The organism is Phenylobacterium sp., assembly GCF_046590535.1.
Lineage (GTDB): Bacteria > Pseudomonadota > Alphaproteobacteria > Caulobacterales > Caulobacteraceae > Phenylobacterium.
Genome location: NZ_JBKJTG010000251.1, coordinates 1 through 56,750 on the forward strand (window position 1 = coordinate 1; position 56,750 = coordinate 56,750).

The 56,750-nt window shown below is 68.4% G+C and carries 54 protein-coding genes and 1 pseudogene (1 of these 55 running past the window's edge); 31 read left to right on the top strand and 24 right to left on the bottom strand.

The features are described 5' to 3' along the window. From ACLL81_RS15690 to ACLL81_RS15725, 8 genes are all read right to left on the bottom strand, one after another. Positions 1-302, bottom strand: a 302-nt coding sequence (locus tag ACLL81_RS15690) for a HupE/UreJ family protein (RefSeq protein ID WP_411289300.1), incomplete at its 3' end; no start/stop codon positions are given. 36 nt (positions 303-338) lie between these two features. Then, positions 339-659 carry a hypothetical protein gene (locus ACLL81_RS15695; RefSeq protein WP_411289301.1) on the bottom strand — a complete coding sequence of 107 codons (321 nt, stop codon included), beginning with the start codon at positions 657-659 and terminating at the stop codon, positions 339-341. 146 nt (positions 660-805) lie between these two features. Beyond that, positions 806-1,798, bottom strand: a complete 993-nt coding sequence (locus ACLL81_RS15700; protein WP_411289302.1) for a hypothetical protein — start codon at positions 1,796-1,798, stop codon at positions 806-808. Positions 1,799-1,809: 11 nt separating this feature from the next. After that, positions 1,810-2,469, bottom strand: a complete 660-nt coding sequence (locus tag ACLL81_RS15705) for a cupin domain-containing protein (RefSeq protein ID WP_411289303.1) — start codon at positions 2,467-2,469, stop codon at positions 1,810-1,812. Then, complete coding sequence (locus tag ACLL81_RS15710) at positions 2,466-3,263, bottom strand: PepSY domain-containing protein (RefSeq protein ID WP_411289304.1); 798 nt, start codon at positions 3,261-3,263, stop codon at positions 2,466-2,468. The genes ACLL81_RS15705 and ACLL81_RS15710 overlap by 4 nt, the downstream gene beginning before the upstream one ends. Position 3,264: 1 nt before the next feature. After that, positions 3,265-3,981, bottom strand: coding sequence for a PepSY domain-containing protein (locus ACLL81_RS15715; RefSeq protein WP_411289305.1), 717 nt, complete (start codon positions 3,979-3,981; stop codon positions 3,265-3,267). 57 nt (positions 3,982-4,038) lie between these two features. After that, positions 4,039-6,705 (bottom strand): TonB-dependent receptor domain-containing protein, encoded by a 2,667-nt coding sequence (locus tag ACLL81_RS15720; protein WP_411289306.1) that lies wholly within the window; start codon positions 6,703-6,705, stop codon positions 4,039-4,041. Positions 6,706-7,377: 672 nt separating this feature from the next. Next, entirely contained in the window at positions 7,378-8,253 is an 876-nt protein-coding gene (locus ACLL81_RS15725) for a LysR substrate-binding domain-containing protein (protein ID WP_411289307.1), read from the bottom strand. A gap of 122 nt (positions 8,254-8,375) precedes the next feature. On the opposite strand from ACLL81_RS15725, the gene ACLL81_RS15730 reads away from it, so the two are divergent. The 5 genes from ACLL81_RS15730 (at position 8,376) to ACLL81_RS15750 (ending at position 12,166) form a co-directional block, all read left to right on the top strand. Then, positions 8,376-9,824: an NADP-dependent isocitrate dehydrogenase gene (locus ACLL81_RS15730; RefSeq protein ID WP_411289308.1), complete on the top strand. Its 1,449-nt coding sequence runs from the start codon at positions 8,376-8,378 to the stop codon at positions 9,822-9,824. Positions 9,825-9,833: 9 nt separating this feature from the next. Continuing rightward, a complete protein-coding gene (locus ACLL81_RS15735) occupies positions 9,834-10,058 on the top strand; it encodes a hypothetical protein (protein WP_411289309.1) in 225 nt (74 codons plus the stop codon). Continuing rightward, complete coding sequence (cysD, locus tag ACLL81_RS15740) at positions 10,039-10,968, top strand: sulfate adenylyltransferase subunit CysD (protein WP_411289310.1); 930 nt, start codon at positions 10,039-10,041, stop codon at positions 10,966-10,968. The genes ACLL81_RS15735 and cysD overlap by 20 nt, the downstream gene beginning before the upstream one ends. Positions 10,969-11,048: 80 nt before the next feature. Beyond that, positions 11,049-11,330: a hypothetical protein gene (locus ACLL81_RS15745; RefSeq protein WP_411289311.1), complete on the top strand. Its 282-nt coding sequence runs from the start codon at positions 11,049-11,051 to the stop codon at positions 11,328-11,330. Beyond that, positions 11,330-12,166, top strand: coding sequence for a DUF6671 family protein (locus tag ACLL81_RS15750; protein WP_411289312.1), 837 nt, complete (start codon positions 11,330-11,332; stop codon positions 12,164-12,166). Before ACLL81_RS15745 ends, ACLL81_RS15750 begins: the two co-directional genes overlap by 1 nt. A gap of 109 nt (positions 12,167-12,275) precedes the next feature. On the opposite strand, the pseudogene ACLL81_RS15755 reads toward ACLL81_RS15750, so the two are convergent. Then, positions 12,276-12,430 (bottom strand): annotated as a pseudogene (locus ACLL81_RS15755) (sodium-dependent bicarbonate transport family permease); the annotation flags it as partial. Between the two features lie 222 nt (positions 12,431-12,652). On the opposite strand from ACLL81_RS15755, the gene ACLL81_RS15760 reads away from it, so the two are divergent. Beyond that, complete coding sequence (locus tag ACLL81_RS15760; RefSeq protein ID WP_411289313.1) at positions 12,653-13,069, top strand: hypothetical protein; 417 nt, start codon at positions 12,653-12,655, stop codon at positions 13,067-13,069. 328 nt (positions 13,070-13,397) lie between these two features. Here the strand turns inward: ACLL81_RS15760 and ACLL81_RS15765 are convergent, their stop codons facing one another. From ACLL81_RS15765 to ACLL81_RS15780, 4 genes are all read right to left on the bottom strand, one after another. Next, positions 13,398-15,761 carry a CHASE3 domain-containing protein gene (locus tag ACLL81_RS15765; protein WP_411289314.1) on the bottom strand — a complete coding sequence of 788 codons (2,364 nt, stop codon included), beginning with the start codon at positions 15,759-15,761 and terminating at the stop codon, positions 13,398-13,400. Positions 15,762-16,043: 282 nt separating this feature from the next. After that, the gene (locus ACLL81_RS15770) at positions 16,044-16,229 is read right to left on the bottom strand and encodes a DUF465 domain-containing protein (RefSeq protein WP_411289315.1); all 186 of its coding nucleotides are present in this window, start codon (positions 16,227-16,229) and stop codon (positions 16,044-16,046) included. A gap of 323 nt (positions 16,230-16,552) precedes the next feature. Further along, positions 16,553-17,389, bottom strand: a complete 837-nt coding sequence (locus ACLL81_RS15775) for an alpha/beta fold hydrolase (RefSeq protein WP_411289316.1) — start codon at positions 17,387-17,389, stop codon at positions 16,553-16,555. A gap of 655 nt (positions 17,390-18,044) precedes the next feature. Then, a complete protein-coding gene (locus ACLL81_RS15780) occupies positions 18,045-18,647 on the bottom strand; it encodes a TetR/AcrR family transcriptional regulator (protein WP_411289317.1) in 603 nt (200 codons plus the stop codon). Positions 18,648-18,827: 180 nt separating this feature from the next. Between ACLL81_RS15780 and ACLL81_RS15785 the strand changes: the two genes are divergently transcribed. The 4 genes from ACLL81_RS15785 to copD all read left to right on the top strand — a co-directional run bounded on the left by ACLL81_RS15785 (position 18,828) and on the right by copD (position 22,745). Next, on the top strand, positions 18,828-20,123 hold the full coding sequence (locus ACLL81_RS15785) for a cytochrome P450 (RefSeq protein WP_411289318.1): 1,296 nt from the start codon (positions 18,828-18,830) through the stop codon (positions 20,121-20,123). A 165-nt stretch (positions 20,124-20,288) separates the two neighbouring features. Then, a complete protein-coding gene (locus ACLL81_RS15790; RefSeq protein ID WP_411289319.1) occupies positions 20,289-20,993 on the top strand; it encodes a glutathione S-transferase family protein in 705 nt (234 codons plus the stop codon). A 443-nt stretch (positions 20,994-21,436) separates the two neighbouring features. After that, positions 21,437-21,808, top strand: a complete 372-nt coding sequence (gene copC, locus ACLL81_RS15795; protein WP_411289320.1) for a copper homeostasis periplasmic binding protein CopC — start codon at positions 21,437-21,439, stop codon at positions 21,806-21,808. 4 nt (positions 21,809-21,812) lie between these two features. Next, positions 21,813-22,745, top strand: a complete 933-nt coding sequence (copD, locus tag ACLL81_RS15800) for a copper homeostasis membrane protein CopD (RefSeq protein WP_411289321.1) — start codon at positions 21,813-21,815, stop codon at positions 22,743-22,745. A 20-nt stretch (positions 22,746-22,765) separates the two neighbouring features. Here the strand turns inward: copD and ACLL81_RS15805 are convergent, their stop codons facing one another. From ACLL81_RS15805 to ACLL81_RS15815, 3 genes are all read right to left on the bottom strand, one after another. Continuing rightward, on the bottom strand, positions 22,766-23,857 hold the full coding sequence (locus ACLL81_RS15805; RefSeq protein WP_411289322.1) for a copper resistance protein B: 1,092 nt from the start codon (positions 23,855-23,857) through the stop codon (positions 22,766-22,768). Continuing rightward, complete coding sequence (locus tag ACLL81_RS15810; protein WP_411289323.1) at positions 23,854-25,680, bottom strand: copper resistance system multicopper oxidase; 1,827 nt, start codon at positions 25,678-25,680, stop codon at positions 23,854-23,856. Before ACLL81_RS15810 ends, ACLL81_RS15805 begins: the two co-directional genes overlap by 4 nt. A 237-nt stretch (positions 25,681-25,917) precedes the next feature. Beyond that, a complete protein-coding gene (locus ACLL81_RS15815) occupies positions 25,918-26,760 on the bottom strand; it encodes a hypothetical protein (RefSeq protein ID WP_411289324.1) in 843 nt (280 codons plus the stop codon). A 234-nt stretch (positions 26,761-26,994) separates the two neighbouring features. Here ACLL81_RS15815 and ACLL81_RS15820 point away from each other — a divergent pair, with 234 nt between their 5' ends. From ACLL81_RS15820 to spt, 9 genes are all read left to right on the top strand, one after another. Further along, the gene (locus tag ACLL81_RS15820; protein ID WP_411289325.1) at positions 26,995-27,972 is read left to right on the top strand and encodes an NAD(P)H-dependent flavin oxidoreductase; all 978 of its coding nucleotides are present in this window, start codon (positions 26,995-26,997) and stop codon (positions 27,970-27,972) included. 109 nt (positions 27,973-28,081) lie between these two features. Then, positions 28,082-29,320: an acetyl-CoA C-acetyltransferase gene (locus ACLL81_RS15825; protein ID WP_411289326.1), complete on the top strand. Its 1,239-nt coding sequence runs from the start codon at positions 28,082-28,084 to the stop codon at positions 29,318-29,320. An 81-nt stretch (positions 29,321-29,401) separates the two neighbouring features. After that, positions 29,402-30,007 (top strand): LPS export ABC transporter periplasmic protein LptC, encoded by a 606-nt coding sequence (gene lptC / locus ACLL81_RS15830; RefSeq protein ID WP_411289327.1) that lies wholly within the window; start codon positions 29,402-29,404, stop codon positions 30,005-30,007. A 4-nt stretch (positions 30,008-30,011) separates the two neighbouring features. Then, the gene (locus ACLL81_RS15835) at positions 30,012-31,160 is read left to right on the top strand and encodes a glycerophosphotransferase (protein WP_411289328.1); all 1,149 of its coding nucleotides are present in this window, start codon (positions 30,012-30,014) and stop codon (positions 31,158-31,160) included. Then, positions 31,157-32,521, top strand: coding sequence for a lipopolysaccharide biosynthesis protein (locus ACLL81_RS15840; RefSeq protein WP_411289329.1), 1,365 nt, complete (start codon positions 31,157-31,159; stop codon positions 32,519-32,521). Before ACLL81_RS15835 ends, ACLL81_RS15840 begins: the two co-directional genes overlap by 4 nt. After that, complete coding sequence (locus ACLL81_RS15845) at positions 32,521-34,233, top strand: fatty acyl-AMP ligase (RefSeq protein WP_411289330.1); 1,713 nt, start codon at positions 32,521-32,523, stop codon at positions 34,231-34,233. Before ACLL81_RS15840 ends, ACLL81_RS15845 begins: the two co-directional genes overlap by 1 nt. Beyond that, the gene (locus ACLL81_RS15850) at positions 34,230-35,162 is read left to right on the top strand and encodes an NAD-dependent epimerase/dehydratase family protein (RefSeq protein WP_411289331.1); all 933 of its coding nucleotides are present in this window, start codon (positions 34,230-34,232) and stop codon (positions 35,160-35,162) included. Before ACLL81_RS15845 ends, ACLL81_RS15850 begins: the two co-directional genes overlap by 4 nt. Before the next feature lie 88 nt (positions 35,163-35,250). Next, positions 35,251-35,502: an acyl carrier protein gene (locus tag ACLL81_RS15855; RefSeq protein WP_411289332.1), complete on the top strand. Its 252-nt coding sequence runs from the start codon at positions 35,251-35,253 to the stop codon at positions 35,500-35,502. 2 nt (positions 35,503-35,504) lie between these two features. Continuing rightward, a complete protein-coding gene (spt, locus tag ACLL81_RS15860; RefSeq protein ID WP_411289333.1) occupies positions 35,505-36,722 on the top strand; it encodes a serine palmitoyltransferase in 1,218 nt (405 codons plus the stop codon). Positions 36,723-36,830: 108 nt separating this feature from the next. On the opposite strand, the gene ACLL81_RS15865 is transcribed toward spt, so the two are convergent. From ACLL81_RS15865 to ACLL81_RS15875, 3 genes are read right to left on the bottom strand one after another with little or no spacing between them, the layout of a single operon-like run. Further along, entirely contained in the window at positions 36,831-37,739 is a 909-nt protein-coding gene (locus ACLL81_RS15865; RefSeq protein ID WP_411289334.1) for a hypothetical protein, read from the bottom strand. Further along, positions 37,736-38,641, bottom strand: coding sequence for a diacylglycerol/lipid kinase family protein (locus ACLL81_RS15870; protein ID WP_411289335.1), 906 nt, complete (start codon positions 38,639-38,641; stop codon positions 37,736-37,738). The genes ACLL81_RS15865 and ACLL81_RS15870 overlap by 4 nt, the downstream gene beginning before the upstream one ends. Further along, positions 38,641-39,774, bottom strand: coding sequence for a CDP-alcohol phosphatidyltransferase family protein (locus tag ACLL81_RS15875; RefSeq protein WP_411289336.1), 1,134 nt, complete (start codon positions 39,772-39,774; stop codon positions 38,641-38,643). The genes ACLL81_RS15870 and ACLL81_RS15875 overlap by 1 nt, the downstream gene beginning before the upstream one ends. Before the next feature lie 78 nt (positions 39,775-39,852). Between ACLL81_RS15875 and ACLL81_RS15880 the strand changes: the two genes are divergently transcribed. Further along, positions 39,853-40,755, top strand: coding sequence for a metallophosphoesterase family protein (locus ACLL81_RS15880; RefSeq protein WP_411289337.1), 903 nt, complete (start codon positions 39,853-39,855; stop codon positions 40,753-40,755). On the opposite strand, the gene ACLL81_RS15885 is transcribed toward ACLL81_RS15880, so the two are convergent. Beyond that, positions 40,733-41,182 (bottom strand): DUF2141 domain-containing protein, encoded by a 450-nt coding sequence (locus ACLL81_RS15885; RefSeq protein WP_411289338.1) that lies wholly within the window; start codon positions 41,180-41,182, stop codon positions 40,733-40,735. The two genes, ACLL81_RS15880 and ACLL81_RS15885, sit on opposite strands and share 23 nt — an antisense overlap. A gap of 85 nt (positions 41,183-41,267) precedes the next feature. Here ACLL81_RS15885 and ACLL81_RS15890 point away from each other — a divergent pair, with 85 nt between their 5' ends. The 5 genes from ACLL81_RS15890 to ACLL81_RS15910 are packed head-to-tail and all read left to right on the top strand — an operon-like array spanning position 41,268 to position 45,898. Next, complete coding sequence (locus ACLL81_RS15890; protein WP_411289339.1) at positions 41,268-41,705, top strand: HIT family protein; 438 nt, start codon at positions 41,268-41,270, stop codon at positions 41,703-41,705. Beyond that, positions 41,690-42,928, top strand: coding sequence for an LptF/LptG family permease (locus ACLL81_RS15895; RefSeq protein ID WP_411289340.1), 1,239 nt, complete (start codon positions 41,690-41,692; stop codon positions 42,926-42,928). The genes ACLL81_RS15890 and ACLL81_RS15895 overlap by 16 nt, the downstream gene beginning before the upstream one ends. After that, positions 42,925-43,986, top strand: a complete 1,062-nt coding sequence (locus tag ACLL81_RS15900; protein WP_411289341.1) for an LptF/LptG family permease — start codon at positions 42,925-42,927, stop codon at positions 43,984-43,986. Before ACLL81_RS15895 ends, ACLL81_RS15900 begins: the two co-directional genes overlap by 4 nt. Next, positions 43,986-45,119, top strand: coding sequence for a dATP pyrophosphohydrolase (locus tag ACLL81_RS15905; protein ID WP_411289342.1), 1,134 nt, complete (start codon positions 43,986-43,988; stop codon positions 45,117-45,119). Before ACLL81_RS15900 ends, ACLL81_RS15905 begins: the two co-directional genes overlap by 1 nt. Continuing rightward, the gene (locus ACLL81_RS15910; RefSeq protein ID WP_411289343.1) at positions 45,116-45,898 is read left to right on the top strand and encodes a nucleotidyltransferase family protein; all 783 of its coding nucleotides are present in this window, start codon (positions 45,116-45,118) and stop codon (positions 45,896-45,898) included. The genes ACLL81_RS15905 and ACLL81_RS15910 overlap by 4 nt, the downstream gene beginning before the upstream one ends. On the opposite strand, the gene ACLL81_RS15915 is transcribed toward ACLL81_RS15910, so the two are convergent. Both ACLL81_RS15915 and ACLL81_RS15920 read right to left on the bottom strand, forming a co-directional pair. Continuing rightward, entirely contained in the window at positions 45,886-46,602 is a 717-nt protein-coding gene (locus ACLL81_RS15915) for an SDR family NAD(P)-dependent oxidoreductase (protein WP_411289344.1), read from the bottom strand. The genes ACLL81_RS15910 and ACLL81_RS15915 overlap by 13 nt on opposite strands. A 12-nt stretch (positions 46,603-46,614) precedes the next feature. Further along, the gene (locus tag ACLL81_RS15920; protein WP_411289345.1) at positions 46,615-47,370 is read right to left on the bottom strand and encodes an NTP transferase domain-containing protein; all 756 of its coding nucleotides are present in this window, start codon (positions 47,368-47,370) and stop codon (positions 46,615-46,617) included. Between the two features lie 292 nt (positions 47,371-47,662). Here ACLL81_RS15920 and ACLL81_RS15925 point away from each other — a divergent pair, with 292 nt between their 5' ends. From ACLL81_RS15925 to ACLL81_RS15945, 5 genes are all read left to right on the top strand, one after another. Next, positions 47,663-50,419 (top strand): M14 metallopeptidase family protein, encoded by a 2,757-nt coding sequence (locus tag ACLL81_RS15925; RefSeq protein ID WP_411289346.1) that lies wholly within the window; start codon positions 47,663-47,665, stop codon positions 50,417-50,419. 238 nt (positions 50,420-50,657) lie between these two features. Beyond that, positions 50,658-51,050: a response regulator transcription factor gene (locus tag ACLL81_RS15930; protein ID WP_411289347.1), complete on the top strand. Its 393-nt coding sequence runs from the start codon at positions 50,658-50,660 to the stop codon at positions 51,048-51,050. Beyond that, entirely contained in the window at positions 51,047-52,162 is a 1,116-nt protein-coding gene (locus ACLL81_RS15935; RefSeq protein ID WP_411289348.1) for a YaiO family outer membrane beta-barrel protein, read from the top strand. The genes ACLL81_RS15930 and ACLL81_RS15935 overlap by 4 nt, the downstream gene beginning before the upstream one ends. A 2-nt stretch (positions 52,163-52,164) precedes the next feature. Then, positions 52,165-53,211: a HEAT repeat domain-containing protein gene (locus ACLL81_RS15940; protein ID WP_411289349.1), complete on the top strand. Its 1,047-nt coding sequence runs from the start codon at positions 52,165-52,167 to the stop codon at positions 53,209-53,211. 8 nt (positions 53,212-53,219) lie between these two features. After that, the gene (locus ACLL81_RS15945) at positions 53,220-54,635 is read left to right on the top strand and encodes a glycosyltransferase family 2 protein (RefSeq protein ID WP_411289350.1); all 1,416 of its coding nucleotides are present in this window, start codon (positions 53,220-53,222) and stop codon (positions 54,633-54,635) included. Here the strand turns inward: ACLL81_RS15945 and ACLL81_RS15950 are convergent. Continuing rightward, entirely contained in the window at positions 54,622-54,873 is a 252-nt protein-coding gene (locus ACLL81_RS15950) for an Hpt domain-containing protein (RefSeq protein WP_411289351.1), read from the bottom strand. The genes ACLL81_RS15945 and ACLL81_RS15950 overlap by 14 nt on opposite strands. Positions 54,874-54,881: 8 nt before the next feature. Then, positions 54,882-55,253 (bottom strand): response regulator, encoded by a 372-nt coding sequence (locus ACLL81_RS15955; protein WP_411289352.1) that lies wholly within the window; start codon positions 55,251-55,253, stop codon positions 54,882-54,884. A 90-nt stretch (positions 55,254-55,343) separates the two neighbouring features. On the opposite strand from ACLL81_RS15955, the gene ACLL81_RS15960 reads away from it, so the two are divergent. Further along, positions 55,344-56,750, top strand: partial view of a PAS domain S-box protein gene (locus ACLL81_RS15960; protein WP_411289353.1) — the 5' portion only. The gene runs 633 nt beyond the window's last position; the window shows 1,407 of its 2,040 coding nt (coding positions 1-1,407); the start codon lies at positions 55,344-55,346; its stop codon lies beyond the right edge, outside the window.

Below are 56,750 nucleotides of genomic sequence, written 5' to 3' on the forward strand. Positions count from 1 at the left end.
AGAAGGGTCAGGGAGTGCCCGATCGAGAACAGGGTCACGTAGAGCGCGACATCCTTCATCCGGTAGAGAAAAAAGATGACGCCGAGGAGGAACAGCAGGTGGTCGTAGCCCGTCACCATGTGCTTGGCGCCGAGATAGAGGAACGGAACGATGTCCGGCCCACGGGTGGCGGCCACGAAGGCCGCATCCTTTCCTTCGAGACCGTGGGCTGCGGCTGAGCCCACCGCCACAAGGGCGAGCAGGAGCGCCGCGGCCAGCTCCGTGCGGCCAGCGCCCTGCTGTGTGGGAAGTGAAGCTTTCACGGGAATGCTGACGGGTGGCTCTCTACGGCGTCGGGATCACCGGCGCTTGGCGGGCTGGGGTGGGGCGATCACCACGTCGATGGCCACCAGGTCGGTCAGCTTGTCGCCGAATCCGAGCGCCTTGACCGACTGGCCGACCTTTACATCCTTCACGCTCAACCTCTTTCCGGCCATCACGACACGAGTATTGCCGTCGACGTCCAGGGTGAAGAGCCGCCTATCCTTCGTCCGGACCTGGATCGTCTTGGCGGTGACCACCGTGACCTGGCCCGCGACCTCCATCTCGTCGTGCGCCACAGCGGGCAAGGCGCCGAGGAGGGCCGCGGCGACGGCGAGCAGGGGGAGGATTTTGCGCATGGAGAACTCGGACGACGGGTTGAAGAGGAAAGGGGTGGGCGGGTGTCGCGCGCAACTCGGTATCGAGTGGGCCGAGGTCACGTTCACACTGCCACCCGGCGCGTTGACTTGGCCGAAACGAGACGGGGGGCAGTATGAGGTCGTCATCACCAGTTCGGGTCCATGTTGGGCTGGCCCGGGAAGCGCACGACCTTGTCGCCGTAGATCGGGTCGTAGTAGTGGCCACCATCCTCGTAGTCGGGATTCCACTGCTTGGCGCCATCCGGCCGCAGACGGTACAGATACGGCGACATCAGCAGGCGCTCGAGGTGCCAGCGTCCTTCCGCGCCCGACGGAATATCTTCCCCGTCGCCATACAGCATCAGTCCGCCGTCGGCGTAGACTTCAAAGCCCGGATCGGTGGTTTTATACTCGTGGCTGACATTCATCACCTTGTGACCGATTTCGTGAGCGATCGTCCGGCGGCCCCGGCTCGGCGTCGAGAGGTTGTCGACAGTGATCACGCCTCGATACGCCCTCGGGATGGTGCCGTAGTAGGAATAGGATGGGAACGAAAGGCCGCCCGTCCGCACCATCTTGACGGTCCAGTTTCGACCGTCGGACCGCTCTAGGAACGGCATGATCACGTCCTGGAGGGCCACTAGGTAGATGGTACGGTCGCTGTCCTTCCGCGGTTCTATCATGCTCTGGAAGGCGCTCCGCGCCATGTCCGTCAGCTCGGTCGGGTGGCGTTTGTTCCCTTCATACAAGTTGACATACTCGGTGTCCGGCACCCGCGGAATTTCGTTGGACTGGATCGCGAGATGCCTTGGGTCGATCGCACCGGTCTTGACCCAAAGCAGGTTGATCTGGACCCCGGCCGGCTTGTAAATCTCCTTGGCGGATCGAACTCCGTCGACCATCTGTTCCAGCGTGAGCTTCTTGAAGGCCGGATCGAAGTTCGACGGCAGGTAGATCCCGACATCCAACGTTGGCTTCCCCGCCACCAGATCCTTGTTGAACGCGGCGATGTCGACGGACTCGACGATCTTCCAGGCCACCGGCCTGAGAGCCTTCGGAACCGGCTGCGCCAGCGCTGGAGACGCGACCTGGAGGAGCAGGGCGCCCAGAGCAGCCAGCAGGTAGTGCGAACGTGCCAAAGGTCGCGCCTCTAGTACTTGATCTTCAGGACAGCGTCGAAGTCGGGGTTGACGCTGCGGGCGAAGGCGATCGCCGGATCGTCCTGCTTCAGCTCGTTGTAATAGAAGGGCAGACCGCTCTTGCGGTCCTTATCGACCGCCGTCTGCATCGCCTTGATGCCCCGGCTGAAGATGTCGTAGCTCTTGTTCTCGCCCTTGGGTTTGACGACTAGCAAGAGGGCGGGTTCCGAGAACGGTGCTTCCCAACCGGTCGGCATCTTGTCGCCGAAGCGGAACAGCGTGCCGGCCTGCATCACTTGTCGCTTGCCTTCGCTGGCCAGCACCCACTTGCCGCGCACCGTGTAGATGATGCTGCCGATGTCATGCGGGTGTTCCGCGAGGAACATCCCCGGCTTCAGTTCGATGAAGAACGCCCGCGTCTCCTCGGCGAAGAGCAGCGGCCCAAACAGCCCCTCGTGCGTCAGGATTCCGGACGACTTCACCGCGTCCTCAATGTTTGGGATCACCTCGACGTTCGTCGCGAGCTGAATGTAAGCCGGCGAGATCGCCGTTGCCGGCACCATCTTCTTCTCTAGAACCGCGGGTGATGGCGCCTTGTGCACGTGGGGAGGGGCCTGCGCGAAAGCGCTTGCAGGCGCCAGGAGTGCGATCAAGAAGGCAACTAGCTTCACGGCAGTATCCTTTCGTTCTGGTCTGACCCTGACGTGCCCGGCCTGGGCTTGGGCTGATGGCGTCTCACGGTGTTTCGCTGTCGCGCGGCGAGGCGCTCCAGAGGCGTGGTAATCCAAGTCACGTCGGACGCCCGGAAGCTGCGGAACAAGAGGATCAGGCCGCTGATGGCCAGCCAGGCGACCCCCGTCGCCACGGTGATGATCAGCGGATGATTGAAGCTCTGGCGTTCCGTGTAGTCCATGATGTGGATCATCCAGAAGAAGTCCCAGAGCCGCCATGTGTTGTTCTTGGCGGCCAGGACGTCGCCGTTGGTCGCTGATACCAGCAGAGCTGTACGCTCCGGATCGGCAAACTCGACGCGCCAGATCGGCAGCGCCAGATCCCGGGTTTCCAGGGTGACCTTTTCCACCCGCTCCACCGAGCGAACGGGAGCATCGCCGCCAAAACGGCCCACGGCCAACTCACGCGCCTTTGCGGCGTCGATGGGTATCGACCGCCCATGCTGCGCGTCGATGATCTGGACGCCATCGGCCGTGGTCGCTTCGTAGACGTAGCGATCGTAGAGCGGCTTGAGCTGAAGTTTCAGTAGCGGGGCGCCAACCGCGGCCGTTATGGCCGCCAGGGGCATGGGCTCCGCGGGCATGGCGATCTGCGCGACGGGCAGAATGACGCCTTCTGCCGAGACCTTGTGATGGTCCAGAAGCGCCATCATGGACCCGCTAATAGCCCAGAGGAGGAACTGCAGCCCGAGCACGAGGCCGAACCATTTGTGGAGCCAACGGATTTGCGACATCTCAGACGGCCCCCGCGACTGGCATGCGCGCCCGACGTCTGCGGCGGAAGCTGTAGAGCAGGAGCCAGGCTCCGCTTGCTGCGGTCACCACAGCCATCCAGGTGAATATCCGCAGCAGGAGGTTGTTCACGTCCTGGCGGTCGTCGTAGTCCATGATGTGAAGCATCCAGGCGAAGTCGAACGTCCGCCACAGATCGTGCCGGCGCGTCACCAGTTCCCCAGTGAAGGGCGAGATGTAGAACGTCGGCCGCCAGGCCCCTTCGAACTCCACGCGCCAGAGCGGCACGGGCCGCGTCTGGACCTCCAGCGGCGCCTTGGTGATGAACTCGGTGCTAACGACGCGCCCGTCCTCAGCGAACATCGACACAGCGCGAGCCTGGGCCTGCTCAAGGGTGATCGGGGACAATTTCGCGCCTGTGCGCGCGTCGAAGAGCGCCTGGCCACCATCGGCCTCGACCACATAGACGGGCTGACCCAGCTGGGTCTCCAGCCTCGCCGAGGTCAGTCCCCGCGCGAACTGCGCCAAGCGCCCGGGCTCGACCAAGCCTTCAAGGCTCAACGGCCGGGCCGTATCGGGCTTCACCAGCCGATCCCCATGGATGATGTCGATATGGACCGCGGTCATATAGATGCCGGTCACGGTCCAGAACATGGCCTGGATCGCTACGATCAGGGCGATCCACTTGTGGATTTTTCGGGCTAAAGCGGGCAGTCGCATCATCGTCTCAAAAATTGGACGCCGGCGGGAGGTGGGCCCCGCCGGCGTTCCTGGCGCTTAGAACGCGTACGTCAACCGGACATACCCGCGACGGCCGAGAAGGTCGTAGACCATCGTGTCGGTGTTCCCGTCGGTGTAGCTTGGGATGAAGGGGGCATCCGGCTCGAAGATATTGTCGACGCCTACGGCCGCCACGGCCTTATCGGTGACCCGGTAGGAGAACTGGGCGTTGTGGTAGAAGATGTCTTCCGTCCGATAGCCTATGGCCGTGGGCGCGGCGTTGAAGTCTGTCGCCTTCCCGATCCACTGGATCGAATAGTTGGCGCTCCAGCGATCGTCTTCGACCCGGAAGTTCGTCAGACCGCGCCACTTCGGATAGCCGCCGTTGCCGCCCCCGATGAAGCCGCGGAAAAGGATCGGCGCCGCACTGGGGAACGGAATGACGGTGTACTTGTCGAGGTAGGTGACACCTGCATCCAGCGTCGCCGTGCGGCCGAACAAATCCCAGGTGTACCGAGCCGAAGCGTCCACGCCCTTCGCGGTTTCGGCGCCGACGTTCACCTGCTGCGAGGACAGGAAGCTCACCTCGCCCGTTACGACGTTGCGGGTGAACTGGTCAGGGCTGCAGAACGGATGCGCGAGGCCAGGGGTGTTGTAGCAGACGGCCAGCTTGGTTGAGCCGGGGATGGACCGGATCGCGTTGTCGATGTCGATCTTCCAGAAGTCCACCGTCAGCGCCAAGCCCGGCACGAGCGGGGGCTCCCAGACCCCGCCCAGGGTCAGTGTCTCGGCATTCTCCGGCTCCAGGTTCACGTTGCCGCCGGTGGTAGTGAGGATCGTGTTGTTCGGCTGGATGAAGCCGGCGGGGACGCCCGCCGCCTGGCAGTTGGCCCGCAACACCGCGTTGGTGCTGGTGGCGTAGCGGCTGCACGGGTCCGTGGTCGTCAGGTTGCCCTGGGTCACGCCGCTGAACAGCTCAGCCACGTTGGGCACCCGGAATGCGGTGCCCCAGGTTGCGCGCGCGCGCAGGCCCCAGCCAAGCGTCCAGTCCAGTCCAACCTTGTAGTTCGTATCGCTGCCGAACCGCTCATAGTCCGAATAGCGGATCGCGCCGTCGACGCGGACCATCTCCATAAGGGGAAGGTTGCGAATGATCGGAACACTCAGTTCGGCGTAGACCTCTTTGGCCTTGATCGAACCTTCGATCGGGCTCTGCTGGTTGGAGTTGGCGATGCCGGCGACGATCAGCGGATCAGGATTACGCCAGCCCCGGTCCTCGCGGTACATGGCGCCGGCGGCCATCTGTAGGGGTCCGGCGGGCAGTTCGAACAGGCTGCCGGTAGCGTCGGCGGTGAAATTGCGGGTCTCGTTGCCGCCGCGGTCCACCGTGGTGGTGAGGATGTAGTTCACCACCTGCTGCGTGACGTCGCCCGGGCCGAGGTAATCGGCGCAGGGAATCGGGGCGCCAGCGGCGAAGCTGCAAACCGCCAGGTTGATGGTGTTGGCCACCCGCTGGCGGTTGGCGATGTTGGTGAAGCCGTCGATGCCTTCGTTGCGGCCGTAGTTGCCGGCCACTTCCCAGGTCCAGTCACCGCCGAACTTGCCGCGCGCGCCGCCGGTGAGTTGGTAGGTGTCCGTCTCCTGGAACGCGACCCGCGGGCCGCCCTCCACCAGGCGCCGCTGGACGACCGTGACGGTCTGGCCGGTGGGGTTGGTCGGATTGGTGGCGCCGATGACGAGGTTAAGCAGGGTGCCGGGCGAGGCTAGCTGTTCGGTGTTGCGGCGGGTGTAGAGCGCCTCGCCGAACAGGGTCACGCTGTCGGTGAGCTGGAAGTCGCCGAATGCGCCGGTGGTGAAGCGCTCGATCGGATTGACCGCGTTCAGGAACGGGTTGGCGTTGTAGCCGTGACGCGCCGCCGTGTAAGGCTCGAAGCTGTTGCCCCCTATGAAATTGACGACCTGGCCATTGGCCAGGGTCGCGCGGCCGCCGGCGGTGGAACCGCTGCCCAGGCAGGTGAGCACGCCGGTGGCGCCGCTCAGCGGGCACGGGGCGCGGGTCGCCATGTTGACGTTGTCCGTCTTCTGCCAGGTTCCGGCCAGGGCGACGCCGCCGCGTTCGCCGCGCCAGCCGTAGGAAACGTCGATGGTGCGATCGTCCCCGTCGCTCTCGTCCGTGAGCGCGTAGCGGCCACTGATCTGGAAACCCTCGAAATCGCTGCGGGTGATGATGTTAACGACGCCGGCCACCGCGTCGGTGCCGTAAACGGCGGAGGCCCCGTCCTTCAACACTTCCACCCGCCCGATGATGGCGGTGGGAATGGTGTTCAGGTCCGGGGCGCTGTTGGCGCCCGTCCCGCCGTTCACCAGCCGGCGGCCATTCAGCAGCACCAGCGTGCGATTGATGCCCAGACCACGCAGGTTGATCGTCGCCGTGCCCCAGCCGCGCGAACTCCAGTAGGCGTTCGTTTGGTTGCCGCCGAACCCGGCGGCGGCCGGAAGCCGTTGCAGCAGGTTTTCGACGTTCACGATCCCGGTGGCCGCAATGTCCTTCTGCTGGACCACGGTGACGGGTCCGACACCCTCGATGTCGGCGCGCTTGATGCGGCTGCCGGTGACGACGACTTCGTCGACGCTGGCCGCTTCCTGAGCCGTCGCCATCGGGCTCATCAGAGCCGCGGATGCGCAGGCGCTTGCGAACAGAAGCCGCTTGGAAAATAGGTTCATCACTACCCCCTTTAGAAACCCGGATCCGTGGGCGCAGACGGCGCTCTCCTCGGTCCGCGTAAGAAACTTTTCATGCCCGCCCGCAGCGAGTGTCAAGATAGGTATATACATATCGGGACCGCTGCGTCGGCATGCTGCTGCCCCTGCTCCCAGCCAAAAGGTGTTCAAGCCCCACTTTGCCCCAATGGCTTAGAATTATTTGCCTGCCAAAGCCCAGGGCGCGGTTTTTTTTGGTTTTTTTTCCGTTCGGTTAGGACCGGAACGGCAATCGTCCGCCTGCAACGGTTGTAGGCGCCAGTGTCGACGAAGCAAGCAATGCAGGGGGAACTGACAACTTAACTCAGCCCGACGGCAAGAGCCTCTTCCCCACTGTGACGATTACGGGGCCGCGGTTGCAGCTACCCAGGGCGTATGGGCCTGAGCGCGCAGGCTACGCAGACCAGGTCGGGAGATCAGACGGGTCTGGGTGTTGAAGGTGTTGTAGATGGCGGCTTGGCTGGAAAGGAACCGGATCACGTCCGGCGGGAACCGATGAAGCTTGAACGAAATGGGTTGGATCGCCGTCTTTGAAGGACGGACTTTATGACTGGGAAACGGAAGCGGTGCTCGGCTGATTTCAAGGCCAAAGCGGACGATCCGGGCCGGACGGCGTTGGAAAGTCGAGCGCCATAGTCAGCCTGCTTCCAGGGCGTGTCGGCGATCGAGTGACGTGAGCACAAACTCCGCCAGACGCTCGGCGGCCGGCGGGACGGCGGTCGGCGCACGAAGCAGCGCTATCTCGGCGTCGGCGAGCGTCGGAAGACCATGCTCTGCGCCCAGGATGGTGAGGTCGGCGGGGGTCATCTCGCGAGGCAGCACCGTGACGCCCAGCCCAGCCCGCAAGGCGGCGTGCTGTCCCGCCAGCGAGGGGCTGGTGTAGGCGGCGCGCCAGGCTCGCCCCTGCCGCTCAAGCGCCGTGATCGCGCGCTTGCGGTAGACGCAGGGGCTGGGCGCGACGACCAGCGGCGCGACAGCGCTGCGCTCCAGCACGCCGGGGTCCGCGGCAACCCAGACCAGCGGCTCGCGCCAGACCCGCACGCCAAGGTCCGGCCCCAGCGGTTCGCGCTTCACCAGCGCGATATCGAGCGCGCCTTCACGCAGCCGGTCGATAAGATGGAGCGTCAGGTCGCACGTGACCGTAAGCGCGACCTTCGGGTGGGTGCGCGCGAACTCGCCCAGGATGTCCGGCAGGTGAACCGTGGCGAAGTCCTCGGGCGCCCCCAGGCGCACCTCGCCCTCAACCTCGACGCCGATCAGCCCGGCCAGGATCTGGTCGTTCAGGCGCAGCAACTGGCGGGCCTGCGGCAGGAAGCGCTCGCCCTCGGCGGTCAGCACGACATGACGCGGGTCGCGCGAGAGCAGGGTCTGCCCCAGCCGGTCCTCCAGGCGCCGCATCTGCAGACTGATCGCCGACTGAGAGCGGCCGAGACGCTCGCCGGCGCGGGTAAAGCTGCGCGCCTCCGCCACCGTCACGAAGGTGCGCAGCAGGTCGAGCTCAAGATTGATCATCCGGATATTTTTGGCCGCATCATTAAAGATTCATATCTTACGTATCACCAAAATCAACCACCGGGGGTTCCGGCTCCGGCCTATGTCGTCCTCCACGGGCGCTGGAGTCCGACGGAGTTGAGATGAGCGACCTATCCTTGAAAGCGCCGATCACCGTGGCCTACGGCGACGGCATCGGACCGGATATCATGCGCGCCAGCCTCGACGTGATGCTGGCCGCCGGCGCCCAGTTGGACATCGAGACCATCGAGATCGGTGAGGATGTCTATAATCGAGGCTTCAGCTCCGGGATCGAGCCCTCGGCCTGGGACAGCCTGCGGCGCACAAAGGTGTTCTTCAAGGCGCCGATCACTACCCCGCAGGGTGGCGGCTTCAAGTCGCTGAATGTCACCATCCGCAAGTCGCTGGGCCTCTACGCCAACGTCCGCCCCTGCGCGGCCTACGCTCCATTTGTGGCTACCAAGCATCCGGCGATGGACCTGGTTATCGTCCGCGAGAACGAGGAGGACCTCTATGCCGGCATCGAACACCGCCAGACCGACGAAGTGTTCCAGTGTCTGAAGCTGATCACCCGGCCGGGCTGCGAGCGGATCGTCCGCTACGCCTTCGAATACACCCGCGCCAACGGCCGCAAGAAGGTCACCTGCTTCACCAAAGACAACATCATGAAGCTGACCGACGGCCTGTTCCACAAGGTGTTCGACGAGATCGGCGCCGAGTACCCCGACCTCGAGCAGGAGCATTGGATCGTCGATATTGGCGCGGCGAAGCTCGCCGACACTCCGGAGATGTTCGACGTGTTGGTGATGCCCAACCTCTACGGCGACATCCTCTCTGATGTGGCTGCCCAGATCGCCGGCTCGGTGGGCCTGGCGGGCTCGGCCAACATCGGCGAACAGGTCTCGATGTTCGAGGCCATCCACGGCTCGGCCCCTAGGCTAGCCGGCCAGGACCGCGCCAATCCGTCCGGCCTGCTGCTCGGCGGGGTGATGATGCTCAACCACCTGGGCCAGTCTGGGGTCGCCGAGCGGGTGCACAATGCCTGGCTCGCGACCCTTGAGGCCGGCGTCCATACCAAGGACGTCTGGCAGCACGGCGTCTCGCAGCAGCTGGTGGGCACGCAAGGTTTCGCAGAGGCGGTGATCGCGCGGCTTGACCGGGAACCCCAGACCCTGAAGCCGGTGAGATATACCGCCAGCCGGCCCTTCCAGCTCCCGCCGCGCAAGCCGCAGGCCCCAGCCCGCAAGGAGACCGTGGGCGTCGACCTCTTCGTACAGTGGCGCGGCGGCGCCGATGACCTGGCGGGCAAGCTCAAGACCATCGAGCACGGCCCCCTGGCGCTGAAGATGATCACCAATCGCGGCGTCAAGGTGTGGCCGGAGGGGCTGCCGGAGACCTTCTGCACCGACCACTGGCGCTGCCGGTTTCTGAACGGCGACGGGCCGATGGAGCTGACCGACATCGTCGCGCTGAGCAGCCGCGCAGCGCTGGCCGGCGTCGACTTCATCAAGACCGAACACCTCTGCACCTTCGACGGCGAGCCTGGCTTCAGCCTCGGCCAGGGACAATAGGAGCCTGCCATGCGCACCCGCTGGGATCCAACCGAGAACGGCCGCTACTGGGTGATCGGCGGCAAGCACATCGACATGACCTTCCAGCATCGCAGCTGGTCGGAGGTGATCGGCCCGTTCTCCACGCGCTACGACGCCGAAGCCATGTGGCGGAAGCTGAGCTTCGTCTACACCCACGACGCCAGCGTCCGCTTCACCATCGTCCAGGACGCCGATGTCGCCCAAGCCGCCTGAGACGGGCGGCGACCTGCCGCCCCACCTGCGTGCGCTGGAGGCCGAGGCGATCCACATCTTCCGCGAGGCCGCGGCCGACGCCCGGCGTCCCGTGGTGCTGTTCTCCGGCGGCAAGGACTCCACCGTCCTGGCCCACTTGGCGACCGCGGCCTTCTATCCGTCTCGCCCGCCGATGCCGCTGATGCACATTGACTCCACCTTCGAGTTCCCTGAGACCTTGGCCTTCCGCGACGCGCTGGCCCGCGACTGGGGTTTCGAGCTGATCGTCCGGCGCAACGAGGACGGCCTGGCGCAGAAGATCAGCCCCTTCACCCACGGCTCGGCGTTGTACACAGACCTCATGCGCACCTTTCCGCTTAAGGCCGCGCTCGACGAGCTGGGCTGCGACGTGATCTTCGACGGGGCGCGCCGCGACGAGGAGAAGTCGCGCGCCAAGGAGCGGATGGTCTCGATCCGCTCACAGGGCCACGGCTGGGAACCCCGCGCCCAGCGGCCGGAGCTCTGGCGGCTCTACAACGCGCGGCTCTCGCCTGGCCAGACGGCGCGGGTGTTCCCGCTCTCCAATTGGACCGAGGCCGACATCTGGACCTATGCCTGGGCGCGAAGCCTGCCGCTGGCGCCGCTCTATTTCGCCGCGCCGCGCCCCACGGTCGTGCGCGACGGCGCCCTCTTGGTGGTGGCGGACGCGCGCTATCCGTTCGCGGTCGGCGAGGAGCCGGTCACCCGCCACGTGCGCTTCCGCACCGTCGGGTGCTGGCCGGTGACCGCGGCGATCGAGTCCGACGCCGCAAGTCTGCCCGAAGTGCTGATCGAGACCCTGGCCGCTCGCCACTCCGAGCGCCAGGGCCGGCTGATCGACACCGACGAGGGCGGCTCGCTGGAGTCCAAGAAACGGCAGGGTTACTTCTGATGGCGGCGGAGCAAGATGAACGGCCGGTCGGCCCCAACCCTTTGCGGTCAACCAGACCCGCCGTGCTCGCAACCCCAGCTATGAGCGAGGCTCCGGCCTCGGGCGCCCTTTTGCTTCCACCTGACAAGTCGAGACTGCCCAGCCGGCACACCACGGTCGGGCCAGAGCGGGCGCCGCATCGCTTCGAGAACGGTCCGCGCTTCTACGGCCTGCCACTCAACCCCGGCTTCGTCGCCCTGGGGCGGACCTCATGGTGTGTGTGGGAGAGCTTGGCGGCGGCGGGCTCCGAGCTCGTACCGTTCCAGGCCGGCGCCAGGCTCGACTGGAAGTTCGTCGGCCCGGTCGCCGCGGAAGGCCGCTGATGCGGCCGCTGGCGGTGATCGCCACTATGCACGGCAAGGAGCGCGTCCTGGCGCCGCTGCTGGAGACCGAGCTCGGCTTCGACACGACCCTGGCGCAGGGGCTGGACACCGATCTGTTCGGCACCTTCACCGGCGAAGTCGCGCGCCTGGGCACGCAACTGGAGGCCGCTCGGGCCAAGGCGGAGCTGGCGCTGAGGCTTTCGCCGGACGCCCGCTTCGCGGTCGCCAGCGAAGGCAGCTTCGGGCCGCATCCGGCCATGCCGCTGATCCCCGGCGGCCATGAACTCGTCCTGCTGCTCGACCGGGAAACCGGGCAGGAGGTGCTGGGCCACCACGTCACCGCCAAGACCAACTATCGGCAGGCCCTGATCGCCAGCCCAGAGGAGGCCCTGCGCTTCGCCGAGCACGCTGGGTTCCCCACGCACGCCCTGGTGGTCGGCCGCTGCCCGAGCGGTGAGATCGCAGCTGCCGAGCCTGTGGCCAAGGCCGTGCAAGCGCAGGACCGGCTCCTGGAGTTGGCGAACGACCTGATCGCCCGGGACGGCCATTTCGTCCTCAGCACGGATATGCGCGCCCACCTCAATCCTACCCGCATGACCGCCATCGAAGCCGCCGGCCGCGACCTCGTTACGGGCTATGCCTCGCGCTGCCGAGCCTGCGATCGACCGGGGTTCGTGGTCAACGAGCGCATCCTGGGCCTGCCCTGCGGCGATTGCGGGACGCCGACGCGGATGACCCTCGCCGAAGTCCGCCGCTGCGTCGGCTGCGGGGAGACCGAACGGCGCGACATTCCTGGCATGGCCGATCCGACTTGGTGCGATGAGTGCAATCCCTGACCCCTAAACGTGCGCAGGGGCCTACGCCCGCTAGGCCGAACTGCCAACTCAGCCACAGATAGAGCGGAATGCCGACGATGATGTCGAAGGGGAAGGTCGCGCCCAGCGAAAGCGGCAGGTAGACGCCGCCTGCGGCAGCGCCAGCCGCATGGCCTCCAGCACGGCGATATAGCAGGCGCTGGCCGCCAGCGTGGCCAGCAGCGCCCGGGCCTCTGGCGGGACGCCGAGCGCCGCGCACAGCGCGAACGCCGAGGTGAGCGGCATGAGCAAGCCGAAGGCTAGGGGCCACCGCTGGACGTTTTCTGGAAGCGGGTGACATAGGTGGCCAAGGGGCCTGCCGTCCGGTGCTCGCGCTCCTCGTAGGCGCGCCGCCCCAGTGAACGCGAGATGAAGGGCGGGCTCACGTGACGCTCATTCGATGCGTGGCGTGTTGTAGGAACGGCCGTCTCGGCCATTCAGCAACGGATCGGCACGATGAGAAAGCTTTTGAGTATCGTTCTAGCCACCGCCGCCATCGGCGCCGTCGGGGCTCCAGCCATAGCGCAACCGCACGAACACGAGGACCAGAACCAGCGTCAGTATGGTCAGTACTTCGGCGGTTATCAGAGCTTCGACAATCTCTACCAACATGACGTTGAGGGCATCCAGCACGGCCTTCGCGACGGGTCCTACACCCGCCAGGAGGCTCGCTACTTCATGGTTCAGCTGAGGCAGATTCGGCAGCGGGAACTCTATTTTCGTTCGCGAGATGGCCTCCTGGACCCGCGCGAAGGTCAGGACATCCAGCGGCGACTGGAGCAACTGCATGACGTGATGCACGAAGCCCATGAGGACGGCCACGACGCCCAGGACGACTGGAATGACGGTCGCCGCGATGACGGCCGCAACTATCCCCGTCGCTAGGACGGCAAGGCGGAGCGCGCACCGGGCGCTCCGCCTTGCCGCGGTCACACACGTGATGGCTCGCTAATCGCGGCCTCCCGAGGGGTCCCGCCCTGCGGCGCGTCTACAAACAGACCCCACCACCCATGAGGACCTTACCTCCGGCGCCGCCCAAGCGGCATATTCGGAGAAGAGTTAGCGTTAGCCTGCCAGCACCTCGCGCAGCCAGCAGAATGCTCCAGACCGGACGTTGCAAGACTCTACGAAGTGGGCGGGTAACGCCATCGCACTTCAAACAACCAATCCATTCGATCTGGCGCTGCGCCACGCATGAGAGCCGCCCAGGCCCTCAACCCAGACGGTTGATCCCCGCGCCGTCAAGCACCAGACGCACCTTGATGGCCAACTGGTCGATGGTGAAGGGCTTGGCGATCAGCGCCACGCCGGGATCCAGGACGCCGTTGTGGACCACGGCATTGCGGGTGAATCCGGTCGTATAGAGCACCTTTAGGTCTGGGCGCGTTTCGCGGGCCCTGTCGGCGAGCTGGCGGCCATTCATGTCGGGCATGACGATGTCGGTGAACAGCAGGTCGACGCGCGGTGTCACCGCCAGGACCGCCAGCGCCTGGGCGGCGTCGCTGGCCTGCACGATCGTGTAACCGAAATCGCGCAAGGCTTCGACCGAGAGGAAGCGGATTTTCTCGTCGTCCTCGACGACCAGGATGACCTCGCCGGCCCTGGCTTGGGCCGTCTCGGCGCTGATCGCCGGCTTGTCCGCATCGAGGGCGCCCTCGGCGCCGACGTAGCGTTGCAGATAGAGCCGCAAAGTCGTGCCGTGGCCGGGCTCGGAGTAGATTTTCACATGGCCGCCGGACTGCTTGACGAAGCCATGCACCTGGCTGAGGCCGAGCCCCGTGCCCTTGCCGACCCCCTTGGTGGTGAAGAAGGGGTCGAACACCCGCTCAATGACGTCGGCCGGCATCCCGATCCCCGTGTCGGTGACCGAGACCAGGACGAACTGGCCCGCCGTAGCCTCCGGATTGGCCACGGCATAAGCGTCGTCGAGGTGCGCGTTGGAGGTCTCCACCGTCAGCCTGCCGCCCTCCGGCATGGCGTCACGGGCGTTGATCACCAGGTTGAGGATTGCGTTCTCGAGCTGGCCCGGATCGACGAAGGCGCGCCAGAGTCCGCCAGCAAGTATGGTCTCCACCCGCAGGTGCTCACCGATCGTGTGCCGCAGCATCTCAGACATGCCGCCCACCAGCTTGCTGACGTCGAGCGCCTGTGGCTCGAGGGGTGTCTGGCGTGAGAAGGCAAGGAGGCGCGCGGTGAGCAGCGCCGCGCGGTGAGCGCCTTCCAGGGCGTTGTCGATACAGACCACGGCGCGGGCCCGGTCGGTGTCGAGCCGCCGCTTGGCGATGTCGAGCGAGCCGATGATGATCGACAGCATGTTGTTGAAGTCGTGGGCGATACCGCCGGTGAGCTGCCCGATGCTCTCCATCTTCTGCATCTGACGGACCTGGGCTTCAGCCGCTTGCCGGGTCTCCAGCTCTTCCTTCAGCTGGGCGTTCGCGGCTTTTAGATTCGCGGCCGAGACCTTCAGGTCGATGTTTGCAGCATTAAGCTCCGTCAGGTCCCTCGCGAAGCCGGTGAAGAACCGCCGGTCCCCAACCCTCATTTCGCCGACCGACAGCTCCATGGGGAAGGTCGAGCCGTCCCTGCGCTCGCCCACGACCATTCGGCCGATGCCGATGATCCGCCGCTCCCCCGTGGTGAGATACCGGTCCAGATAGCTGTCGTGCTCATCACGGTAGGGGTTCGGCATCAGCATCCGGATGTTTCGCCCGATGGCTTCGTCACCCGGCCAGCCGAACAGGCGCTCGGCGGCAGCGCTGAAGGACTGCATGAGCCCGCGCTCGTCGATGACGATCATGGCGTCGGGCACGGTGTCCAGGATCGACTGCAGGTGCCTCTCGCGGGCCGTGAGATCCGCGAGCCGAAGATGCGCCTGGCGGAAGGTGACGAAAGCCAGGGCCGCGATGATCACGCCGTTGAGGACCAAGGCCAGCTGGGCGAGCAGGGCCTGGCGTTCAGTGACCCGATCGCGGATCCGCAGCAGATCGCGCTGTTCGGCCTTCATCGCGATCACGACGGCGCGGATCTCGTCCATCAGCGCTTTACCGCGATCCAGCCGGGCGGTCGCGCCCTGGCGACTGCCGGCCCGGTAGAGGGCGATGTTCTCGCGGAGGCCTTGCTGCCTGGCTGTCGAAAGCTCGCCCAGGCGTTTCAAGGAGGCTTGCTGACGAGGATTGTCGGCCGTGGTCACCGCGAGCGCCTTGACCTCGCGATCGATGACGGAGATCGCCGCCTCGTAGGGCTTCAGATAGCTGGCCTCGCCGGTGAGCAGGAAGCCGCGCGTGCCGGTCTCGGCGTCCTGTAACTGCGAGAAGACCGAAGAGAGTCGGTTCTCGACCTCGAGCGCGTGGCGCACGAGGGTGGAGCTCTGCTGTTGCTGATTGGCCAGCCACACGGAGCCGAAGACCATGACGACCAGCAGAATGAACCCCAACAGGGGAGGAAGCATCGACCGATTGTCTAGGGGCATGGTCGAGGTGATGGGCGCGCCGGAAGATTTATGCAAAGACTCTACGATGAGGACTGGTGACGGGTTGCGGCCGGCATGCCCAGGGACATCGCCCGCTGGGCCGCCCACGCAAGCGGGACCCTGCGCCAGTCGGCGTCACTTTACGGCTTCGAAATCGCGCCGCGCAGCATCGCGCTCTGAATGTCGGGAGCCAGGGACGCCAGCTTCACGAGCCGAATGGCGGACCCTTGCGGCCTGAGCCCGACCCTCCCCTCCCCTCTTTGCTTGCCGGAGACGAGTTCGCATAAGACTGGCACCACCCCAGCCACATCCACCCCGGGGTGTCGGCCTTGCGTTCGGCAGGCGCCGCGCCCGCCCGCGGAACCTTGCGGACGGGCGCGGCGGAGGCGATCAGCGGGCGGGGACGAGCAGCAGGCCGAGTTCAGCAGCCCAGAGTTGATCCTTCACCGACAGCTTGCGGAACTTGAGGCCGCGCAGCCGCGCCTCATCGGGCGCCGGGCGCCGGTTCTCCTCGACGATGGCCGCCTCGAGCTGCGTGTGCTCCACTCTCAGGCGGTGGACAAGATGGTGTTTCATATGAGCTCCTCTCTCAAGGGAGCGCTCGATGCAGCTCCGTCGGGGGAGAGGAGAGCCAGCATCGAGCGCGCCCGATGCGGTCCGACATCGCGATCACCTTGATCGCCAGAGGGGCCCGGTCCGCTCACCCTAGATGTGGGCCGTCTTCGCCCGGGCAAGGTGCGGCTTCATCAATTCGGCTCATGAGGGCGATGAGGTTCCTCAATGCCGCTCCATATCGGTCGCGTTGGGGCAGATCAGGCCCACTGCGCCAAACCGGAGACGAGTTGTCGTAGGACTGCCCGCACCAACTGGAACGTTTGGCGCCCCTAGCGAACCTTGGGCTATGAGTCCGGCAACCCAACGGGCGGCAGCGCCTGCAGAAAGGCTCGGAGGTCGCGGGCGCTCTCCTCCGGCATCTGTTCCATCGGAACGTGTCCGCCTTCGGCGTAGGTTACCAGCTTCGATCCCGGTATGCCGCCGACGAATCCGCGCGAGCGCTCCGGCGGGATCACTTGGTCCTTCAGCCCAACCATAACGAGGGTGGGCGTGCGAATCCGGGCGAAGCTTTGAGGCGGCGTCGTGGACCTGCCGCCACTGCCGCTCGTCAGCAGGGCGCGATGCCCTGGCGCACGCGCCAGCTCCACGTAGCGGTCCACGAGCGCCTGCGTGACAAGGCGCTCGTCCTGGTAGGCCTGACGCAGGCCTCGGGCGGCGAGCGGCCGCGGGTCAAGATTGCGCAGCAGGACCCGGCCTGCCGGGTTGGTTAGCAGCTTGAAAACCGCGGGGCCGCCTGCGCCGCGCGCTTCCGACGGCCAGCCTGCGGCGTTGACCAGCACTAGGCCCTCGAGCCGCTCGGGATGGGCGAGCGCGTAAGACCAGGCCACCGCCCCACCCATGGAATTCCCGGCCACCACAAACCGCTCGACCCCCACGCGGCGGGTAACCTCGTCGACGACGGCGACGTTGCCGGCCGTGGACGTCCGGTAGTCGGCCGGCGCCCGCGTAAGGCCGTGGCCCGGCAGATCCAACGTCAGAACCCGGTATTCGCCCCGGAGCCGCTCGGCCCAGGGCTCCCAGGCGTGCAGGGAGGCTGCGAAACCGTGCACCAGCACGACGACACGCGCATCCGTCGGGCCCTCGTCGCGATAGTGGACGCGCAGCCCGTCCGGCAACGTCATATAGCGCGAAGCGGGGCTAGCGTACTTACCCTCGAGTTGCGGGTACGGGATGTCCGCGGCTATACAGCCGGATAGCCAAGCCCCAGCCAGCACGACTGCGACCGAGCGGAGGAGGTGAGCCATCCGGGAACGCTAACACGCCCGCAGGATGACCTTGCGTCAGCTCTCGTAGGGTTGCCGAGGTTTGCCTTCCATCCGCCACCGCCGTACGCGCGTCCCTGCGCGGCGCGTGATGCCCGCGTCTATCAGATCCTGACGTGCTCGGACGCACAGGGCGCCGTCCGCTCGATCCTGAGGTACCTAAGCACCTGAACGCCGAAACTATGCCATGCGCGCCGGCGCCGCGAACTGCACGCGGCGCCTCTGGTCCGAAACACTCAACGGGTCCGTCAACGTCCGCATGAGGTCGAACTCGGCCTTCGCGCGCGGCACGAAGGTCCGACTGTGGGCAAGGCTAATGTCCAGAAATGGCGCGGCTGGCCCCGCTCCGAAGGGTGGAGGTGGGCTGAGCTGACGGCCGTGATCACCCGCTCTACCAACCCCTCCGCTAGTTCGACAGCTCGCCCGAAGTGATCCGTCTTGTGGATGTTGTACGTGAAGTACGGTGTGGATGACCTCGCGTCGGTCGACGGCCCGCCGCGTCGAGCTTCCGCGATCAACCTCTGAAGCGCGACGACAACAGGAAGGTAAAGCCGCTCAGGACCTTTGCTCTAAGATCCGCCGCGGCGCCTGGGTCCGGCGCGCCGCTCGCCAAAGTGGCCGCGGCGATCCCCCGTCCCAGGACCCACAGCAGCAGCGCGACGCTCTCGACCTGCGCTGCCGGCACCCGGTCGTCTCCATCCAGCGAACTTCGGAACACGACGAAGGCTTCCTGCTCGGCGGCACGTGTGTGGGCGTCGCCTGTCAATATCGGGCATGACTGCATCAACGCGTAAAGCTGTGGGTGGTCTTGGATGAATTGGAGATAGGCGGAGGAAGCGGCGTCGACCTGATGGGGGGCCGCGCCACGGTCCATGGCCCGGGCGATCTTGATCCCCAGGTCGCGCCAACCCTGCTTCGCCAATTCCGTCAGCAAGGCGTCCTTGTCGGCGAAGTGATAGTAGAGGCTCGCGACCGCGCTGCCGGCCTTGTCAGCGATCACTCGCAGGTGAAGCCCCTCGACACCCGCCTCTTCCAGTAGCGTTTGCGCAGCGTCCAGGGCGCGGCGCCTAAGCGTGGCCCCGCTGGGGGAAAGCTTGAAATCCGCAGGGCGGTTCATTTCAGTCCGAGGCTCCGCGATCGGCGATGTCGGCTTGCGCTATATTGCCAGGAAAGGGGCGCTTGCGTGAGGTAGCTCGAAACCGCAGCCGGGAAGATGCACTGAGGCGGGAGATAGTGCCTTGTCGAACAAAGTTCGAAGCCCGCAAGCTGCCGGTCACGCAGGGTCCGGAGCGACACCATGGCAGACGGCATGATCGATGTGCTGAGCGAAAAGCGCGCTTTGGCCCATAAGCGGGCCTATGAAACGCCCCTTGAAGAGTTGAACCCGGCATGGGCCTCGGCCTTCCGCGATGACGCGCACTGGGCCTACTTCGAGCGCCTCCGCCGGGAAGACCCGGTCCATTGGACGCCGGAGAGCAACTACGGCCCGTTCTGGTCGATCACCAAGTACAACGACATCATGGCGGTCGACACCAATCACGAGGTGTTTTCGTCGGCCAACGGCATCGCGCTTCCGCCCAAGGCCAACCTCACTCCCGAGATGCTGAAAGCCCTTAATCGCGCTTCGGCGCCGAGCTTCATTGGCATGGACCCGCCGCGACACGACGAGCAGCGCAAGACCGTGAGCCCGGCTTTGGCGCCGGCCGGTCTCGAACGGATGGCCCCACAGATCCGCGAGCGCGCGGGGCTGATCCTCGACTCTCTGCCGATCGGCGAGCCGTTCGACTGGGTCGACCTGGTGTCCAAGGAATTAACTACCATGACCCTGGCGACGCTGTTCGACTTCCCGTTCGGGGAGCGTCGCAAGCTGACCCACTGGTCCGACGCCATGACCACAGCGCCAGGGCACGGCCCGGTCGCCACCTTCCAGGAGCGCATGGCGACGCTCGCCGATTGTCGCGACTACTTCGTGCGCCTCTGGAACGCGCGGGTGAACGCCGAGCCCGCCGGCGATCTGATCTCGATGCTGGCCCATGCTCCGCAGACGCGGAACCTGACCATGGACGAGTATTTCAGCAACGTCGCTTTGCTGATCATTGGCGGCAACGACACCACGCGGAATACGATCTCGGGCTCGATCTTTGCCTTGAACCGCAGCCCCGATCAGTACGACAAGCTGCGCGCAAACCCCGACCTGATCCCTTCGATGGTGTCCGAGACCATCCGCTGGCAGACGCCGCTGGCGCACATGGCGCGCACGGCGACGCAGGACTACGATTTCCGGGGCAAGACCATCAAGAAGGGCGACAGGGTCGTCATGTGGTACGTCTCGGGCAACCGCGACGAAGAGGTGATCGAGAACCCTGACGCCTACATCATCGACCGCCCACGGCCACGCCAGCACCTGTCCTTCGGCTTCGGCATTCACCGCTGTGTCGGCAACCGGCTGGCGGAACTACAGCTGAAGATCATCTGGGAGGAGATACTGAAGCGCTTCCCGGAGGTACGCCTGCTCGAAGAGCCAAAGCGCAGCTATTCGATCTTCATCAAGGGCTACGAGGAGATGAGGGTCCTCATCCCGGCGCGGCGCTGAAGTAAGGTGACACGCACTCTGCCATGAGGCCAGGCCGACGCGCCCGCGCCGCTGGCCCTCGCCGGCTACAAGAGCGGAGCGTCGCAACCGACGCGGTCGTCTGCACCAGCAACGGCAAGGCCAACTATTCCACCTCCGAGAGATCGACAAGAGGAGCGCCTGACCATGATGAAGCTTTATTCCGGAGATCTCAGCCCGTACTCCGCTCGGGTGCGGATGCAGATTTACGCCAAGGGCATCACCGACATCACGCTGGAACGGCCAGCGCATTTCGGCATGCCGAAGTTCCGCGACGACCATCCGATCGGCCGTATCCCCGTGCTGGATATCGACGGCGACATGATGCCGGAATCTGAAGTGATCGCGGAGTTTCTTGAGCAGATCTACCCCGAGCCCTCGATGCTGGGCACGACGCCGCGCGAGACCGCGCACATCCGCACGATCGCCCGCATCGGCGACATCTACCTCATGAATAACATGTTCATGCTATCGCCCCAGAGCCGCGCCGCCACTCGAAACCAGGGGATTGTCGACCTGCTCGGCGGTCAGGTGGTGCGCAACATAAAAGCGCTCGACAAGCTTATTGGCAGTGATGGCTTCGCATGCGGCGGCCGGGTCACAATGGCCGACTGCGCCCTCGTCCCTGGCTTGTTCCTGGTCGAGAACGTCCTGCCGTCCGTGGGCGTCGACGATCCGATTCCCGCCAACGCGAACGTCGCTGCCTACTGGCGCGCGATCCAGAAGAACCAGCACGCCGCCAAGACCTTGACCGAACTCCACCGTGGCCTCGAAGAGCGCCGAGAGATGATCCGCAGCGGCGCGTTCGACAAAATGATGGCCGCCGCCGCAGCGGCCCACGCGGCCGCGTAGGTAAAACCGCCCTCAGTGAGTGGCGACCGCTCGGCCACTCGGACCGTCACGCGGGCTCTATGTTCCCTGGCAGAACGAACCGTTGCGGCCCTTCTTACCGGATTGCCGGTTACAACAAGCTCGTCGGCGCCAGCCTCGGCGGTCGATCCAAAGGCATCCACGCCGCGGCCGCACAGGCCGGCGCTCCCTCCCCCGAACCCTCCGGTTGCGCCGGCGGGAATCGACAGGGGCAACCCGCGGAGCAGCGGGCGACGCCGCCGGTGCGCGCCAGCGGCCGCCCGAAAAGACGATGGCGGCGTCTTTCACCGAGGGGAACAGCCAGGCCTCGCGCAACGGAACTTGTCTCTGAAATAGGCCGCGGATGGCGTAAACTTGCCGTTCGTTCAGTAGGGGTTCAGGACGGATCGGCTGAATCCTCCTCAAGTTCATCAAGGAGCGTCATCTTGCAAATTCGGAAACTGGTAGGCCTCGCCACCGCGGTCGGCGCCGGCGCCCTGCTTCTGGCAGGCCAGGCCGCAGCTCACGCCAAGCTGTTGACGTCTAACCCCGCAGCCAACGCTGTTGTAGCTGCACCGAAGGTCATAATCCTGAGGTTCAAGGAGAAGGTGACGCCCGCCTTCTCCGGCTTCGATCTGCTCATGGTCGAGCACAACAACATGAAGGTGCCTGTGACAACCGTGGTCTCAAAGAACGGCACGACGATCACCGGAACGCCCCAAGGCGCCTTCATGGCGGGCAGCTACAAGATCAAGTGGCATGCGGCGTCATCCGATGGCCATCGGATGACCGGAGACGTCGACTTTAAGGTGAAATGAAGCCATGCTTGAGGTCGCGCACGTCCTGGTCAGGCTGGCGCAGTATGCAGGAGCGATGACCCTCTTCGGGTCGTCGCTCTTCTTGCTCTACGGGCTGCCGCGGGCGGGACCCGCATCCGCGGCGAGCCTTCATTGGCCCCGGCCCCTGCTAATCTCCGGCGCGCTGGTTACGGTGTCCGCCGCCGCTGTCGGGCTCTTGACCCAGACATCGGTCATGGCGGGATCCCTGGCGGAAGGCCTCAAGGCAGAATCCCTCACCTTCGTCATCACAGGCACCGGGATTGGCCAAGCCGGCGTGCTCCGCGTTGTCGCCGGCGCCTCGGCCCTTGCCCTCCTGCTCACGCTACGCCCTAGTGGCCTGCTCTGGGGTCTGGTGAGCGCGCTTGGCGCCGCCGGATGCGCCAGCCTGGCCTGGATGGGACACGGCGCGGCCACTCAAGGCCTGGCCGGACGCGTGCATCTGGTCGCCGACATCCTCCACAGCCTGGCCGCCGCGGCTTGGACGGGGGCCCTCGTCGCCTTCCTACTCCTCTGCTGGCCGAGATCAGCCACCTCGCCTGAACATCAGCGCTCGCTGCACGGCGCCCTGCACGGCTTTGCGGGGGTTGGCGCCGCACTGGTGGGCGTGATCGTGGCGACAGGTGCGGTCAACGGCTGGTTCCTGGTCGGGCCGGACAGGCTGGACGGCCTATGGACGACCACCTATGGCCGGCTGCTTCTGGCGAAGCTTGGGCTGTTCGCGGTGATGCTCATTTTGGCGGCCTCGAACCGCTTCAGGCTCACGCCCGCCCTCGCGCGCAGCTTGGACGGCAGCGCCCAGACCCCATACGCGCTGACAGACCTGCGACAGAGCCTCATCCTCGAGACGGCCGCGGCGGGCGCCATCCTGGTCCTGGTGGCCTGGCTCGGCACACTGGCTCCGGTTTCAGCCGTCTGAGAGGCGCCGCCATCCTGCGATCAGAACCACGCCCGAAGTCCGGCCACGAAGCGGGTGTCGCCGACATCCTCGCCGTTTCCACGGGCGAAATCGGCGGTGCGCCCCAGGCTCCGCTCATAGCTGACGCCTATGTAGGGCGCGAACTCCCGGCGGATTTCGTAACGCAGCCGCAGGCCTAGTTCCGCTGAGTACAAGCCGGAGCCGATATCGGAGGCGCGCACGTCCTGGGCCGCAAACTCCAATTCCGCGCTGGGCTGCAGGATGAGCCTCTGCGTCAGCCGGAAGTCGTAGCTGCCTTCTACCCGCCCGAGGAGGTCGCCGTCCTGCGACAGGAAGAGGGCGCCCTCGGCGTCGAACCAGTAGGGAAAGAGCGTTTCGGCGCCGAGCGTCAGGTAGGTGACGGACCGGGGCTCCAGGTCATGACGAAGACCGATCTGCAGGTCGGTATACCGGGTCACGGCGCGCGAAAAGAGGGCCTGGATCTCTGCCTCGTGGACACCTTCGCGTCGGCCGCCCTCACCCTCGGACTTGAGGACGAAGCGGTTGATGTCGCCCCCCCACCAGCCTTCGACATCCCAGCGGTAACCTCCGCCGCCCGGCCTTGATTGATACTCCGCGAGGTTCGCCATCACCTGGGAAAGCCTGGCGCCCCCGTGCTCCTCACGCAGAAGGTCACGGGCCCGCGCCATCTGGTCAGCCGAATAGATGCTATCCGCCAGATTGTCGGTCGGCGGCGGCGGGGGCGGGGAGGACCCCACCGGCAGTTGCGCCGCGCTCGTCACCGATGCTGCGCCAGGCATGACGTGGCCCGCGTGAGGGTCGGCGGCTGGCGCCGCGGGCATGACGTGGCCGGCATGCGGGTCAGCCGCGGTGGCGGGCGGGGCCGTCATCATATGCCCCGCGTGGGGGTCGGTCGCTGGAGCGGCCGGCATCGTGTGGCCCGCATGAGGGTCGGCGGCTGGCGCAGCCGGCATGTTGTGGCCGGCATGCGGATCTGCCGGTTGGGCGGCCGGTGTCGCCGCCCGGTGAGCCGCGTGAGGATCCGGTGTCTGCGCCCCCGCCTGGGTGGCGAACACGGCGGACGCCAGGCAGAGAAGGGCGAGCCGGCTCATGCGGCTGCTCCCGCGCCGGCGCGCACCTTGAACACCTGAAACATGCCAGCGTGCATGTGGTAGAGCATGTGACAGTGGAACGCCCAGTCACCCGCCTCTCCGGTGACGTCAAAGGTGACTTTCCCGCCCGGCAAGACGTTGACGGTGTGCTTGCGTGGCAGGTGACCCACGGGCCCATGGACCAGTTCGAAGAAGTGGCCGTGCAGGTGGATCGGGTGGGTCATCATGGTGTCGTTGACCAGCGTGACGCGCACACGCTCGCCGTGACGTAGGGAATAGGGCGGCGGGTTCTCGCTGAATTTCCGGCCATCAAAGCCCCACATGAACCGTTCCATGTTGCCGGTGAGCCGGATCTCCATGGCGCGGGAGGGCGCGCGCTGGTCAGGATTCGCGGCCAAGGCGACGAGGTCCTGGTAGACCAGCACGCGATGCCCGACGCTCTCCAGTCCCTGGCCGGCGTCCCCGGTGCGATCCATGGGCATCGGCGAGATCATCTGCACGCCCGGTCCTATCTTCACCTGCGGCGCCTTGTTCGGGTCGAGCATGTTCATGTCCATGCCCGCCATGTCGCCCATCACGTCAGAGCCCCGCGGGCGCGAAGGCGCCATGCCCGGTCCGGCCGCCGACGCTGGTGCATGGCCCATGGCGGCGTGATCCACCGTGGCGACCGCACCGGGCGCACCGCCGTGTCCGGCATGCGCGGACATGTCCATGCCCATGTCCTTCATGGTGGCCAGCGGTCGCTCGCGCAGCGGCGGCACGGGAGCGGTCATCCCCGACCTGGGCGCCAGGGTCGCCCGGCCCATACCGGAACGGTCCACAGCTTCCGAGACGATGGTGAACGCCTGGTCGTCGGTCGGCTGCACGATCACATCGTAAGTCTCGGCGTTACCGATCTGGAACTCGTCGACCTCCACGGGGCGGACGTTCTGGCCGTCCGCGGCGACAATGGTCATTCGCAGGCCGGGGATGCGGACGTTGAAGATCATCTGGGCGGCGGCGTTGATGAACCGCAGCCTGACCCGCTCCCCGGGCTTGAACAGTCCGGTCCAGTTCTCCTGCGGCCCATGACCGTTGACCAGGAACTCAAGCGCCGCGCCGGTCACATCGGAAATGTCGGTGGGATCCATGAGCATCTTCGCCCACTCAATCCGCTCGGCCAGGGTCTGGTCCTTGCCGGCCAGCAGCCCTGCAATGGTCTGCCGCTGGTGATTGAAGACCCCGCCCTGCTGCTTCAGCTTCTGGAAGATCTTGTGCGGGTGCATGAAGCTGAAGTCGGAGAGCACCAGGACATGCTCGCGGTCGAACGCCACGGGATCGACGCCAGCCGGGTCGATGACGAGCGGCCCATAGTGCCCTTCCTGCTCCTGCAGGCCCGAGTGGCTGTGATACCAGTATGTGCCGGACTGAATGATTGGAAACTCATAGACGAAGGTCTCGCCTGGGCGGATGCCGGGGAAGCTGACGCCGGGCACACCATCCATCTGGAACGGGACGAGCAGGCCGTGCCAGTGGATGGAGGTTTCCTCGGCCAGGTTATTGGTCACCGACAGCCGGGCCTTCTGGCCCTCCTTCAGGCGGATCAGCGGGCCCGGGACTGTTCCGTTGATCGCCAACGCATGACCTGAACGGCCGCCAACATTGATCGCCGAGTGGCCGATCGTGAGACGGATGTCCTCGCCGGACAGGGTCGGCAGGGTGGCCAGGCCCGGCGTCGCGCTCCGCGCCCACCCGGGCAGAAGCGAGGCCGCCGCGCCGCCGCCGAGCATGGCTGAGGCCCGCAACAACTGGCGGCGGTCGAGGTCGGTCGTAAGCGGGCGCATCCAGATGTCCTGGTTCACTTCAGCGGCTTCGAGATGGGCTTCCCGCCGTGGAGGCTCAAGGTGGGATGCGTCCGGGCGGTGGAGTAGCAATATGGGGCGGCGACCCTCAGCTCTCAAGCCTGCGGATGCTGGAGTTGCACTGCTTCACCCCGGGCAACGTTGAGCACCGGCTGTTGGAACGCGGCGGCGCCATGAGATGGTTCGGCTGCGGTGGGACAGGGTCTTCCTGATCGGAGACTAGCCGCCGGCCATATCGCGCAGGTCGCACTCCGCGGCGATGTAGCCGAAGGCGAATCGGCTGCGACCCTGGAGGATCTGCTCGAACACCTCGCGGGCGCGGTCCGTCTCCCCGTTGTAGAGATGCCAGTTGCCCACGCCGTAGCCCTGGGTCGCGTAGAGGGTCTCCAGATCGTGGATCACCTGGGAGCCCTTGTCAGGGTTCAGCAGGTCCTCGGGCCGAAGCTCCCCGCGGTACATCCGCAGGCGGCGATAGTAGGAGGGCCCCTCGACGAACGCCTCGTCCGGCAGGCCTTCGGGGATCGCCGCCAGCACCTGGTCCGCCCCAGCCTCGTCGCCCTTGCGGCGCAGGGTCATGTAGAGCCAGTCATTGCAGGCGGTGAGCCCGTCGTGGTCCTCGGGGCGCACCCATTCCAGGCACCGCCGGTAGCCGGCTTCCGCCGCGTCCCATTCCCTCAGCAGGTAGTGGGCCAGGGCCAGGTGATACCAGGTGTTGAACTGGATGCTGGTGGCCGGCACAGGAAGCTCGTTGCCCTTCCCGTCCGGCTCAATCCACTCCGGCCTGCCCTCGATCAGCTCCGCGGCGCGCGCCAGGTCGGCCTGCCCCTCGGCGAACCGCCGGGTCGACAGATAGCGATGGCCGCGCTGGCGCAGGAGTTCGAAGGAACCGGGATACCGCTCCAGTCTCTCGCTGAACACCGCGATAGCCTCGTCTATCCGGTAGCGGAACCCCAGCACCCGGCCGTACCACACGGTGTTGGGCAAGGAGGGGTCGTCCTCGTAGTTTGATCGGGCGCTGTCCAGGGTGCGGCGGGAGCGATCACGGAGACTGTCTTCGGTCATGGCGGCAGTGGAGCGGCTGGAGCCGTCCGTTGCAAGATCGCGCGCACCGCAAAACCGATTGGCGCTGATTGCGGGATCGAAGCGACAGTCCCTGGTATCCCTAGATGATCCTGGTTCGGGAGAAGGGCAGCGAGATAGAGCGGGATCGTCACGCGGCGATCCACCGCCCGCGGAATTGACGGCCCGGATGCCGCCACTAGAGTTTTGCGCGACCAGCATCACAGGGGCGCCGCCATGAAAACCCGCATCACCGAACTGTTCGCGATTGAACATCCGATCATCCAGGGCGGCATGCACTTCGTCGGTCTGGCGGAACTGGCCGCCGCGGTGTCCAACGCCGGCGGCCTGGGGATCATCACCGGCCTGACCCAACGAACCCCCGAAGCGCTCGGCAAGGAGATCGCCCGCTGCCGGGAGATGACCGACATGCCGTTCGGCGTGAACCTGACCTTCCTGCCCTCGGTCACGCCGCCGGACTACCCGGGCTATGTGACGGCGATCATCGACGGCGGGGTGAAGGTGGTGGAGACCGCGGGGAACAATCCCCAGAAGTGGATGCCGGCGCTCAAGGAAGCCGGGATCAAGGTGATCCACAAGTGCACCTCGGTGCGTCACTCCCTGAAGGCGGAGTCCATCGGCTGCGACGCGGTCAGCGTCGACGGCTTCGAGTGCGGCGGCCATCCGGGCGAGGATGACGTGCCGAACTTCATCCTGCTGCCCCGCGCCGCCGAGGAGCTGAGGATTCCCTTCGTGGCCTCTGGCGGCATGGCCGACGGACGCTCGCTGGTGGCCGCCCTGGCGCTGGGCGCGGAGGGCATGAACATGGGCACCCGTTTCATGGCCACGAAGGAAGCGCCGATCCATGAGAACGTGAAACAGGCCCTGGTGGCGGCCTCGGAACTCGACACCCGCCTGATCATGCGCCCGCTGCGCAACACCGAGCGCGTGCTGGCCAATGCGGCCGTGGACCGCCTGCTGGAAAAGGAGCGGACCCTGGGCGCCGACCTGAAGTTCACCGACATCATCGCCGAGGTCGGCGGGGTCTATCCGAAGATCATGCAGCAGGGGGACATGGACGCCGGCGCCTGGTCCTGCGGCATGGTGGCCGGCCTGATCCACGACGTGCCGACCTGCAAGGAACTGATCGACCGAATCATGGTCGAGGCGGACGCCCTGATCCGGCAGCGACTGAGCCGGCTCGTCGCCGCGTGAAGGTCGTCGTCGCCGGTCAGAGTGCGTCGCCAGATTTGCGCTGGACTGACCCTACGGCGGGTCGCCAACTGATCGTCGGCGAACCCGCGCCGCTCTGAAGGACGAGACCATGCCCGAAGCCCTGATCATCGACGCCTGCCGCACGCCCCGCGGCATCGGCAAGGTCGGCAAGGGCGCCCTCGCCGAAATTCATCCCCAGCAGCTCGCCGCTACCGTCCTCAAGGGCCTAGCCGAGCGCAACAACCTCAACACCGCCGAGGTGGACGACATCATCTGGGGCACCTCCAGCCAGCGCGGCAAGCAGGGCGGCGACATGGGCCGGATGGCGGCGCTGGACGCCGGCTACGACGTGCGCGCCAGCGGCATGACCCTGGACCGGTTCTGCGGCTCCGGCATCACGGCGGTGAACATCGCGGCGGCCAACATCATGTCGGGCATGGAAGACCTGGTGATCGCCGGCGGCTGCGAGATGATGAGCTACACCGCCGCCATCGCCGACCCTAGCAGCATGACCTTGATGGACGGCGGCAACATGCGCCTGCGCGCCCGCCACCCGCAGTCGCACCAGGGGGTCTGCGCCGACGCAATCGCCACTCTGGAGGGCATCGAGCGCGAGGCGCTGGACGAGCTCGCCCTGGTCAGCCAGCAGCGCGCCGACCACGCCATCCGCAACGGCCACTTCGATCGGGCCCTGGTCCCCGTCTACAACGAGGACGGGACGCTCGCCCTGGATCGCGAGGAGTTCCCCCGCCCGCAGACCACGATGGAGGGCCTGTCGGGCCTGAAGGCGTCCTTCGCCGCCTACGCCGCCATGCCCATCGACGCCGAGGGGACCACCCTGGGCGGCCTGATCCAGAAGGTCTATCCGGACCTGGTGTTCAACCACGTGCACCACGCCGGCAACTCGTCGGGCGTGGTCGACGGCTCGGGCGCCCTGCTGCTGGCCTCGCCGGAGTACGCGGCCAAGCACGGCCTGAAACCCCGCGCCAGGGTGGTGGCCATGGCCAACATCGGCGACAGCCCGACCCTGATGCTCAACGCGCCGGTTCCGGCGGCCCGCAAGGTGCTGGCCAAGGCCGGCCTCACCGTCGACGACATCGACCTGTGGGAAATCAACGAGGCGTTCGCGGTGGTGGCCGAGAAGTTCATCCGCGACCTGGGGCTCGACCGCGACAAGGTCAACGTCAACGGCGGCGCCATGGCGCTGGGCCACCCGATCGGCGCCACCGGCGCGATCCTGATCGGCACCCTGCTGGACGAGCTGGAACGCCGCGACCTGAAGCGCGGCCTGGTGACCATGTGCGCCGCCGGCGGCATGGCCCCGGCGATCATCATCGAGCGGGTCTGACCGCAGCGCTTCGCCGTTTTCAAGCCGCGCACACGGGATCATTCTGGGCTAAGGCCGTTGCGGCCCATGGATGACCCGGACTTGAGCACCGACCTGACTTTCAACGCTGCCCGGGAAGGGCGCCGCAAGCGGCTGGTGTGGGTGCGCGTCCTTCGGCTCGGACTGCCGCTGGCCGCCGCGACCGTGGTCGCCGGCGTGGCCGGCCAGATCGCCTGGCGCTCGCTGGCGGTCCTGCGCGCTCCGCCGCCGGTGGCCGCCGAGACCGCGGTGCGCATGATCAATCCCTCGTTCCGGGGCCAGGGGCGCGACGGCAGCCGCTATGTGGTCACCGCCCGATCCGGCGTCCGGGACGCCGGTGACGCGGCCCGCATCCTGCTGGACAGCCCGACGGTGTTCATCGGCCGGGCCGGAGAGCCCGACGGCGCGCGCAGCGTCGCTCAGCGCGGCGTGTTCCGCGAGGACGACCTGACCCTGCGTCTGGAGGGCGACGTACGCCTGGAGCGGGGCGGATCTCGGTTCGTCGCCAAGGTCGCCACCATCAACACGGCCACCGGCCAGATCAGCGGCGAAGGGCTGAAGGGCGCCGGCGACACGGGCGCCGTGCAGGCCGACAGCTACGCCATCGATGGCGCCGGCGACCGCATGGTCCTGAAGGGCGGCGTCCGCGCCCGGATCAGTGGACGCTGATCCCTTGCGCGCGGACGCTCAGGCCGCCCGGCGCAAGGTCTGCTTCCTGTTCATCGCCCAGCCGCACCAGGTTTTCCACAGCCTGCCTATCGCCCTGGCGCTCGCCAGAGGCTGGCCGCAGATCGATGTGGAAGTGGCCGCCACCACCCAGGCCCAGCTGGACCTGATCGACGACCTGACAGTGCGAACTGAGGCAGCGCCGCTTAAGCAGCGCCTGCTAGGCCCGGGCTGGCTGCGCGGCTTCCGGCCCAACGGCGCTTCGGTGCCGCCCAAGGCCGCCATGCTGGCCGCCAACCTCGGGGTGTTGGCCGGCTATGACGCCATCGCCTGTCCCGAGCGGACCACCACCCTGATCCGCCGGCTGGGCCTGAAGCGACCGCTGTTGATCTACACCCAGCACGGGGCAGGAGACCGGGGTGGCACCTTCGAGCCGCGTCTGGGGCTGTTCGACCTGGTGATGGCCTCGGGGCCCAAGACCCGGGACAGGATCGTGGAGCCCGGCCTGGCCAGACCCGAGAACTGCGTCAGCGTGGGCTATCCGAAGTTCGACATGGTCGAGGCCCTGCCGCCGCCCCGGCTGCCGGCGTTCGCGCAGGTCCGGCCGGTGGTGCTCTACAATCCGCACTTCGACCCGGCGCTGAGTTCCTGGCCGGGCGAGGGGCTGAAGGTGCTGGAGGCGTTCGCCGCCGACGACCGCTACAACCTGATCTTCGCCCCGCACGTGCGCCTGTTCGACGCCCACCACCCCGACCGGGCAAAGCTGGCCTGGTTCGCGGACGCCCCCAACATTCACATCGACCTGGGCGGCCCGGCGATGATGGACATGAGCTACACCCGCCTGGCCGACGTGTACCTGGGCGACGTCTCCAGCCAGGTCTACGAATTCCTCCTCGAGCCCCGCCCCTGCGCCTTCCTCAACACCCACCGCGTCGCCTGGCGCGGTCACGAGGACTACCTCTGCTGGACCTACGGCCCGGTGGTGGAGCACGCCGCCCACGTCATCGACTCCATCGACCGGTCCCGCGCCGACCACACGCGCCTGTATCGCGCCCCGCAGGAGGCCGGCTTCGCCGAGACCTTCGACCTGGAGGGCGCGTCCTCCTCCCAGCGGGCGGCGCAGGCGATCGTTCGCCTGCTGGAGCGGGCGCCATGACCGCCGCCGCTGAACGCTCCCTGCTCAGCCGGGTGCTGGCCAACGCCGGCGTGCTCTTGAGCGGCAAGGCCGCCAACGCGGTCCTCAGCCTGGCCTACATCGCCGTCGCCGCCCGGGCCCTGGGGGTGCGCGAGGTCGGCGTGTTAATCCTGATCAACGCCTTCGCCCAGCTGATCGGCGAGGTGGTCAAGTTCAACGCCTGGCAGACCGTCCTGCACTATGGGGCCGCCCCGGTGGCCGAAGGCGACCGGCCACGCTTCCAGCAGGTGATGCGCTTCACCCTCTTCCTCGACGCGGTCAGCGGCCTGGTGGGCGTTACCCTCGCGGTGGCCTGCGCCCTGGCGTTCGGGCCACGGCTCGGCTGGACCCCGGCGGACAGCCCCGCCGCCGCCCTGTACGGCCTGACCATCCTGGTCATGGCGCCCTCCACCGCCATCGGCCTGCTGCGCCTTTTTGACCGTTTCGACCTGATCGCCGCCCAGGCGCCGGTGAGCTCCGTCGTGCGGCTGGCGGGCAGCGGCGCGGCGCTTCTTGCCGGCGCCTCCCTGACGGGATTCCTGGCCGCCTGGGCGCTCGGGACCGTGGTGGCCTTTGTCTACTTGGCCGTGGCCGCCGTCCGCGAGACCCGCCGACGCGGCCTGCTGGCCGGGTTCCGCTGGCGTGGGCCGATGGTGGCGGGGCTCCCCGGCGCCTGGCGGTTCGCCTGGGCCACCAACCTCGCCAGCAGCCTGGACGCCGCCTTCACCCACGCCATCACCCTGATGGTCGGCGCCCTGATGGGGCCTGCCCCCGCCGCCCTGTGGCGGATCGGCCGCCAGGTCGCCGATGCGCTGGCCAAGCCCGCGCGGCTGCTGATCCCGGCGCTCTATCCGGAACTCGCCCGGTTGCATGTCACCGAGGGCGAAGGAGCTATGCGGCGCCTGGCCCTCCAGGTCGGGCTGATCGGAGGCGGCGTAGGCGTGCTCCTGCTGGTCATCACCGCCCTGTTCGGTCGGCCCCTCCTGAGCCTGGTGATGGGCGAGGCCTTCGCTGCGGCGGGGACCGTGATGACCTGGCAGGTGGCGGCCGCGGTGATCGGCATCCTGGCCCTGCCAATGGAGCCGCTGCTGGTCTCCCTGGGCCGCCCTGGCGACGTGGTGAAGGTGCGCTTGGCGGTGGCCGTGATCCTGCTGGCCGCCCTGCCCGCGGCCGTGAGCGCCTGGGGTCTCACCGGGGCGGGTGCGTCCCTGGTTGCGGCGATGGCGGCCCTTGCCCTGGGCATGTTCGCCATGTTGCAGAGACGGGCAGGGCGCGCGACGGTTGGCGCGCCACAGGAAAGGGCTTGCGCCGACGACCCGGCGCAGGCGAAGGGCGGCAAGTGATGATCCTTCCCACCGCAGCGGATCGCGCCGTCCGGCTCGCTGACTTCGCGACCCTCACCGAGGCCCTGGATTTCGCCGCCACCGGCGAGACCGGCCTCACCCTCCACGCCATGCGCGGCGACGTGGCCGAGGCGCTCTCCTATGGTCGCCTGCGCGAGGACGCCCTGGCCCTGGCCCCGCGCCTGCTGGCCGCGGGTCTTGAGCCCGGCGAACGGGTCGGCCTGGTGGCCGAGACCGACGGCGACTTCCTGCGCGCCTTCTTCGCCTGCCAGTATGCCGGCCTGATCCCCGCGCCTCTGCCGCTGCCCGCCCCGCTGGGCGGACGCGAGGCCTATGTGGCGCAGGTCACCCGGATGCTGGAGGCCGCCGACGCCGCGGCCGTCGTGGGTCCTGCGGCTATTACCGCCTGGATGGCCGACGCGCCGCCGGCCGCGGTCCGCTTCGTGGGCGCCCTGACCGACCTGCCCCCGGCCGCGGGGGCGCCCCTTCCTGACATACGTCCGGACGATCCCTGCTACTTGCAGTTCTCCTCGGGCAGCACGCGCTTTCCCACCGGCGTGCTGGTGACCCATCGGGCCCTGATGGCCAACGCCCAGGCGATCGTGCGCCACGGCCTGCAAGTGCGGCCCGCCGACCGGGCGAGTTCGTGGCTGCCGCTTTATCATGACATGGGGCTGGTGGGCTTCGTGCTGACCCCGCTGGCCTGCCAGATGTCGGTGGACCTGCTGCCAACCGGCGCCTTCGTCCGCCGCCCCTTGTTGTGGCTGGAGCTGATCAGCCGCAACGGCGCGACCATCTCCTACAGCCCGACCTTCGGCTATGAGCTCTGCACCCGGCGCGCCGACCGCGCCGGGCCCGAGGCCCTGGACCTCTCGCGCTGGCGCATCGCCGGCCTCGGCGGCGACATGATCCGCTCCGGACCCTTGCGCGACTTCGCCCGCCAGTTCGGCCCCGCCGGCTTCTCGGCGGACGCCTATGTGACCAGCTACGGCATGGCCGAGGCCACCCTGGCGCTGAGCATGGCGCCCCTGGGCCGCGGCCTGGCGGTGGAGACCCTCGACATCGGCAGGCTGGAACGCGAAAGCCTGGCTGTCACCGGCGCCGCCTCGGATCGCACCCGCGACTTCGCCCGCTGCGGCCCCGCCCTGCCCGGCCACGAGCTGCAGGTGCGCGGCGACGACGGCCGGCCCCTGGCCGAGCGCGCCGTGGGCCGCATCTTCGCCCGCGGCCCCAGCCTGATGCGCGGCTATTTCCGCCAGCCGGAGGAGACCGGGCGGGTGCTCTCCGCCGACGGCTGGCTGGACACTGGCGACCTGGGCTTCCTCGACGGCGGCGAGATCGTGCTAACCGGCCGCAGCAAGGACCTGATGATCGTCAACGGCCGCAACATCTGGCCGCAGGACCTGGAGTGGACCTGCGAGGACGAGTTGCCTGCCGTGCGCAACGGCGACGTGGCCGCCTTCTCCGTACCCGGGGCTGACGAGGAGCAGGTGGTGGTTCTCGTGCAGGCCCGGGGCCCTGATCTCGCGGTACGCGACGCCCTGCGCGCCGAGGTCGGCCGCGTGCTGCGCCAGCGGCACAGCGTTGAGGCGGAGGTCAGGCTGGTGGGCCCCCACGCCCTGCCGCAGACCTCGTCGGGCAAGCTCAGCCGCGCGAAGGCGCGCCAGGCCTATCTGGCGGGCGCCTTCGATCTGGAGCGCACCCGGGCGTGAACCGCGGCCTGGCCGCGGTCACCGGCGCCACGGGGTTCCTGGGCCAGCATGTGGTGCGCGCCCTGGCCGACGCCGGCTGGCGGGTGCGCATCCTGGCCCGGCGCGATCCTGTAAGCCTGTTCTGGAGCGGCCTGACTCCCGAAGTCATCCCGGGCGACCTCGGCGACGCGACCGCCCTGGCCCGCCTCTGCACGGGCGCCGACCTGGTGGTCCATGTGGCGGGATTGATTTCCGGCCGCCGTGGCGACCTGCAGCGGGTCAATGTCGAGGGGACCCGACGTCTGGCGCAGGCCGTCCTGGGGGCGGCCGTTCCCCGGGTGCTGCACATCTCGAGCCTGGCGGCCCGCGCGCCGCACCTGTCGGCCTACGCCGCCAGCAAGCGGGCGGGGGAAGACGTGGTGGAGGCCCTGCTGGGCGGGCGGGTGACCCTCGTGCGGCCGCCCGCCGTCTATGGTCCCGGCGACCGCGAGACGCTGAGGCTGTTCGCTCTTGCGGCCTCAAGTCCCATGTTGCCGGTGCTGGACCCCGCCGCCCGGGTGGCGGTTGTGCACGTCCAAGACGCGGCGCGGCAGATCGCATGGCTGGTGGATTTCCCGCACGTGGGCCCCTTCTCGCTCAGCGGCGCCCGCCCGGCGGGCTATGAATGGCGCGAGTTGATGCAGACAGCGGCCACCGCCCTGGACCGGCCCGCGCGGCTCTTGCGCATCCACCCTGTGGCGCTTTACGGCATGGCGTCGCTGGAGGGTATCGCGAATAGCTGGCGTCAAAGAACGCCCGTGATTACATTCGGCAAGGTCAGGGAACTGACATATTTGGATTGGGGGATCCGGTCGGCCGAGCGCGCCCCAGGCGCGCCGGCGCCCGAGTTCGACCTGTTGTCGGGGTTCCGGCAGACGATCGGCTGGTATCGATCGCAGGGTTGGCTCTAGCGCATCCGGCCCGGAGTCTCCTGCGTATAGGCCTGGGCGCTTGCAAGCGCTCAGCAGGAAAGTCGAGGGGCCGTTGGGGGTAGATCAGATGGAGTTGGTGACCGACCTTACGGTCCGGCAGATCGGGCGGACGGCCAGCGTCGTCATGCAACGCAACGTCGAAGTAACCCCGGAATCGGACATTGGCCGTGACCTGGGCGTGGATTCACTGACCTTGATGAACATCGTCATGGAGCTCGAGGACGTGTTCGAGCTGTCCATTCCACTCGATCGCCTGGCGGACGTGGAGACCGTCGGCGACCTGGCGGGACTGATCAACGAATTGCGGGCGAGGGCGTAAGAATGGGGCTTCTCGACAAGCACCTGGGCTATCGGGCCCCGCTGGACCTCATCCGCAGCGTCGGCGCGGACCCGTCCAACGTTCGGTTCGACGCCGTCCTGTCGCCCACTGAGGGCATGCTGGACGGCCGCAAGGTCATCTTGCTGGGCACCAACAATTACCTGGGCCTGACCTTCGACCCGGCCTGTATCGAGGCCTCGGCCGCCGCGGTGCGCAAGTGGGGCACCGGCACCACCGGTTCGCGGTTCGCCAACGGCACCTTCGCCGGCCACCTGGCGCTGGAAGAGGCGCTGGCCAAATTCTACGGCCGCAAGCATGCCATGGTGTTCACCACCGGCTACCAAGCGAACCTGGGCGTGATGTCCGGCCTCGTGGGCCGCGGCGACCACCTGATTCTCGACGCAGACAGCCACGCCAGCATTTACGACGGCGCCCGGCTCTCACAGTCCGAAGTGATCCGCTTCCGCCACAACGACCCGGAAGACCTCTACAAGCGCCTGAAGCGCCTGGGCGACCGGCCGGGCGGTCGGCTGATCGTCGTGGAAGGCATCTATTCCATGATGGGCGACGTGGCGCCGCTGAAGGAGATCGTCGCGGTCAAGCGCGAGATGGGCGCCTATCTGCTCGTCGATGAGGCCCACTCCATGGGCGTCCTGGGCGAGAAGGGCCGCGGCCTGGCCGAGGCCGCCGGCGTCGAGGATGGCGTCGATTTCATTGTCGGCACCTTCTCCAAGAGCCTCGGCAGCGTCGGCGGATTCGTGGTCTCCGACGAAGACGACTTCGACCTGCTGCGCATCGTCAGCCGGCCTTACATGTTCACCGCTTCCCTGCCCCCCGCCGTGGTCGCCTCGACGCTGACGGCCCTGACCCGCCTGGAGGAGGACTCCGACCTTCGCCTCAGGCTTGACGAGAATGCCCGCCACCTGTTCGAGGGCCTGCGCGCCCTGGGTTTCGCCATGGGACCGCAGGCCAGCCCGATCGCGGCCGTGGTGATGCCCGACCAGGCCACCGCCGTGGGCATGTGGAACGCCCTGATGGCCAACGGCGTCTACCTGAACCTGGCGGTGCCGCCGGCGACGCCGGAGAACCGCTCGCTGCTGCGCTCCAGCGTCAGCGCCGCGCACTCCCGCGAACAGCTCGACGAGGTACTCCGTGTGTTCGGGCGGCTCGGCCAGGAATTCGGCCTCCTGCCGAAGCGCGCGCGCCAAGCCTCAGCCTAGAGCCTATCCCGTCCAAATGGACCCATTTGAATGGGATAAAATGGCTCCAAATCAAAAGTTTAGAGCATCTTTCGTCCGAGAACCGCGTCACACTTCTCGGAAGATGCTCTAGCGACCCGCCCGCCACATCCGCCACAGGACCCCGGGCGCCGCCAGGATCGGGTGGCGCTCACGCCAGGGCGTCACCTCGATCGCGAGGCCGGTGTGCCGCTCGAGCTTCCACGCCGCATAGCTGGCCGCGCCGTCGAAGGTGAAAGCCGCCTTTACCAGCCTTGCGATGTTCAGCGGCCGCCCCAGCGCCCGGCGTAGGCGCCAGGCGCGCACCAGGCGCCGCCGCTCCGGCGCGGATATCTGCGGGGTCAGCGCTCCGTCGTCCCCGGCCTCCACGGCGATTCCGCCGGCGCGCCAGGCGGCGGCCACCAGCCGGTTGTAGCGGTCGCCGTCGGCGACCAGCAGGGTAGCTTCCCGGCCGCGCTCCACCCGGAACTCGGCGGCGTAGGTTTCGCGAAACAGGCTCGTCCAGAAGTCGACCGGCCGTCCCTGGACCGGGCCGAGGGCGGCGGCGAACCGGGCCGCCGTCTTGGCGGCCTCCGCGACCGCGTCGGCCACCGCCTGGGCGGTCTCGGGGCTGTCGCTCCACACCAGGGCGGCCGGTTGGACAAAGCGGGTCCAGATGGTGGTGTCGGCGCCACGACCCGTAACGGCGCGCCGGAACTGGGTCAGCGTCATGGCCGCGACCTTGGCCCGCAGCTGCCCCTGGTCATCGGAAGTCTCGCGATAGCTGACGTCCGGCCACAGGCCGCGGCTGGCGATCCCGCGCAGGCCTCGGGGCGAAGTGCGGGTGAGGACATAGAAATCCAGCACCCCGTCGCGGTCTCCGGTGCGCAGGGCCGAGCCGTAGAACAGCACCGCCACCGGGTCGTCGAAGGCCTCGGCCAGCGTGCGGGCGAAGGCCACCGCGGAGGCCGGCGCCGGCTGGGCAAGGTCTTCGCCGATGATCTGCGCCAGGTCGGTCACGGAGTCAGGAACCGCAGGGGCGGCGCCTCGGTCACGGTCAGGTCGCCACCGGGATAGACCTCGCCATCGAGAACGAAGGGGCTGTCGAGGGTAAGCCGTAGGGACGCGGCGTCGCCGCGCCGGTAGCCATGGCGCTCCAGCCAGCGGTCGCGCCGGGTCCACAGCAGCGCCGGCAACGCCTGCGCCAGGCGTTGCGGCGGGGCCTGTACGTCCAGGTACTTCAACCCCGGCCGGGCGGGGCCGAAGGGCCGAAGCGCGAAGGGCAGTCGGTGCAGGGTGGTGGCCATGGTGATCAGCCGGGGGCCGGACCGCGCGGGGCCGTCGTCGACGGTGAGCGTCAGGGGCGCCCCGCGACGCCAGGCGCCGCGCGCGTTCTCCGCCGCGAACTGGGCGACGGCGCCGGCCAGGGTCAGGCCCACCGACGCGTTCTGGAAAACCCCCGCCCGATGGACGCCGGCGGCAAGGGCCGTGGCTCTCACCAAGCCCGCGGCGCCGAAGACGAAGCCCTGCAACGGCGGCTGGCCGTCGCGGTTGACCTGCAGCGGCGCGCGGACCCGCACTTTGGGCTTCACTTTCCCGGCCGCCGCCCGGGCGTCGGCGAGGGTCCATGATCGCCGGACGCCCAGGTCGAAGGCCAGGATGTTTGTCTTGCCGGACGGGATCACCGAGAGCAGCGGCGCCTCGCCGAACGCAGCCGGCAGGGCGCTAAGCACCTCGCGCACGGTGCCGTCGCCGCCATCGATGACCAGCAGTTCGACGCCCTCGGCCACGAACCGCGCCAGGTCTGCCGCCAAGGCCCCCGGGGACAGGGGCTCGGCGAATAGCAGGCCGGGTTCGCTGGGCGCAGCGGGGGCGCCTCGGTTCCCATGGCTGCGCGGATTGCGGATCACGCCGGTGCGCATCAGCGGGAGAGCCAGGACACCACCGCGCCGCGCGGGACTGCCGCCGCCTGGACGCATTGCGCCAAATGCACCACGAAGCTGATCACCGTCCAGACGGCCACGGCCAGGATGCCGATGTCCGGCCGCCCGGCGAGGACCGCCAGGGTGAGCAGGATCAGGTTCGGATTGCGCCGGGCGGTGATCAGCCGGAAGAAGCTGTCAAACGGCCGCCAGGCGTGCATCTCCACCTTGAAGGCGCCCAGGAAGATCCCTTCCAGCACCCGCTGCGCCACGTAGCCGCCGACGACGATCCAGATGACCGCGCCCGGAGCGGTGAGCGGGTGCGGGCCGGCCTGCGCGCCCATCACCCAGGCGGCCCACCAGAACGGTGGATGAATCAGGTCGATGCCGTGGTCGAAGACGTTGCCCAGGGGCGAAGATTTCAGGGTCACCCGGGCGAGCTTGCCGTCGACGGTGTCCAGGAAGGTCATCACCCACGCCGCCGCCAGGCCCCAGCCGAACTGGCCGGTCCAGAACAGCCAGAGCGCCGCCAGCACCAGCAGCAGGCTGGCGAAGGTCACCTGGTTGGGGGTGATCCCGGCCAGGGCGCACCAACGGGTCACCACCCGGGCCGGCGCGGGCCAGACATACTTGGTCACCAGGTCCGTGACGCCCTTGTAGGAACCCTGGAACAGCCGCTTCTCCACCTGGCGGACATTGTCGGCGGTAAGCCGTTCCAGCACCGGCGGCTCGCGCTTGCGCAGCGTGCTGTTGTAGGCGCCCAGCAGGTCCAGGGCGGTGAGCCGCTGGGCGAGATCATGGCCGAGGTCGCCGGCGTCCAGGCCCTGCGCCGCCGCGGCCGCCAAAGGGCCTGCAATATGCGCCGCCACCGGCCGGCCGGTGGTGTCAACCAGCACGGCCCCGGGACGTTCCGCCAGGGCGCGGATCAGGGCTTCGTCGAACACCCAGCCGGCATGGGCCAACACCACCGTCGCGTCGGCGGCTGCATCCCCAGGCTGGACTTCGGCCAGGTCCAGGCGGGCGAAGGTGCGGCTCAGCCGGGCGCTGGAGCTGGCGCCCCACACCCGCACGCCGGAGGCGCCGACGGTCGCCGCCAGCGGCCTCGCCGGGCCCGCACGCAACGCATTGGTCAAGATCGCTCGCCCCTGTAAACGCTTATCCGCTGTCTTACGCCGCTCCGGCGCGGACTGGCCACAAGCTACGGACCACCCTTGCCTTTGTTTCGCCTGGCCCACCTCTCTGACCCGCACCTGCCGTCACCCCTGACCCTGGGACCGGCCGGCGAGCTGGTCTCCAAGCGGACGCTCAGCCGGCTGGCCTGGCGACGCAAGCACCGGCAACACGATCCGGCGGTCCTGGGGCAGATCAGCGCCGACATCACCGCCTACGCCCCCGACCACATCGCGCTCACCGGCGACCTGACCAACTTCTCCACCCAGGCCGAATTCGCCGCCGCCCGCACATGGCTGGAGTCGCTAGGCCCCGCAGACCGAGTGACCGTCAGCCCCGGCAACCACGACGCCCTGACTGCGGACGCGCAGGCCGACCGGGTCGCGGCGTTCGGGCCCTGGTTCGGCGATGGTGGCGAGGCGCACTTTCCCAGGGTTCGCCGGCGCGGCCCCGTCGCGCTGGTCAACCTCTGCTCGGCGGTCCCCACGCCGCCGCTCTTGGCCAGCGGCCGGCTGGGCGAGGCGCAGCTCGAACGACTTTCGCAGGCGCTGGACGACCTGGGCCGCGAAGGCCTGTTCCGCGTCGTGTTGCTGCACCATCCGGCGGGCGCCGGCGTGGTGTCGCGGCGCAAGGCGCTGGCGGACGGGCCCGAGTTTCGGGAGGTGTTGCGGCGTCATGGGGCTGAGCTGGTGCTGCACGGCCACGCCCACGAGGCGGTGTTCGGCGTGGTGGCGGGTCCACACGGGCCGATCCCGGTGCTGGGCGTCCCCTCCGCCTCGGCGCCTTCAGGAACGCAACACGCCGCCGCCCGCTGGCACGCCATCGAGATCGAGCCGGGTGAGGGCCTGCGGGTGATCGCCCGCGGTCTGGAAGCCCGGTCCGGCGAGGTCGGCGAGCTGGGCCGGTACGCCCTGCCCGGCCTCAGCGCAGGTATCGCAGCCTGATGCGGATGGTGTTGTCCCCCGGTCCGACCGGAAAGCGCACGGCCCGCAGGGGCGGCAGGGCGGCGGGCGTCGGCGGATCGTTGGAGAACCCGAACCCTTCCGCCGGCAGGCCCACCACCGTGCGGTCGAAATCGCTGTCGGCGTCGGCGTCATGATAGACCGCCACCGCATAGTATCCGGGCCGCGCCAGGTTGAAGCAGGCGGACGTGACCGGCGCCTGGGCCTTGGGCCGCACCCGCGCCAGCTTGCCGCCCGGCGCCAGGAAGCGCGTCGCCATGTCGGGATAGACGGTCATGGCCACCTGGCCGCGGGCCGCGCGCACGCCGCTGACCTGGACCGTGAGGGTCGAGGCGCCCGGCTGGCCCTCGCAATCGGCGGCCACGGCTGCGGGCGCCCACAGGCCAAGGGCGGCGGCCAGGGGGATCAAGGCCGATGTCCTTGCTGATTTCACGGGGATGGACGAGCCTCTCGATGTATCAACCGCTGCACGTTACGGCAGGCAAGACGCCCAGATGACCAACGCCACCGCCGTCAGCTTCGGCTTCCCCGAAACCTTGGTGGGCGAGACCAGGTCCTGGCTGGTGCTCGCGCGTCCCAAGCAGCCGACATTTGGCGCGCTCGTGCTAATTTGCAAGGAGGAGGCCCAGGCCTTCTCTGACCTCAGCGCCACAGCCTTCGCCGATCTTGGCCTCGCCGTGAGCGCCGTCGAGACCCTGCTTCGCAAGGTCGTGGGCTACCAGCAGATCAACTACCTGATGCTGATGATGGTCGACCGCGATGTCCATTTCCACGTGATCCCGCGCTACCAGGGCGAGCGCGTCCACGAGGGCATGAGCTTCCCCGACGCCGGCTGGCCGGGCCAGCCCGACCTGGGCGCCGCGATGGACCTGGGTCCCGAGGGCGCCGCGCGCCTGGCGGCGTTCCTGCGGCAGCAATGGCCCGCAGCTTGAGCCGAAAGCCGAGATCCGAGGGGGCGGCGCCGCATCTGGCCCTGATCGACCGCTACGTGCTGCGCATGACGGCCTGGCCTATGTTGGGCTGCCTGGGGGTCACCGTCACCTCCCTGCTCTTGGAGCGCACCTTGCGGCTGCTGGACCTCCTGTCGCAGTCCAATAGCCGGTTCGGATCGGTCCTGGAGCTGACCGCCAACCTGCTGCCCCACTACCTGGGCCTGGCCCTGCCGGTGGCCTTCTTCGTGGCCCTGTTCATCGTCATCACCAAGCTGGATGACGGCTCGGAGATCGAGGCCTTCCTGGCCAGTGGCGTGCCGCTCACCCGGCTGGCGGCGCCCTATGTGGCCCTGGGTCTGGTGCTGATGTCGATCAGCCTGGTGGTGTTCGGCTACCTGCAGCCCTACAGCCGCTACGCCTATCGCGCGGTGCTGCACGCCGCCGTCAACGCCGGCTGGGACGGTCGCCTGCACGGCGGGGCCTTCGTCAGCGACGGCGACAACATCATGACCGCCGACAGCGCCAGCCTCGAGGGCCGACGTCTGCAGCACGTGTTCATCCGCCGCGCCACGCCCGGCGGCGGCGAGGAGGTTCTGACCGCCCGCTCGGCGCAGCTCTCCCCCCAGCCGGATGGCAAGACCGTCACCCTGGTCCTGCAGAACGGGGCCCGGCTCAGCGAGAACCGCTCGGGCGACTTCGACAGCCTGCGCTTCGACACCTTCACCATGCAGACCAATGTGGCGGACGCCGCGGCGCTGCTGCGGTCACGGGGCGGCGACGAGCGCGAGCTGACGCTTACGGAACTGGCCATCCGCGCCGGATCGCCCATGCCGGTGATCCCGCGCGAGACCCTGCTGGCCGAGCTCTATGGCCGGCTGGCGCGGTCCGTCGTCCTGCCGTTCCTGCCGCTGATCGCCCTGCCGCTGGGACTGGCCGCCAAGCGCCGCCGCAGGACCGCGGGGCTGCTGCTGGCCGGCGCGCTCCTCCTGGGTTTCCAGCACGGGCTGCAGTTCGGCCAGGGTCTGGCCGAGACCGGCCGGGTGTCCCCGGAGATCGGCGTCGGCGCCCCCTTCTTCCTGTTCACCGGCTTCTGCCTGTGGATGTTCGCCGGCAGCCGCCGGCGACCGGGTGAGACGCCCATCGGGCGCTTCGTGCAGGCCCTGGGGGATTCCATAGAACGGCTCCAGGCGTTGCTCCGCCCGCGCAAGGCGGCAGCCTCATGAGGCTTGGCGGCTACGTCCTTCGGCTGGTGGCCCTGCGCATCCTGGGCGCCGCCGCCATCCTGCTGGCCGTCCTGCAGATCCTCGACCTCCTGGAAGTCACTCCGGAGATCGTCGAGCGCGGCCTGGGCCTGGCCGGGATCGTGCAGTACGCGGCCCTGCGCCTGCCGCGGCTGATCGACCAGGCGGCGCCCCTGGCGGTTCTGGCCGGGGGCATCTTCGCCTTCATGAAACTGGCTGGCGACAGCGAGATCGTCGCCATGCGCGCCTCCGGCGTCTCCGCCTACAAGCTGGTGGCCATGGCCCTGCCGGCGGCTTTGGCGGTGGTGGTGATCGACTTCGCCGCGGTCGAGCTCGTGGCGCCCAGGACCGATCCGGCGCTGCAGTCCTGGTGGCGCGCCACCGCCCCGCCAGCGCCCGCCGCGGACCCCAAGCCGAAGGCCTTCCGGGTGGGCGGAGACGTGGTCTCGGCCGCCACCACCGACCTGACCGGCCGCAGTCTGAAGGACGTGCGGATCTACCGGCGCGACGCAGGCGGCCGCCTCACCGAGCGGATCGACGCGGCCAACGCCACCTGGGCGCCCGGCGGCTGGCGGCTGGCCAACCCGCGCTTCGTCAGGTTCAACGCCGCCGGCGCCTCCAGCGGCCAGGCGGCCACCATCACCTGGACGGCAGCCTTCGAGCCGGCCGACGTGCAGTCCCTGTTCTTCGGGGAGCAGACCATCTCCGCGGCCTCCGCGGGGCGCGCCCTGGCCGGCGGCGGAGCGCAGCGGCCGGACAGCTACTACGCCACGCGGCTGCAGCGCTCCATTGCCAGCCCCCTGGGCGGCCTGATCATGCTGCTCCTGGCCGCGCCCATAGCCCTGGCCAGCTTCCGCTCCAGCCAGGGGGCGATGTTCGTCACCGCCAGCCTGGGCGCGGGCCTGATGTTCCTGGTGGCGGATGGCCTGCTGGCGGCCCTGGGCGAGAGCGGCGCGGTGTCGCCCCTGCTGGCCGCCTGGACCGCCCCCCTGGTGTTCGCGGCGCTGGGAGCCACGGCGCTGATCCAGTTGGAAGGCTGATGGGCGGCCTCGCGCTCAGCCCGGTGCGCACCAAGGCCGAGCTCGAACGGTTCATCCGCTTGCCCATGCGCCTGAACGCCCACGACCCGGCCTGGGTCGCGCCGCTCCTGATGGAACGCCGAGAGGCGCTCTCGGCCAAATCCAACCCGTTCTTCGCCCACGCCGAGGTGGAGATGTGGCTGGCCACCCGCGACGGCGTCGACGTGGGCCGGATCAGCGCCCAGATCGACCGGCTCGCCCCCCAGGACCGGCAACGTCCCGCCGGCGCCTTCGGCCTGATCGCGGCGGAGGATGACTCGGCCACTTTCGGCGCCCTGTTCGAGGCGGCGGAAGCCTGGCTGAAGTCTCGTGGGATGGCCGCCGCCATGGGGCCCCTGAACCTGTCGGTGAACGAGGAGGTGGGGCTGCTGGTGGACGGCTTCCAGACGCCGCCCATGCTGATGATGGGCCACGACCAGCCCTATGTCGCCGGCCGCATTGAGGAACAGGGCTACGTCAAGGCCAAGGACATCTACGCCTACATCGGCAGCCTGCACCACGGCCTGGCGCGGCTGTTCGACCGGGCCCGCCGCGACCCCATGCCGGGGGTGGTGCTCCGCCCGCTGGACATGTCGCGATATGCGGCCGAGGTCGCCACTCTCACCGAGATCCTCAATGACGCCTGGCGTGAAAACTGGGGGTTTACGCCCACCACTGAGGCGGAGACCCGCCACCTGGCCCAGGCGCTCAGGCCAGTGATCGACCCGGGGCTAATCTGGTTCGCCGAGATCGACGGCGAGCCGGCCGGCGTGCTGGTGGGCCTGCCCAACGTCAACGAGGCCATCGCGGACCTGGACGGACGGCTGTTCCCGTTCGGCTGGGCCAAGCTTCTCTGGCGGCTGAAGGTGCGCGGCGTGAAGAGCGCCCGGGTGCCGCTGATGGGCGTGAAGCGCGCCTACGCCGGCACGCTCCGGGGCCAGCGCCTGCCGTTCCTGATGATGGGCGCTGTGATCACGCAGGCCCAGGCGCGGGGCTATGAACGCTACGAGTACTCCTGGATCCTGGAGGAAAACCTGGCCATGCGACGGATCTGCGAGGCGGCCCACGCGCGCATCTACAAGACCTACCGGATCTACCAGAAGGCCCTGGCTTGAACGGCTTCACCGCCCTGGTGCTGGCCGGGTCACGGGTCGGCGCCGATCCCGTGGCGGCCTATGCGGGCGTCACCCACAAGGGGCTCATCGTCCTGGATGGCCAGACCCTGTTGGCCCGCGTGCTCCACGCCCTGGACGCCGCCGGCGCGGCGCGCATCTGCGTGTCCTCCAACGACCCCGCCATCGACACCGAACTGGCCGCCATCAGCCTCAACGCCAGTGTCGAGAGGATCGAGGCGGGGGCCAGCCCAAGCCTTAGCGTCGCGCAGGCGCTGGAACACCTGGGCGCGCCGCTGCTCGTGACCACCTGCGACCACGCGCTCCTGCGCCCGGAGTGGATCCGGCAGTTCCGCAAGGACGCGCCGGCCGAGGCCGACATCGCGGTCCTGCTCGCCCCTGAAGACGCCGTGCGCGCCGCCGCGCCGCAGACTGAACGGACCTATCTGGCCTTCCGCGATGGGCGCTATTCGGGGTGCAACCTCTTCCTGCTGCGGACGTCCCGGGCGCGGGCGGCGGTGGATCTCTGGCGCCGCGTCGAGGCGCACCGCAAGCAGCCTTGGCGGATCGCCCTGATGCTGGGTCCGGCGATGCTGTTCGGCTTCATCCTGCGGCGGCTGACCCTCGACGGGGCTGTTCGCCGGCTGGGCCGCCGTGCAGGGGTGGCGGCCACGGCCGTCCTGACGCCCTTCGGCCTGGCGGCGGTGGACGTGGACAAGCCCGCCGATCTCGATCTGGTGCGCGCCCTGGTGGCCGCCGGCGATCCGGCTCAGCGCACGTAGCTGGCGCCGTTGATGTCGAGCACCGCGCCGGTCATCGACGCCGGCGCCTCCAGCGCCAGGTAGGCGGCGGCGCTGGCCACCTCCGCCGGGTCCGCCACCCGGCCCAGCGGGATGTCCGCCAGGAGCTTGTCGCCGCCGCGGCTGGCCACATAGTCGTCCGCCATGCCGGTCATCACGAAGCCCGGGCAGATGGCGAAGCACAGGATCCCCTGGCCGGCGTAGCCGCGGGCGATCGACTTGCTCATGCCAATCAGGCCGGCCTTCGACGCTGCATAGTGCCAGTGCTGGGGCGAGTCGCCGCGATAGGCTGCGCGGCTGGCGATATTGACGATCCGCCCGCCGCCGGTGTCCTGGAAGTGCAGCACCGCGCGCCGGCTAAGGTCGGCGGCGGCCTGGAGATTGATCTGCAGGGTGTTCGCCCAGCCGGCCCGCCAGGCTTCGGGCTCAGCATCCACCGGCAGGGCCTCGAACACGCCGGCGTTGTTCACCAGCACGTCGATCCGGCCGCCCAGCCGCGCCAGCGCCCGGTCCCACAGGCGGTCGGCCTCGCCGGGCCGGGAAAGGTCGGCGCCCAGAACGCCCCCCCCGTCCGTGCGGCCGTGGCCGATCACCCGCGCGCCGCGCTCGGCCAGGGTGGCGACGATGGCGGCGCCGATCCCCCGCGTGGAGCCGGTGACGAGGATGTGTCGCGGATCGGACGTCACGGAGTTGAGGCCCTAGCCGGCCATCGCCCGGGCCGCCCAGCGCTCGGTGAGCGCCAGGTTGCGCGGCAGGTCGGCGGGGAAGTCCATCTCCGCCCATCCCAGGCCCTCGATGGAGGCGACGCGCACGCAGCCGCTTTCCCGGGCGATCTGGTCGATGACGCTGAGGTACCAGCGCTTCAGGCCCTCGGGACGGCGCAGCGCGGCTTCCACGTTCGCCCGGAACCGGTCGGCCCCGGGGGCGGAGAACCTCAGGAAGCCGATCGATTCGCCGTTGAACTCGGCGATGGTCTTGCCGATCGCCAGCAGCACGTCACCGTCGGTCAGCACCCGCATGTCGTCGTCGTCGTAATTGGCCTTGCGGTCGATGGTGACGGTGATCTCGGCGGCGGGGGCGGCCAGCAGCCGCTCGGCCACGTCGGGCTCGAACAGGGTGTCGCCGTTGAGCAGCAGCACCTCGCCACGCAGTTCCTCGCGCACCAGCCAGCAGGTCGCGAGGTTGTCGGTGAGCGCATAGAACGGATTGAACAGGGTCCGCACGGTCAGGCCGGGCAGGTCGAGGCCGGCGACTTCAGCGTCCACCGCGTCGGCGCCGAAGCCGGTGACCACCACCGCCTCGCGCACCCCCACGGCGTGCAGGTTGGCCAGCTGCCAATGCAAGACGGTGCGACCGGAGAGCCCGATCAGGCACTTGGGCTTGTCGTCGGTCAGCGGCGACAGCCTGCGCCCCTGGCCGGCGCTCAGGATGACGACCTTGGAAACCTTACTCACGGAAAGACCGCCCCCATCGCGACGCCGTTGCAACGCGCCATTCTACCAGCCACCAGCCGGTTCCGACAGGCGTGGCGGGCAGCCTTTGCGCTGGTGTTCTCGCCAATCGTCGGCCCGCGGCGCAATTCCTCGAGCCGGTGCTTGCCCGAGGCAGCTTGGATGGGCCAGATGCTTCTCGTTCGGGGTCGGGTTCGGGTAGGCGTATGACAGGCATGACGAGATGGCTGCGGAGGGCGGACGCCCTGGCCGCCGTGCTCATCCGGGCCGCCGCGCCGGGAAGCAGTTTTCGCAGATGATCAGCCACTTGACCCTGAAGCGCCGCGCCGCCGTCCTGGCCCTGTGCGCGGGCCTCGCCGCGCCGCTGGCAGCGCCCGCCCAGCCCAGGCTGACCACGCCGAAGGAGGCCTTCGGCCACGACATCGGGGCGGACTACCGGCTGGTGAACTACACCCAGACCGAAGCCTATCTGAAGACCCTGGCCAGCCAGTCCGACCGCATGAAGCTGGTGGACATCGGCCCCACCGAGGAGGGTCGCCGCGAGTACGTGGCCATCGTCTCCTCGCCGGCCAACCTGGCGAAGCTCGACCGCTACCGCGAGATCGCGCGGCGGATGGCCAAGGCCAAGGGCGTCGACGAGGCGGCCGCGAAAGCCATGGCCCGGGAAGGCAAGGCGGTGGTCTGGATCGACGGCGGCCTCCACGCCAACGAGACGGTCCCGACACAAGCGCTGATCGCGGCGCTCTACCAGACGCTGAACGCCCGGGACGCCGAGACCCTGCGCATCCTCGACGACGTGATCATCCTGTTCGCCGAGGTGAACCCGGACGGCCAGGAGATGATCTCCAACTGGTACATGCGCAACGAAGATCCGAAGAAGCGAGAATTCCACAGTCTTCCGATGCTATATCACAAGTACATCGGCCATGATAACAACCGCGACTACTTTCTATCTGCAATGAAAGAGACTACCAACGTCAACCGGATGTTCTTCCGGGAGTGGTTTCCACAGATCGTCTACAACCAGCATCAGACGGGGCCCGCCGGGACGGTGGTGTTTGTCCCGCCGTTCCGCGACCCCTTCAACTATCATTACGACCCCCTGGTGATGACCACCTTGAGCGAGATCGGCGCGGCCATGCACAGCCGGCTGATCGAGGAGGGCAAGCCCGGCTCCACCATGCGCAGCGGCGCCACCTACTCCACCTGGCACAACGGGATGGAGCGCTCGGTCATGTACTTCCACAACGCCGTGGGCCTGCTCACCGAGATCATCGGCCACCCCACGCCCATGAGCATCCCCCTGGTGGCCAGGAACCAGATCGCCCGCAACGACCTGCCCGCGCCCATCGCGCCGCAGGAATGGAAGTTCGCCCAGTCCATCGACTACTCGCTGACCCTGAACCACGCGGTGCTGGACTATGCCTCGCGCAACCGCGAGCGGCTGTTGATGAACATCTGGCGGATGGGCGCCAACTCCATCAGCCGCGGCCAGAAGGATTCCTGGACGGTCACGCCCAAGCGGATCGCCGCCCTCGAGGCCGCCGCCAAGGGCAAGCCCCTGGTGGGGACCGGGCGCAACGCCGGCCTGCAGCCTGACCTCTACGCATCCGTCCTACGCGACCCGGCGATGCGCGACGCCCGCGGGTACATCCTGCCCGCCGACCAGGCCGACCTGCCCACGGCGGTGAAGTTCCTCAATTCGCTGATCAAGACCGGCGTCGACGTGGAGCGCGCCACCCGGGACTTCACGGTGGCCGGCAAGACCTATCCCGCCGGCTCCTATGTGGTGAAGGCCGACCAGGCCTACCGCCCGCACCTGCTGGACATGTTCGAGCCGCAGGACCATCCGCACGACGTGGAGTATCCCGGCGGCCCGCCGGTCGCCCCCTACGACGTCGCCGGCTACACGCTGGCCCTGCAGATGGGCGTGAAGTTCGACCGCGTGCTGGAGGGGTTCGACGGGCCGTTCGAGCCGGTGGCCGACGTCATGGCGCCACCGCCGGGCCGGATGGTCGGGTCCGGCCGCGCCGGCTGGCTGGTCAGCCACGCGCAGAACGACAGCTTCATCCTTTCCAACCGCCTCCTGAAGGCGGGCCAGCCGGTCTATTGGGTCAAGGCCGCCACGCGGGCCGGGCGGCAGGCCTTTGCGCCCGGCGCCCTGTGGATCCCCGCCAGCCCCGCCAGCCGCGCCGCGGTCGAGGCGGCGGTCACGGGCCTGGGCCTTGACGCCCACGCGGTGGGCCGCGCGCAGGCTGGCGAAACGCTGAAGCTGAAGCCCGTCCGGGTGGGGCTGGTGGACAAGTACGGGGGCGTGATGACCGCCGGTTGGACCCGCTGGCTGCTGGAGCAGTTCGAGTTCGACTACGCAGATGTCTATCCGCAGCGCCTGGACGCCGGCGACCTGAACCGCGACTTCGACGTCCTGGTGTTCACCAACGGCGTGCTGGCCGCGGGCGAGGGTGAGGGCTTCACCTCGCGTCAGCCGAAGCCCGAGGATATCCCAGCAGAATTCCACCCCTGGTTGGGCGAGATCACCCCGCAGAAGACCTGGCCGCAGGTGGCCGCCTTCCTGCGCGCCGGCGGTACGGTGGCGGCCATCGGGCCCTCGACCCGCCTGGCGGCGGCGGTGAGCGCGCCGGTGACCGACGTCCTGGCCACCACCGCGGGCCTGCCCCTGCCGCGCACGCAGTTCTATATCCCGGGCTCGCTGCTGGAGGTGGCGGTGGACAACAGCCAGCCGCTGGCGTTCGGCGCGCCGGCGACCATGAACGTGTTCTTCGACCGCAGCCCGGCGTTCCGGGTGGCGCCCGGCTCGGCCGCCGCGCGGGCGGCCTGGTATCCGCAGGGCGACGTGCTGCGCAGCGGCTGGGCGGTGGGCCAGGACAGGCTCAATGGCGCGGCCGCCGTGGTCGACCTGGACGTGGGCCGGGGCAAGCTCTTCCTGCTGGGCCCGGAGGTGGCGCAACGGGCGCAACCGCACGCGTCCTTCCGGTTCCTGTTCAACGGCCTGCAGTACGGGCCGGCCGTTTCAAGGGCAGCGGTCAACTAGACGGTCGCCCGACCGGCGAGGCGAACCGTCGCCGCGCACCTGATCGGCTTCTATCGCCAGCCTTCGCCGGCCATCACGGCGCTGCTGGCGGCGCGGGCGGCGGGGACCATCAACGCCGGCGCCACCATCTGCGGAGGCGGCGCCTGCGCAAACTCTGACTTCTGTTGTAGGGTCGCCCTTCGCTGCGGCCTTAGGGGGCACTGGCCGTCGCGTTGCCTGGACTGAGCCCGGAATGCCTATGAGCACGCGCCAACTTACCGTCCTCGTCGCCGACGACGATCCCCTTCTGCGAGCCATCCTGGAGCACAAGCTGAGCGCGGCCGGCTACGCCGTGCACAGCGTCGAGGACGGGCAGGCGGCGCTGGACGCCGCGGCGCGGCTGCGGCCGGACCTCCTCGTACTCGATGGCATGATGCCGATCATGGACGGCTTCGAGGTCCTGCGGCGGCTGAAGGCCGACGGTGACCTGTGCAAGATCATCGTGGTGATGCTGACGGCCCTCAAACGTCAGGAAGACGTCCTGGGGGCGCTCAAGCTGGGGGCGGATGACTACCTCGCCAAGCCGTTCAACCCCGATGAACTCGTCGCGCGGCTCGACCGACTCTCAGCGCCGTTGCGGATGGGCCCGTGAGAACGTTCCTGCTCGGGGTCGTGCTCGTGCTGGCGGCGAGCGCCGCGCACGCCCAGGCGCCCGAATCCGCCCCGACCACCGGCGATAGCCTGGCCAGGGGCTCGGCCCTGCGCGCCAGCGGCCGTGCGGCGGAGGCCGTTCCCCTCCTGGAGGCGGCCATCCGCGAGAGCCCCGCCGACGCCGACGCCTGGCTGAACCTGGGCCTCGCCTACACCGCCACCGGCCGCTACGACGACGCCGAGCGGGTGCTGGACTACGCCCTGCGCCTGTCCCCCGACTATGCCGACGCGCATGTCGCCCGCGCGAGACTGGCCTTTTTCCGGGAGGATCTCCGGGAGGCGCGCCGCCGGCTGGCGCCTGCGCTCGCCGCCCGGCCGCAGAACCCCGACGCCCTGGCGCTGCAGGCGCAGCTCCTGCAGGCGCTGGCGGCAGCGTCCGCCCGGTGGCGGCTTGACGCCAACGTCAACACCGCGCGGCTCAGCGACGGACTCCCCGCCGCGCGCGGTGTGGCCGTCTTCCTGGGCCGCACCTTCGAGGGCGGCCTGACCCTTTCGGGCGGGATCGAGCGCCAGCGTCAGTTCGGCGCCACCGACACCTATCTGGAGGGCCAGTTCGGCCATCGCTTGGGCTATCTGGCGCTTGGCGGGACGGCCCATGCCGACTTCCGCCCGGAGGCGAGCGTGCGCGGCGGCCTCTATGCCCGGCCCAGGTCTCTGGGGGCGGGGTGGACCGCCCAGGCGGGCGCGGACGCGGGATGGTCGCGCTATGCGGCCGGCGACGTGCGGACCCTTACGCCGCTGATCACCCTGGCCCGCGGCGAGGCCCTGACGCTCACGGCGCGATGGATAAATGTGCTGGACGAGACCGACACGCGCAGGTCCGGCTACGGTCTGGCCGCCGCCTTTCGACCCCGCCCGCGTCTGCAACTCCTGGCCGGCTGGACCGACGCACCGGAGTCCAGCGACGGCGTGACCGTCGATGTGCAGGCCGTCAGCCTGGGCGTGGCCGTGGATGTGGCCGAGGACTTCACCCTGCGGCTGGGCGGGACCCGGGAGATACGCCGGGCCTATGACCGCGAAGATGTCTCCGCCGGCCTGACCCGCCGTTTCTGACGGTGAGCCTGCTCAGCCTCATCTGGTCGGTCGCCCTGGCGCTATGCGCCGCGGCGGTCCTGTGGATGTCGGCGCTGATCGTCCTGCGGGTCTTCTCGGATCGTGCAGCGCGCCGCCGGGCGGAGGATCGCCGGGCGGTGGAGCGGTGCTTCGTGGGCATTCTGCAAGGCCGCTCCGACGTGGTGCGGGACCTGGCGCCCTACCGCGGCCGGGCGCGCCTGATGGCCGAGTCCCTGCTGGACTTCCTGACCCTGGTGCGCGGGGTGGATCTGGAGATCGTGCTGGGCGCCCTGGAGAGCGTCGGGGTCGACAAGGTCCTGGCGGCGCGCCTGAACCGCGGTTCCCTGGCCGGGCGCCTGGCGAGCGTCGAGGCCCTGGGCGCCTTTGCCGGCGAAGCGACCCGCGCCGCCCTGGTGCAGGCGGCCGCCCGCGGTCCGGCCACCGTGCGGCTGGCCGCCCTGCGCTCGCTGCTTCAGGCCGGCGGCGAGGTCGATATCGCGCGCCTGCTGCAGCACCTCGCCCGCGGCGAACTGCGGCACAGCGGTCCGCTGACGGATCTGGCGCACCTGGTCATCGCGGCCGACCCGACGGCCGCCATGGGCGTGCTGGCGCAGCCTGACCTCGCCCCCGCGACCCGCATCCTGATCGTCGAGGGCCTGGGCGCGGCCGGGGCCTACGCCGCCCTGCCGATCATCAACGCTCACGCGGAGGCCGGACGCGCGGATGTCCGGGCAGCGGCGATCTCCACCCTAGGGCGGATGATGCACCCCGCGGCTGAACCCGCGCTTGAGCGGGCGTTGACGGACCCGGCCTGGGAAGTTCGGTCGGCGGCGGCCGCGGCGATCGGCGAGGCGCGCCTGGCGTCGCTTGTCGGACCCCTCGCGGCGCAGCTATCCGACAGCGTGTGGATCGTGCGGTTTCAAAGTGCTGGCGCCTTGCTGAAGCTGGGTGAATCCGGCCTCGAGCGGCTCCGGGCGGCCGCCTTGGGCGCTGACGCCAGGGCCGAGCAGACGGCGTCCCTGATGCTGGCCGAACGCGGGCTGGCGTGATGGACCTCATGTCCGCCGCCCTCGTGCTGACCCGGTCCGCGGAGTCCGTCGCCGGGTTCGTCATCGCCGCAGGCGTTGCCCAGAACGCCTTCCACCTTCTGCAGTTGGTAGTGGCCGGCGTGGCGCTTCGGCGGACCCGCGGCGCGGTCGAGCCGGCGCAGCTGTGGCGCCGCTATGCGGAGAACGCGCCGCCCATCAGTCTTCTGGTGCCCGCCTACAACGAGGAAATGTCGATCGTTGAAAGCCTGCGCTCCCTGCTGGCTCTGCAGTATCCGACCTTCGAGGTCGTGGTCGTCAATGACGGGTCGAAGGACGGAACCCTGGCGGCGCTGATCGCCGCGTTCGACCTGGCGCCGGTGGAGCGCAGCTACGACACCGTCGCGCCCCATGCCCGCATTCGTAGACTTTATGGCTCGCCGCACCAACCCAGACTGCTCGTGGCGGACAAGGAGAACGGTGGCAAGGCGGACGCGCTCAACGCCGCCATCAACCTCTCCCGGGCCCCCATCGTCTGCTCGATGGACGCGGACTCCCTGCTGGAGCCGGACGCGCTGCTGCGCGGGGTGCGGCCGTTCGTCGAGGATCCACAGCGGGTGGTGGCGGCCGGCGGGACGGTGCGCGTGGTCAACGGCTGCAAAATCCAGCACGGCCGGGTCACGCGGGTGGGCACCCCCCGCAACCTGCTAGCTCTCTTGCAGACCATCGAGTATCTGCGCGCCTTCCTGATGGCGCGCCTGGCCTGGAGCGAGATGGGGTCGCTGCTGATCATCTCCGGCGCCTTCGGGCTGTTCCGCCGCGACGCGGTCCTCGAGGTGGGCGGCTACAGCCTGGGGACGGTGGGCGAAGACATGGAGTTGGTGGTCAAGCTGCACCGCCACTTCCGGCGCGCGAAACGCCCCTATCGCATCGCCTTCGTCCCCGAACCCGTCTGCTGGACAGAGGCCCCCGAGACCCTCTCCGTGCTGGGGCGCCAACGGGCCCGCTGGCACCGCGGGGCGCTGGAGACCTTCGTGCGCCACAGGGCGATGGTCCTGAATCCGCGCTATGGCCGGGTCGGTCTCTTGGGTTTCGGCTATATCCTTCTGGTCGATGTTCTGGGGCCCTTCGTCGAGTTGGCGGGCTACATGTTGGTCCCCGCCCTTTGGCTGCTGGGCGTCCTTCACGTGGACTATCTGTACGCCTTCCTGGCGATCAGCTTCGGCTTCGGGGTCATGCTCAGTATCGGCGCCCTGGCGCTGGAGGAAACCGAGCTGCGTCGCTTCCCGCTGGTCCGCAACCTCGTGCTTCTGATGTTCGCCGCCATCATTGAGAACTTCGGCTACCGGCAGCTCAACAACCTTTGGCGACTTCACGGAACCTGGCAGTTCATCACCCGGCAGCACGGCTGGGGGACCATGACCCGGCGAGGATTCACCCGTGCTTGAGGCAAACGGACTCCAGCTCGCGCAGCAGGGCCGCCATCTCGGCCGCGTCCGGTTGACCGGCGTGCCGGCGGTCGTCGACGGCGCCGGCCAAGCGGCTCAACTCATCGAAGCCGAACACGCCCGCCGTGCCGGAGAGCCGGTGGATGAGCACCCCCGCCGCCTCGGGCTCAAGCCCGCCCCGCAGCTTCGCCAGATCGTCCGCGGCCCTGGCCAGGAAGCGGGCCCTGAGCGGAGCCATCGGATCGCTCACAGGCCAGCCAGGCGCCGGACCTCGGCCGCCAGCCCAATCGGGTCGAAGGGCTTGGTGATCACCCCGGCCACGCCCAGGGCCATCAGCTGCGCCAGTTCATCGGGCAGCACGCGCGCGGTGATGAACAGCGCCGCGGGCTGGACGCCGGCGCGCGCACGGATCTCGGCCAGCAGCATCGGCCCATCCATCTGTGGCATCATCACATCCAGCATGACGATGTCGGCTTTCCAACTTTCGAGCAGGGTGAGCGCCTCGGGACCGGAAGCGGCGATCCGGACCTCGAGGTCCTCGTCCATCTGCAGGCACAGCTCCGCCACTTCCCGGATGTCCGCATCGTCGTCGACGTACAGCACCTTCAACGGCGACATGACGGCTCCCAGCTACCCAGACCTACCGATAGCACCCCCGCACGAAAGCCGTCACGGACCCCGGTCCGAACGGCTGCAACAGGCGCACCCATGACCGACGCAGAAGCCGCCCGCCTCGCCACCTTGCGGGAATACCAGATCCTGGACACCGGCCCGGAGGCCGTGTTCGACCGCATCACCGAACTGGCGGCCGACCTGTTCGACGCCCCCATCGCCCTGGTGTCGCTGGTGGACAAGGACCGTCAGTGGTTCAAGTCGATGGTGGGGCTGGACGTCCACGAAACGCCGCGAGAGCAGGCCTTCTGCGCCCACACCATCCTCACCGACGAGGTGATGGTGGTGCCTGACGCGGAGCTGGACGAGCGATTCCGCGACAACCCCCTGGTCCTGGACGATCCTCTGATCCGCTTCTATGCCGGCGCGCCCCTGACCATGCCCAACGGTCAGCGGCTGGGGTCGCTGTGCATCATCGATCGCAACCCGCGGCCGCCGCTCACCCCGACCGAGCGCCGGCGCCTCCAGATTCTGGCGGAGATCGTGGTCAGCGAGATGAACCTGCGCCTGACACGCGAGCGGCTGGAACTGGCCAACAAGGAGGCCGAGACCGCCCGCGCCGCTATCGCCGAGCGGGAGAAGATGTTCCACGAACTGGCGGACTCCGCGCCGGACATGGTGCTGAAAGTCGATCAGACCTACACCATCGTCTACGCCTCTCCGTCGGTCAGCCAACTCGGCTATGTTCCTGAGGACCTGGTCGGGCAGCCCGGGCTCAGCCTGGTCCACCCTGACGACCTGTCCAGGATCACCACCCAGCTCGCCGGGCTGATGCAGGGCGGCGAAGCGGGGGCGGCGAAGGAACGCAGCTATCGCGTGCGCACCCGCCAGGGCGACTATGCGTGGGTGGAGGGCAACCCGAGCATGTTGCGCGAGGCCGATGGCTCCATCAGCGGCCTGGTCACCCAGTTGCGCGACATCACCCTGCGACGGGCGGCCGAGGAGGCCCTTGAGGCCAGCGAGGCGCGCTACCGCCTGCTGGCCGCGAACTCGAGCGACGTGATCGGCTGCTACGGCAAGAACGCCATCTTCACGTTCATCTCACCGGCGATCTACCGCGTGCTGGGCTACCGGCCCGAGGAGCTGGTCGGGCGCCATACCAGCGAGTTCATGCACAAGGACGACGTGCCCCACATCATGCGCATGTTCCGGGACTACATGGCGGCGGGGGAAGGCGCGGAGCCGATCCGCTTCGAGTACCGGGCCTTCCGCAAGACCGGGGAACCGATCTGGCTGGAGGGGCATCCGCGGGCGATCTATGAGAACGGGACGTTCGTCGAGTTCCAGGACGTGGTGCGCGACATCTCCCTGCGTAAGGCGAACGAACGCGCGCTCGCCGAGGCGCGCGACGCCGCCGAGGCCGGGGCCGCGGCGAAGACCGAGTTCCTGGCCAACATGAGCCATGAGCTGCGCTCGCCGCTCACCAGCATCATCGGGTTCGCG

Coding starts and splice junctions, on each gene's coding strand:
- ACLL81_RS15695 (WP_411289301.1), bottom strand. CDS start 659: ATGCGCAAAATCCTCCCCCTGCTCGCCGTCGCCGCGGCCCTCCTCGGC.
- ACLL81_RS15710 (WP_411289304.1), bottom strand. CDS start 3,263: ATGTCGCAAATCCGTTGGCTCCACAAATGGTTCGGCCTCGTGCTCGGG.
- ACLL81_RS15715 (WP_411289305.1), bottom strand. CDS start 3,981: ATGCGACTGCCCGCTTTAGCCCGAAAAATCCACAAGTGGATCGCCCTG.
- ACLL81_RS15720 (WP_411289306.1), bottom strand. CDS start 6,705: ATGAACCTATTTTCCAAGCGGCTTCTGTTCGCAAGCGCCTGCGCATCC.
- ACLL81_RS15725 (WP_411289307.1), bottom strand. CDS start 8,253: ATGATCAATCTTGAGCTCGACCTGCTGCGCACCTTCGTGACGGTGGCG.
- ACLL81_RS15730 (WP_411289308.1), top strand. CDS start 8,376: ATGAGCGACCTATCCTTGAAAGCGCCGATCACCGTGGCCTACGGCGAC.
- ACLL81_RS15735 (WP_411289309.1), top strand. CDS start 9,834: ATGCGCACCCGCTGGGATCCAACCGAGAACGGCCGCTACTGGGTGATC.
- cysD (WP_411289310.1), top strand. CDS start 10,039: ATGTCGCCCAAGCCGCCTGAGACGGGCGGCGACCTGCCGCCCCACCTG.
- ACLL81_RS15745 (WP_411289311.1), top strand. CDS start 11,049: ATGAGCGAGGCTCCGGCCTCGGGCGCCCTTTTGCTTCCACCTGACAAG.
- ACLL81_RS15750 (WP_411289312.1), top strand. CDS start 11,330: ATGCGGCCGCTGGCGGTGATCGCCACTATGCACGGCAAGGAGCGCGTC.
- ACLL81_RS15770 (WP_411289315.1), bottom strand. CDS start 16,229: ATGAAACACCATCTTGTCCACCGCCTGAGAGTGGAGCACACGCAGCTC.
- ACLL81_RS15775 (WP_411289316.1), bottom strand. CDS start 17,389: ATGACGTTGCCGGACGGGCTGCGCGTCCACTATCGCGACGAGGGCCCG.
- ACLL81_RS15780 (WP_411289317.1), bottom strand. CDS start 18,647: ATGAACCGCCCTGCGGATTTCAAGCTTTCCCCCAGCGGGGCCACGCTT.
- ACLL81_RS15785 (WP_411289318.1), top strand. CDS start 18,828: ATGGCAGACGGCATGATCGATGTGCTGAGCGAAAAGCGCGCTTTGGCC.
- ACLL81_RS15790 (WP_411289319.1), top strand. CDS start 20,289: ATGATGAAGCTTTATTCCGGAGATCTCAGCCCGTACTCCGCTCGGGTG.
- copD (WP_411289321.1), top strand. CDS start 21,813: ATGCTTGAGGTCGCGCACGTCCTGGTCAGGCTGGCGCAGTATGCAGGA.
- ACLL81_RS15805 (WP_411289322.1), bottom strand. CDS start 23,857: ATGAGCCGGCTCGCCCTTCTCTGCCTGGCGTCCGCCGTGTTCGCCACC.
- ACLL81_RS15810 (WP_411289323.1), bottom strand. CDS start 25,680: ATGCGCCCGCTTACGACCGACCTCGACCGCCGCCAGTTGTTGCGGGCC.
- ACLL81_RS15815 (WP_411289324.1), bottom strand. CDS start 26,760: ATGACCGAAGACAGTCTCCGTGATCGCTCCCGCCGCACCCTGGACAGC.
- ACLL81_RS15820 (WP_411289325.1), top strand. CDS start 26,995: ATGAAAACCCGCATCACCGAACTGTTCGCGATTGAACATCCGATCATC.
- ACLL81_RS15825 (WP_411289326.1), top strand. CDS start 28,082: ATGCCCGAAGCCCTGATCATCGACGCCTGCCGCACGCCCCGCGGCATC.
- ACLL81_RS15840 (WP_411289329.1), top strand. CDS start 31,157: ATGACCGCCGCCGCTGAACGCTCCCTGCTCAGCCGGGTGCTGGCCAAC.
- ACLL81_RS15845 (WP_411289330.1), top strand. CDS start 32,521: ATGATCCTTCCCACCGCAGCGGATCGCGCCGTCCGGCTCGCTGACTTC.
- ACLL81_RS15855 (WP_411289332.1), top strand. CDS start 35,251: ATGGAGTTGGTGACCGACCTTACGGTCCGGCAGATCGGGCGGACGGCC.
- spt (WP_411289333.1), top strand. CDS start 35,505: ATGGGGCTTCTCGACAAGCACCTGGGCTATCGGGCCCCGCTGGACCTC.
- ACLL81_RS15870 (WP_411289335.1), bottom strand. CDS start 38,641: ATGCGCACCGGCGTGATCCGCAATCCGCGCAGCCATGGGAACCGAGGC.
- ACLL81_RS15890 (WP_411289339.1), top strand. CDS start 41,268: ATGACCAACGCCACCGCCGTCAGCTTCGGCTTCCCCGAAACCTTGGTG.
- ACLL81_RS15895 (WP_411289340.1), top strand. CDS start 41,690: ATGGCCCGCAGCTTGAGCCGAAAGCCGAGATCCGAGGGGGCGGCGCCG.
- ACLL81_RS15900 (WP_411289341.1), top strand. CDS start 42,925: ATGAGGCTTGGCGGCTACGTCCTTCGGCTGGTGGCCCTGCGCATCCTG.
- ACLL81_RS15905 (WP_411289342.1), top strand. CDS start 43,986: ATGGGCGGCCTCGCGCTCAGCCCGGTGCGCACCAAGGCCGAGCTCGAA.
- ACLL81_RS15925 (WP_411289346.1), top strand. CDS start 47,663: ATGATCAGCCACTTGACCCTGAAGCGCCGCGCCGCCGTCCTGGCCCTG.
- ACLL81_RS15930 (WP_411289347.1), top strand. CDS start 50,658: ATGAGCACGCGCCAACTTACCGTCCTCGTCGCCGACGACGATCCCCTT.
- ACLL81_RS15945 (WP_411289350.1), top strand. CDS start 53,220: ATGTCCGCCGCCCTCGTGCTGACCCGGTCCGCGGAGTCCGTCGCCGGG.
- ACLL81_RS15950 (WP_411289351.1), bottom strand. CDS start 54,873: ATGGCTCCGCTCAGGGCCCGCTTCCTGGCCAGGGCCGCGGACGATCTG.
- ACLL81_RS15955 (WP_411289352.1), bottom strand. CDS start 55,253: ATGTCGCCGTTGAAGGTGCTGTACGTCGACGACGATGCGGACATCCGG.